Genomic DNA, 56,479 nt, shown 5'->3' on the forward strand with positions numbered 1-56,479 from the left:
GGCGCCTACGCCATCTTTATCCTTGAATTTCCCCAGCAGCAGCCCATCCAGAGGTGACCCCATGCATTTGCCAGTCTATTCCCATCCCACACTGACCGTGCTGGTCGACGACAGCGACTCCTTCCTGCGCAGCCTGTCGTTCCAGCTCGACCCCAGGCTGGCCAGCCAGACCTTCCACGACACCACCACCGCGCTGCAATGGCTGCGCAAGGAGCCGCATTCGGGCTGCGTGCCGCTGCACGTCAACTTCGACATGCACAACCTGCCGGCCGACCAGTGCAACGTGGCGCTGGATCTGGAGCGCATCTACCGCATCGGCGAACAGCGCCATCGCTTCGCCACGCCGTCGGTGCTGGTGGTCGATTACTCGATGCCGCAAATGAACGGGCTGGAATTCTGTGAAGCGGTGGCGCACCTGCCCTGCAAGAAGATCCTGTTCACCGGCGCGGCCGACGAGAAGATCGCCGTCAGCGCCTTCAACCGCGGCCTGATCGACCGCTACATCAAGAAGAGCGACGACCACGCGCTCGACATCCTGGAGCTGGAAATCGCGGCGCTGCAGCAGGATTACTTCGAGACCCAGTCGGAAACGCTGCGCGAGCTGGTGCTGCTGCATAACTACAACTTCCTGGGCGATCCGGCGCTGGCGCGGCTGGTGCAGGAACTGAGCGCCAGCATGGGCTTCGTCGAGCACTACATCTTCCCGAATCCGACCGGCATCCTGTTCCTCGACAAGCACGGCAAGGCCAGCCTGATGATGATAGAAACCGAACAGGGAATGTATGCGCAGTACGAAATCGCGCGCGACAGCGATGCGCCGCCGTCATTGATGGATGCGCTGCTGGAGCGGCGCGTGCTGCCGTTCTTCTCCGATCCGGACGGCGACGGCATGTACTCGCGCCGGGTCGGCGACAACTGGCACCGCTACTGCGCGGCGCCGCGCGTGTGCCAGGGCCGCGAGACCTACTACTGGGCGCTGTTCGACCTGCCGCCGCACTACTTCGACCAACAGCCCTATTCCTACGCCGATTTCCTCAAGGAGCGGGCGGCGCAGGAAAGCATCGCGGCCTAAAGATCAGGCCTCGCGCAGGGTTTGCAAGGGTGGCTGGCGCAACACGTTGCGCAGGCCCAGCCAGCCGCCGGCGATGGCGCACAGCGCCCCCGCCACCAAACCGACCAGCCACACGACAGGGCTGAAACTCCAGGCGAACTTGAACTGGTAGGTGGCCAGCGCCCAGCCCATGCCGGCCGCACCGGTCGCCGCCAGCACGCCGGACAAGGCGCCCACCAACGAGAACTCGATCAGCTGTGCCTGCGACAGCTGCTTGCGCGTCGCACCGAGCGCGCGCAGCAGGCCCGATTCGCGGGTGCGCTCGTCCTGCGATCCCATCAGCGCCGCATACAGCACCAGCACGCCCGAGGCCAGCGTGAACACGAACAGGAATTCCACCGCCGTCACCACCTGGTCCAGCACCGACTGCACCTGGCGCAGCAGGCCGCCGACATCGACGATGGTCAGGTTGGGATAGTCGCGCGTCAGGGCGTTCATCACCGCGCCCTGCCCTTGCGGCAGGTGGAAGGCGGTGATCCAGCTTTGCGACACTTCCGTCATCGCCGCCGGGTTGATGATGACGAAGAAGTTGACCCGCATCGAGCCCCATTCCAGCTTGCGCAGGCTGGTGATGGTGGCGTCCACCGGCGTGCCGGCGATGTCGAAGCGCAGCTTGTCGCCCAGCTTCCACTTGAGCGTCTTGGCGATGCCCTCTTCCACCGAGGCTTCGGGCGCGCCCGGCTGGTCGGCGAACCACTGGCCGGCGCTGATCTTGTTCTCGGCCTGCATCCGCGCCATCGTCGACAGGTTGAATTCGCGGTCGGCCAGGCCTTTGGCGCGGTCGTCGGTATAGGTCTCGGCGGTGACGGGCTTGCCGTTCACGGCGGTCAGGCGGCCGCGTATCATCGGATACTGCGGCGCGTAGCTCACGCCCGCCGCTTGCAGGCGCTTGCCGATATCGGCCGCCTGCTCCGGCTGGATGTTGATGATGAAGCGGTTCGGCGCGTCCGGCGGTGTGGCGTTGCGCCAGGCCGTCATCAGGTCGCCGCGCACCACGGTCAGCACCAGCAGCGCCATCATGCCCAGCGCCAGCGAGACGATCTGCACCACCGTCGCGCCGGGCCGGCGCTGCAGCGACGTGATGGCGAAGCGCCAGCTTTGATGGTTGATCGCGCGCCGCATCGGCTTGAGCGCGGCCAGCGCGCCCCAGCCCACCAGGCCAAACAGCGCGAACGCGCCGAGGAAGCCGAGCGCCGTGTACAGCGCCAGCTGCACGTCGCCCGCTTGCCACAGCAGCAGCGCGACAAAGCCGGCCAGCCCCAGGCCGTAGGTGGCCAGCGCGGTCACCTGCGGCGGATCCTGTTCACGGCGGATCACGCGGTTGTGCGGCACTTTGCGCAGTTGCAGGATCGGCGGCAGCGCGAAGGCGGCCAGCAGCAGCATGCCGGTGGCCACGCCTTGCAGCGCCGGGTAGATGGTCGGCGCCGGCAGGCTGGCCGAGACCAGCTTGCCCAGCACTTCCAGCAGCACGTAATGGCCGCCGAAGCCGACCGCCACGCCCATCAGGCTGCCGGCCAGGCCGACCATCAGGAATTCGATCAGGTACATCAGCGTGACTTCGTTCTGCGTCAGGCCCAGGCAGCGCAGCATGGCGCAGGCGTCCAGGTGGCGCTGCATGAAGCGGCGCGCCGCCATCGCCACGGCCACCGCCGCCAGCATCGCCGACAGCAGGCCGACCAGCGACAGGAAGCGGTCGGCGCGGTCCAGCGTGGCGCGCATTTCGGGACGGCCGTTTTCCAGCGACTCGACGCGCACGCCCTTGATATTGTTTTGCTTGATCTGCGCTTGCAGCCATTGTTCGTAGGCCGTGGCGACGGCCGCGCCGTTCGCCAGCGACGACGGCGCCGCCACCAGCAAACGGTAGGACACGCGCGAGCCGGGCTGGATCAGATTGGTGGCGTCCAAGTCGCCGAGCGCGAACATCACGCGCGGCGCGAAGGCCAGGAAGTTGGCGCCACGATCGGGCTCGGAGGCGATCAGCTGCGCCACCGTGAAGCGCTTGTCGCCCAACTTAATCTGGCCGCCGATGGATGTTTTCAAACTGCCCAGCAGGCCGGCGTCCAGCCACACGGTGCCGGGTGCGGGCACGCTGTTGGCGGCCGTGCCGTAGCTTTGCTCGGCCTGCTCAGGATTGGTGGTGATCTTCAGCTGGCCGCGCAGCGGGTAGCCGGGACCGACCGCCTTCAACGACGCCAGCAACGACGTCGATTGCTCACCCTCGCCCGCCTGCGCCATGCTTGGGAAGCTGATGGTATCGGTCATCAGCAGGCCGCGTTTGGCCGCCTCCGCGCGCCAGGCCGGATTGACCGGCAGGTCGGCGCTGATGACGACGTCGGCGCCCAGCAGCTGGTGGGCATCCCGATCGAGCCCGCTGCGCAGGCGGTCGATGAAGAAGCCGGTGGCGGACAAGGCGGCCACCGCCACCGTCAGCGCGATCAGCAGAAAGCGCAACTGGCCGGCGCGCCAGTCGCGCGCCGTCATTTTCAGAGCAAGTTTGAGCATCGGAGTCTATCCTTGTGGCGACGGCCGCCGCACGTCATTCCCGCGCACGCGGGAATCCATGCTGAGCCGGCTGCGGACACTGTCTATGGATTCCCGCGTGCGCGGGAATGACGTTACAGCGCGGCGAAATACGCGTCGACTTCATCGAGGAACTTCTGCTTTTGCTGCGCCGGCAGGAAGGCCGCCGAGAAGCTGTTGCGCGCCAGGCGCTGCGCGTGGGACAGGCCCAGTGGCAAGGCCTCGAAGGTGGCGACGAAGTTGGCGTTCATGTAGCCGCCGAAGTAGGCCGGATCGTCCGAGTTCACGGTGGCGACGATGCCGGCGTCCAGCAGCTCCAGCAGGTTGTGCTGCTCCATGCGCTCGAACACGCACAGCTTGACGTTGGACAGCGGGCACACCGTCAACGCGATCTGCTCGCGCGCCAGGCGCTGCGTCAGCGCCGCGTCTTCCAGGCAGCGCACGCCGTGGTCGATGCGCTCGACCTTCAGCACATCGAGCGCGGTTTCGATATACGCCGGCGGGCCTTCCTCGCCCGCGTGCGCGACCAGGTGGAAGCCCAGCTCGCGGCACTTGGCGAACACGCGCGCGAACTTCTCCGGCGGATTGCCGACCTCCGACGAATCGAGCCCGATGCCCATGTACTTGTCGCGGTAAGGCAGCGCCTCTTCCAGCGTGGCGAAGGCGTCTTCCTCCGACAGGTGGCGCAGGAAGCTCAGAATCAGCGTGGCGCTGACCGGGCTGTCCTGGCAGGCGCGGTGGATGCCGTCGATCACGGTCTTGATCGGCACGCCGCGCGCGGTGTGCGTCTGCGGATCGAAGAAGATCTCGGTGTGGCGCACATTGTCTTGCTCGGCGCGCTTCAGATAGGCGGCGGTCATGTCGTAGAAGTCCTGCTCCTGCAACAGCACGCTGGCGCCGGCGTAGTAGATGTCGAGGAAGGATTGCAGATCGGTGAAGGCGTAGGCGGCGCGCAGCTCTTCCACCGAACCGTAAGCCAGCTTGACCTGGTTGCGCTGGGCCAGCGCGAAGATCAGCTCAGGCTCCAGCGAGCCTTCGATGTGGATGTGCAGTTCGGCTTTGGGCATCTGCTGCACGACCGTGCGCAATTGTTCGTTCAACATTATTATTTTTTCCTGTGACAGTGAGCTGGATCATCGCATCTTAGCGCATGCTGCGAGAGTGCGACAGCGGCGGCCAAGTTGCGGCAAAATTTATCTGTTTGAGACACGATCAGCACAGCGCTGACAGGCGTGATACTGTGGCATAAAGCAGCGCGAAAAAACACCCGAAAACCCACGAAAAATACACAAAATTTCTCAAAAATAATCTTATAAATCAACAAGTTACGAAAGAGTATTAACGATATTACGACATATCTTTTGACTTCCGGCACCAATAGCGCAATAATCAATTTCATAGACGTAAGAAGCGTTACGACCAACACATAAAAGCCGCCAACCGGCCATAAAGCCAGCTCACCGGCACGGGCAATCCGTGCCACCAAAAGAAGCTGGAGATAAGAAAAATAATATCGAAAAGGGGTATGCACGGACCAGGGCCAGGGCAGGCGAACTGCCGGTGACCCGTGACAAGCAGGTTTACATTAAAGGACATCCAAATGACCATTTTTGACAACTACGCCGCACGGTACGAACGGACCAAAGAAGAAGAGATGTCCATGAAGGAATATCTCGAACTTTGCAAAAAAGATCGACTCACCTACGCCAGCGCTCCCGAGCGCATGTTGGCCGCCATCGGCGAACCGACGTTGGTCGATACCCGCAACGACACCCGGCTGTCACGCATCTTCGCGAACAAGGTCATCAAGATTTATCCGGCATTCCGCGAGTTTTACGGCACCGAGGAAGTGATCGAGCAAGTGGTCTCGTACTTCCGCCACGCCGCGCAGGGGCTGGAGGAACGCAAGCAGATCCTGTATCTGCTGGGCCCTGTGGGCGGCGGCAAGTCGTCGATCGCCGAGAAGCTGAAGTCGCTGATGGAGCACGTGCCCTTCTATTGCCTGAAAGGCTCGCCGGTCAACGAATCGCCGCTCGGCCTGTTCAACGAGGAAGAGGACGGCGTGATCCTGGAAGAGGATTACGGCATTCCGCGCCGCTATCTGCGCAACATCCCCAGCCCATGGGCGGTCAAGCGCCTGCACGAGTTCAACGGCGACATCAACCAGTTCCGCGTGGTCAAGCGCTACCCATCGGTGCTGAAGCAGGTCGCCATTTCCAAGACCGAGCCGGGCGACGAGAACAACCAGGATATTTCCTCGCTGGTCGGCAAGGTCGATATCCGCAAGCTGGAAGATTATTCGCAGGACGATCCCGATGCGTACAGCTACTCTGGCGGCCTGTGCCTGGCCAACCAGGGCTTGATGGAATTCGTCGAGATGTTCAAGGCGCCGATCAAGGTGCTGCACCCGCTGCTGACCGCCACCCAGGAAGGCAACTATAAAGGCACCGAGGGCTTCGGCGCGATCCCGTTCGACGGCATCATCCTGGCGCACTCGAACGAATCGGAGTGGAAGACCTTCAAGAACAACCGCAACAACGAGGCTTTCCTCGATCGTATCTACATCGTCAAGGTACCGTACTGCCTGCGCGTGACCGACGAGATCAAGATCTACGACAAGCTGGTGGCCAACTCCTCGCTGTACCAGGCCCCATGCGCGCCCGGAACGCTGAAGATGATGGCGCAGTTCGCGATCCTGTCGCGGCTGAAGGATCCGGAGAACTCCAGCATCTTCAGCAAGATGCTGGTCTACGATGGCGAGAACCTCAAGGACACCGATCCGAAAGCCAAGTCCATGCACGAGTACGTCGACTATGCGGGCGTCGACGAGGGCATGAACGGCTTGTCGACGCGCTTCGCCTTCAAGATCCTGTCCAAGGTCTTCAACTTCGACAACACCGAAGTGGCGGCCAATCCGGTGCACCTGTTGTATGTGCTGGAGCAGCAGGTCGAGCGCGAGCAGTTCCCGCCTGAAACCGAACAGAAGTACTTCTCGTATATCAAGGAACACCTGGCGCAGAAATACGTGGAGTTCATCGGCAAGGAAATCCAGACCGCCTACCTGGAATCGTATTCGGAATACGGCCAGAACATCTTCGACCGCTACGTGACCTTTGCCGACTTCTGGATCCAGGACCAGGAATACCGCGATCCGGACACCGGCGAAAGCTTCGACCGCGAGTCGCTGAACAACGAGCTGGAGAAGATCGAGAAGCCGGCCGGGATTTCCAATCCCAAGGATTTCCGCAACGAGATCGTCAACTTCGGTCTGCGTGCCCGCGCCAACAACGGCGGCAAGAATCCGGCCTGGACCAGCTACGAGAAGTTCCGCACCGTGATCGAGAAGAAGATGTTCTCCAACACCGAGGAACTGCTGCCGGTCATTTCCTTCAACGCCAAGGCCAGCGCCGAAGACGCCAACAAGCACGCCGACTTCGTCGCCCGCATGGTGGAGAAAGGCTATACGGCCAAGCAGGTCCGCTTGCTGTGCGAATGGTATTTGCGTGTGAGGAAGTCGTCGTAAAGCGGCGTCATTCCCGCGCAGGCGGGAATCCATGCTGAGCTGGCCAGGACGCTGTGCATGGGTTCCCGCTTTCGCGGCGGTCCGCCGCTGCGGAACGACCTTGCTTCAAATAATAGCAGCAGGAGGCATCTTTTGACTTACCTCATCGACCGACGTTTGCAGGGCAAGAACAAGTCTGCGGTCAACCGCGAGCGCTTCTTGCGGCGCTACAAGTCCCAGATCAAGGACGCGGTGGGACGGGCCATCAAGGGCCGTTCCATCACCGACATTGAGAACGGCGAAAAAGTTTCCATCCCGGTCAAGGACGTGGGCGAGCCCTCGTTCGGCCACGCCCATGGCGGCGTGTGGGAAACCATCAACCCGGGCAACCAGGAATACCTCAAGGGCGACCTGATCAATCGTCCCAAGGGCGGCGGCGGGGCCGGCCGCGGCAAGGCCGGCAATAGCGACCAGATGACCGAGGACGACTTCATCTTCGAGCTGTCGCGCGAAGAATTCATGAACTACTTCTTCGAAGACCTGGAGCTGCCCAACCTGGTCAAGACCCAGCTCACCGCCACCACCGAATTCAAGAACCAGCGCGCCGGCTACAATATGTCGGGCACGCCGTCCAACATCCATGTGCTGCGTTCGCTGCGCGGCGCATTGGGACGGCGCATCGCGGTCGGCGGCAACTCGCGCAAGCGCGTCATCGAAGCCGAGCGCGAGCTGGAGGAACTGCTGCTGGAGGGCGCACCGCTGGACGCGCCGCGCGTGGTGGAGCTCAAAAAGCTGATCCACCATCTGCACACGCGGCTGCTGGCCATCCCCTTCATCGACCCGTTCGACCTGCGCTACAGCAACCGCGTCAAGGTGCCCAAGCCGATGACGCAGGCGGTAATGTTCTGCATCATGGACGTCTCCGGCTCGATGGACGAAACCCGCAAGGACACCGCCAAGCGCTTCTTCATCCTGTTGTACCTGTTCCTCAAGCGGGTGTACGACAAGATCGAGGTGGTGTTCATCCGCCACCACACGGCCGCGGCCGAGGTCACCGAGGAGGAATTCTTCCACTCGCGCGAATCGGGCGGCACCGTGGTGTCGTCGGCGCTGCATATGCTGGACAAGATCATCGACGAGCGCTACGGCGCCGGCAGCTGGAACAGCTACGTCGCCCAGGCTTCCGACGGCGACAACTGGGACAACGATTCGGTGCTGTGCCGGCAGTTGCTGGTCAACACCATCATGCCCAAGGTGCAGTACTACACCTACGTCGAGATCACCGACGGGCCGCCGCAAAACCTGTGGGAGCAATACTCGCAGATCCCCGACCACCACCCGCATTTCGCCATGCAGAAAATAGTCACGCCGGCCGATATCTATCCGGTGTTCCGCGAACTGTTCAAGAAACAACCCAAATAGGCGGCCGCCATCATGAACGATATGACGCATGCCCCCACGCCCAAAAAGCCGCGCCATCCGCGCGCCCTGCCCGAACAGTCCGAGTGGACGTTTGAACTGATCGAGCAGGCCCACCAGGAAATCCGCCGCGTCGCCGAAGCCTTCGGCCTCGATACGTATCCGAATCAACTGGAGATCATCACCGCCGAACAGATGATGGACGCCTACACCTCGGTCGGCATGCCGGTGTCGTACAACCACTGGTCGTTCGGCAAGCATTTCCTGTCGACTGAAAAAGGCTACAAGCGCGGCCAGATGGGATTGGCCTACGAGATCGTCATCAACTCCAATCCCTGCATCGCCTACCTGATGGAGGAGAACAGCCTGACCATGCAGGCGCTGGTGATCGCGCACGCGGCCTACGGCCACAACTCCTTCTTCAAAGGGAACTACCTGTTCCGCACCTGGACCGACGCCGACGCCATCGTCGACTACATGGTGTTCGCCAAGAACTACATCGCCGAATGCGAGCAGCGCCACGGCATCGACGCGGTCGAGCTGCTGCTCGATTCCTGCCACGCGATCCAGAACTACGGCGTCGACCGCTACAAGCGGCCGGCCAAGCTGTCGATGATGGAAGAGCGCGCGCGGCAGAAGGAGCGCGAGGCCTATGTGCAGTCGCAGATCAACGACCTGTGGCGCACCCTGCCCCGGCGCGAGGAAGAGGAAGAGGAAAAAGCCGCGCCGCGCTTCCCGCCCGAGCCGGAAGAGAACCTGCTGTACTTCATCGAGAAGTACGCGCCGCTGCTGGAGCCGTGGCAGCGCGAGATGGTGCGCATCGTGCGCAAGATTTCGCAGTACTTCTACCCGCAACGCCAGACCCAGGTGATGAACGAGGGCTGGGCCACCTTCTGGCACTACACCATCCTCAACCAGTTGTACGACGAGGGCGTGGTGGGCGACGGCTTCATGATGGAGTTCTTGAAGAGCCATACCAACGTGGTGTACCAGCCGCCGGTCAACAGCCCCTACTACAGCGGCATCAATCCGTACGCGCTGGGCTTCGCGATGATGACCGACATCCGCCGCATCTGCGAGCACCCGACCGACGAGGACCGCGAATGGTTCCCGGACATCGCCGGCAGCGACTGGCGCAAGACCTTGGACTTCGCGATGCGCAATTTCAAGGACGAAAGCTTCATCGCCCAGTATCTTTCGCCCAAGCTGATCCGCGAATTTCATTTCTTTGCTGTACTGGACGACGACAATAACGAAAAGCTGGCAATCTCCGCCATACACGACGACCTGGGCTACCGCTACGTCCGCCAGCAGTTGGCCGAGCAGTACAACCTGGGCAACCGCGAGCCGAACATCCAGGTGTGGTCGGTCAACACCCGCGACGACCGCGCGCTGACCCTGCGGCATACGCAGTTCCAGCGGCGGCCGCTGAACCAGCAGGCCGGCGAGGTGCTCAAGCATGTGGCGCGGCTGTGGGGCTTCGACGTGCATCTGGAAACCGTGGGCCCGAATGGCGAAATCGTCAGTTCGCTGGAGGTGAAACGGGAGAAACGGGCGCGCGGAAGCTGACTGACATATATATAGGGCTTTTGCCGAACTCGGGCATAGCTCTTGCAAGGGATGAATCGGGGTCAGAGAAGCCGCTCTGGCCCCGGTTTTTTTAGAAAAGGCATGCCGCAGGGCAGAAGTCAACAGCTTTCGTCACCGGCCAGCCAGGTGTTTCCCGCAAGAATTTCGTAAAAGAAACTTTTGCGGCCAAATTATCAATTGTTCGTAGTAAAATTACGTGCATAAAATTCCGTTTTTGGGCTTAAGGGAAAACTAAGTAATGTCGTGGTGCGTTCCGCCCCAAAATTGCGCCGGAGAAGCTTGCAAATTGAGCTAGAACGGTGCAAAGAGAGCGCTATCACATAGGAAAACCCTATGAAATTTAACCGGTTTTAGGGATGAAAATTCTATGTAAAATCAAGAATTCGTATGTATAATTCGCCGACGTCCCGGATGCGGCTGTTGTTTTGTGTCGCCATTTTGGGGTTTAGTAGCAACAAAAAGAGTTGGTATTGGAGAAAGCAGGCATGAATTTCACGCACAACGAGAAAAGCACCGGGAAGAACTTTACAGGCATTACCATTGTCGTTTTGTTGCACCTCCTGGTTGCTTATGGGATCGTGACGGGCTTGGGTAAACGTCTGGTGAGCAAGATGATCGCACCAGTGGAGACCAAGATCATTGAGGAAGTAAAACCTCCTCCACCGAAAGAGCTCCCACCGCCGCCACCACCGCCAGAGATGAAAGCGCCACCACCGCCATTCATCCCGCCAGTTGAGGTGAACGTGCAGCAGCCGCCGCCGCCGCAAAACACGATCGCGAATGCGACCAACGTCAAGCCTGCGTCGAACGAACTGCAAAAAGCGCCACCGGCACCACCGGCAGCGACACCAGGACCAGCCAAATCGGTCAACGTAGCTGCTGTAGCCGACTTCAGCACTTGCGCAAAACCGGAGTGGCCAAAATCCTCCCTGCGTAACGAAGAAACCGGTACGGTCACGTTATCGTTCTTGATTGGGGTCGACGGTCACGTTGCCGATTCCAAGATCGTCAAATCCAGTGGTTTTAGGGACTTGGACAAGGCTGCGGTTAACGGGATTGGCAAATGCCGATTCAAACCGGGTCTGACCGACGGGAAACCGACGGAAGCGTGGATGCAGATGCAATACGTCTGGACGCTGGAGTAAAACCGAGGCGGCAGTTTAGTCTCACTTAGTAATTTTCGTTGTCATTACGTTCAGCGATCTGATTATTTTATCAATTTGGAGGAAGCATGTTTAAGAATACCCGTTTGTCCGCTGTACTGGCCGCTGTGCTGTTTTCCGTGACCGCAGCCACCGCCCTGGTAAGCGCCCCAGCTTTCGCTGACGCGCCAGCCTCGGCCGCCGCTTCGGCACCAGCAGCCGCTCCAGCAGCGGATGCGGCAGCCGCTCCAGCAGCAGCAGAAGCTCCAGCTGCCAAAGGCGGCAAAGAAGAAGTGGACAATCCTTACGGCTTCGAAGCTGTATGGAACGGTGGTTTCGTATCGCGCGGCACCCTGATCATCCTGTCGCTGATGTCCATGGGTTCGTGGTACATCATCATCACCAAACTGATCGACCAGATGAAGATCTTCAAGCAGTCGAAAGAAACCTCGGCCAAGTTCTGGAAAGCATCGTCGATCGCTGCTGGTTCGGCAGCCCTGAAAGACGGCTCGCCATTCCGCTTCATCGCTGAAACCGGCACCAAGGCTACCGTGCACCACGACGGCGCCCTGCTGGAACAAATCGACCTGTCGACCTGGGTGACCATGTCGATCCAGCGCGCTGTTGACAAAGTTCAATCGCGTCTGCAAGACGGCCTGTCGTTCCTGGCAACCGTTGGTTCGACCGCACCGTTCATCGGTCTGTTCGGTACCGTTTGGGGTATTTACAATGCACTGATCGCCATCGGCATGTCGGGTAACGCATCGATCGACAAAGTTGCAGGTCCAGTGGGTGAAGCGCTGATCATGACCGCTTTCGGTCTGTTCGTCGCGGTTCCTGCCGTTCTGGGTTACAACTGGCTGGTGCGTCGTAACAAAGCCGCAATGGAAGACGTCCGTTCGTTCTCCGCTGACGTGCACTCGGTACTGATCTCGGGCGCCATGTCCACCAGCGAAGCTGGCCGTGCCGCCGGCGCTAAAAAGATTGGATAATTAATCATGTCGATGTCCGTAGGCTCCGATAGCGGAGACGAAGATCAAGTCATGTCAGAAATCAACACGACGCCCCTGGTGGACATCATGTTGGTTCTGCTGATTATCTTCCTGATCACGAGCCCGGTTGTTCTGAAGCTGATCAAGATCAAGCTGCCAGAAGAAGCCAACCAGGTTATTCAGACCAAGCCGGAAGATGTCAACATCGTTGTAAGCAAGGATGGCGACATCTACTGGAATCAGAAGAAAATGCGCGACGCGAATGAGTTGTTCGATTTTCTGAAGGTGGAAGCTGTTAAGTTGCCTCAGCCGGAAGTGCATGTTCGTGGCGACCAAGAAACTCGCTACGAAGCAATCGGCAAGGTTATTTACACTACCCAGCGCGCTGGTATTCAGAAGGTCGGCTTCATCACCGAACCGCCTGATAAGGGTTAATCCCCGAATAGTGCATCGCAGGCCTGGAATCCGGGCCTGCCCTTCTTAAAAGGAAACACCATGAGTATGAATGTCGGCTCCCCAAGCGGTGGCGCGGATCCGGAACCAATGATGGAAATGAACATGACGCCCCTCATCGACGTGATGCTGGTGCTGATTATCATGATGATCATTACGATTCCGAAGGCCAACCACTCGGTCAACCTGAACATGCCGGTCGGCACCCCGCCTCCGCCTGTCAGGGAACCTGTGGTGATCACGATTGACGTCGACTTCGACGGTACGATTCTGTGGGATAACGCTGTCGTTGCTGACCGCGGCACCCTGGAAGCGAAACTGACCGATGTCGCAGCGCAAGCTGACCAGCCGGAAGTGCATCTGCGTCCGAACAAGCTGGTATCGTACAAAGTCGTGGCAGGCGTGATGGCTGCGGCCCAACGTCTGGGCGTGACCAAGATTGGCCTGGTCGGCAACGAGCAGTTCCAATAATCAGTTCTATGTTCAACGATAGGCAGGACCGTTCCTGCCTATTTCGCATTTTGAAGAAAGAAAACTTACCCATGACCAAGTTTCGTCTCGCTCATCTCGGCCTGGTAATGGCCGCTATTGGTTTCACAGCAGCAGCTCCTCTGGCAGGTCTTTCCTCGGTTGCCTACGCAGCCGACGCGGTGCGCGCTGAAATCGGCAAACCATTGCAAGAAGCACAGAAACTGGCTGCGGCAGGCAAGAACAAAGAAGCACTGGCTAAACTGAAGGAAGCCGATGCTGTCGGTGGCAAATCGCCCCACGAATCCTATCTGATCGAACGCACCCGCGCTTCGGCCGCAGCTGCCGCTGGCGATAACGACGCCGCCGCCAAGGCCTTCGAAGCCGTGATCAACTCCGGCAAGCTGTCGCCTGCCGAACAACCGAAATTCACCCAAGCCCTGGCCGGCATCTACTACCGCGCCAAGGACTATCCAAAAGCCATCACCTGGATCCAGCGCGCGCTGAAAGACAATCCTAGCGACGGCCAGATGCATGAACTGCTGATCCAGACCTACTACATCAGCGGCAAATACTCGGAAGCGGCCAAGGAACTGCAATCGTCGAAAGCCGGTTCGGAAGCGTCGCTGCAAATGCTGGCCAATATCCAGTTGAAGCAGAACGACAAGGAAGGCTATGTCCAGACCCTGGAAAAACTGGCCGGTTCCTATCCTAAGACCAGCTACTGGGCCGACCTGCTGAACCGCGTGTCGGGCAAGCCTGGCTTCGCCTCGTCGCTGTCGCTGGACGTGCTGCGTCTGCGTCTGGCCAACAACCTGCTGAGCAAGCCGGGCGAGTACATGGAAATGTCCCAGCTGGCACTGCAAGCGGGCAACCCTGCCGAAGCGACCAAGATCATCGACCAGGGCTACAAAAAAGGCGCGCTGGGCACCGGCACCGACGCCGCCCGCCACCAGCGCCTGAAAGACCTGGCCACCAAGACCCAGACCGAGTTCGACACCAAGCAAGCCGCGCTGGAAGCGGAAGCCGTCAAGAACAAAGATGCGGACACGCTGGCCAATATGGGCTTTGCGCTGGTTTCCCAAGGCAAGGCCGACAAGGGCCTGGCGCTGCTGGACCAGGCTGTGAAGCTGGGCACCGCGAAGAATCCTGACGCCGTCAAGCTGCACCAGGGTATCGCCCAGTTCAACGCCGGCAAGAAGCCTGCCGCACTGGCGACCCTGAAAGGTGTCAAAGGCAAGGACGGCACCGCCGAACTGGCCCGCTACTGGACGCTGAACATCAACCACCCGATGTAATTCGGGAGTTGCTGCGAAAAAGCGCTGCCCGGCCCCGCCGGCAGCGCTTTTTTTATGCCGAAACCCGGTGAGGCGGGGTCTGACCCCGTACGGGGTCAGACCCCAGCGCCGGCCGCTTTGCGGGTTAACTGTCGGCTACCGCAAACAAACCGTATAATCCTCCATTTAGCGACAGTTTCCCCCCAGATTCCCATGAAGGTATTTCGAGGTCTACCCAATGCAGCGGCGCGCGCGCCCTGCGCGCTCACGATAGGCAACTTTGACGGTGTCCACCTCGGCCACCAGGCATTGCTGGGCCGCGTGCGCGCCGCCGCCACCGGCCTTGGGCTGGAAGCTGCCGTGATGACCTTCGAACCGCATCCGCGCGAATTCTTCGCGCAAAAGGCAGGCGACCTGTCGAAGGCGCCGCCGCGCATCGCCAACCTGCGCGACAAGCTGCAATCGCTGTCCGACAACGGCATCGACCGCGTCATCGTCGAGCACTTCTCGGCGCCGTTCGCCGCGTTGAGCCCGCAGGAATTCACCGAAAAAGTACTGGTCGAGGGCCTGCACGTCAAATGGCTGATGGTCGGAGACGACTTCTGCTACGGCGCCCGCCGCGCCGGCAACGTCCAGATGCTGCTGGAAGCGGGCCGGCACTACGGCTTCCACGTCGAGACCCTGCCGACCGTGATGAACGGCAGCAACCGCGTCTCCTCCTCCGCCGTGCGCGCCGCGCTGGCCGAGGGCGACTTCGTGCACGCCGAGGCGCTGCTGGGCCACCCGTACGCCATCTCCGGTCATGTGATCCACGGCCAGAAGCTGGGCCGCACGCTGGGCTTCCCGACGCTGAACCTGCGCGTGCCGCACCGCCCCGCGCTGTCCGGCATCTTCATCGTGCAGGTGCACGGCCTGGCCGAACAGCCGCTGCCGGCCGTCGCCAGCCTGGGCGTGCGCCCGACCGTCGACGACAGCGGCCGCGTGCTGCTGGAAGTGCACGTGTTCGACTTCGCCCAAAACTGCTACGGCAAGCAGGTGCGCGTCGAGTTCCTGCACAAGATACGCGACGAGGAAAAATACGTCGACCTGCCGACGCTGACCGCCGCCATCGACCGCGACGCCGTCATCGCCCGCGAATACTTCGCCCAGCGCATACAAGAGCGCGACGGCGCCACCACCGCCACCGACCGAATTTAACCGCGCGACCAGCTACGCGCGCCGGCTACACAGAATTCCCCGAATAAAAAATCACTGAAGATAACCATGTCCGATAACAAATCTGCAAAGAAGCCTGAAAGTAAATACCCGGTCAACATGACCGAAACCCCGTTCCCGATGCGCGGCGATATGGCCAAGCGCGAGCCGAACTGGGTCAAGGAATGGCAGGACAAGAAGATCTACGAGCGCGTGCGCAAAGCCGCCGCCGGCCGTCCGAAATTCATCCTGCACGACGGCCCTCCGTACGCCAACGGCGACATCCACATCGGCCACGCCGTCAACAAAATCCTGAAAGACATGGTGGTCAAGGCCCGCGGCATGGCCGGCTACGACGCGCCCTACGTGCCGGGCTGGGATTGCCACGGCATGCCGATCGAGATCCAGATCGAAAAACAATACGGCAAGAACCTGCCGACCACCGAAGTGCTGACCAAGGCCCGCGCCTACGCGCTGGAGCAGGTCGACCGCCAGCGCAAGGACTTCATCCGCCTGGGCGTGCTGGGCGAATGGCAGAACCCTTACCTGACCATGAACTACTCGAACGAGGCCGACGAACTGCGCGCCCTCGGCCAGTTGCTGGAAAAAGGCTACGTCTACCGCGGCCTGAAGCCGGTCAACTGGTGCTTCGACTGCCAGTCCGCGCTGGCGGAAGCGGAAGTGGAATACCAGGACAAGCGCGATCCGGCCATCGACGTCGGCTTCAAGTTCGCCGAATTCGACAAGCTGGCCACGGCCTTCAGCCTGGATAAGCTGCCGACCGAGAACGGCTTCATCGTCATCTGGACCACCACCCCGTGGACCATCCCGTCCAACCAGGCGCTGAACGTCAACGCCGAAGTGATCTACTCGCTGGTGCAGACCGAGCGTGACGGCCAGCCTTTGCTGCTGATCCTGGCGCAGGACCTGGTCGAAGCCTGCCTGGCGCGCTACAAGCTCGAAGGCACCACCATCGCCACCTGCCATGGCGCGGCGCTGGGCGGCATCAGCTTCCGCCACCCGCTGCACGCGTCCGATGCCTTCTTCGACCGCCTGTCGCCGATGTACCTGGCCGAATACGTGACCACCGAAAGCGGTACCGGCGTGGTCCACTCGGCGCCAGCCTACGGCCTGGACGACTTTATCTCCTGCCGCGCGCATGGCATGAAGGACGAGAACATCCTGACCCCGGTCATGGGCGACGGCAAATACGCGTCGACGCTGCCGCTGTTCGGCGGCATGACGATCTGGGAGTCCTCCAAGCCGATCTGCAACGCGCTGAAGGAAGTGGGCGCGCTGTTCGAAGTGAAGATGTTCGACCACAGCTACATGCACTGCTGGCGCCACAAGACGCCGATCATCTACCGCGCCACCTCGCAATGGTTCGCCGGCATGGATGTGAAGCCCAAGGACGGCGGCCACACGCTGCGCGAAACCGCGCTCAAAGGCATCGACGAAACCAAGTTCTTCCCGGACTGGGGCAAGGCGCGCCTGCACGGCATGATCGCCAACCGTCCCGACTGGACCCTGTCGCGCCAACGCCAATGGGGCGTGCCGATGGCCTTCATCGTCCACAAGGAAACCGGCGCGCTGCATCCGCGCACCCCGGAACTGCTCGAACAAGTGGCCAAGCTGATCGAAAAGAGCGGCATCGACGCCTGGCTGGCGCTGGACCTGAAGGACCTGATCGGCGACGAAGCGGCCGTCTACGAAAAGAACAAGGACACGCTGGACGTCTGGTTCGATTCCGGCTCGACCCACCAGACCGTGCTGCGCGGCTCGCACCAGGAGCAGTCGGCCTTCCCGGCCGACCTGTACCTGGAAGGCTCGGACCAGCACCGCGGCTGGTTCCACTCGTCGTTGCTGACCTCCTCGATGCTGAACGGCGCGCCGCCATACAAGGCACTGCTGACCCACGGCTTCGTGGTCGACGGCGAAGGCAAGAAGATGTCCAAGTCGGTCGGCAACACCGTCGCCCCGCAGGACGTCTGGAACAAGCTGGGCGCCGACATGCTGCGCCTGTGGGTCGCCACCACCGACTACACCGGCGAACTGTCGATCTCCGACGAGATCCTCAAGCGCGTCACCGAAGCCTATCGCCGCATCCGCAACACGCTGCGCTTCCTGCTGGCCAACCTGTCGGACTTCGACGCCGCCAAGGACGCGGTGGCGATCGACGACATGCTGGAGATCGACCGCTACGCCGTCGCCAACATGGCGGCCCTGCAAGCGGAAATCGCCGAGCACTACCTGCAGTATGAATTCCAGCCGATCTACTCCAAGCTGCAGAACTTCTGCTCGGAAGACCTGGGCGGCTTCTACCTGGACGTGCTGAAAGACCGTTTGTACACCACGGCCGTCACCTCGCACGCGCGCCGCTCGGCGCAGACCGCGCTGTGGCACATCACGCAAAGCCTGCTGCGCGTGATGGCGCCGGCGCTGTCGTTCACGGCGGAAGAAGCGTGGGCGATCTTCGCCGGCGAAGAGGCTTACAAGGCCAGCGACGAAACCATCTTCACGCAAACCTGGTGGAAGCTGCCGGAAGCCGCCGACGCGGCGGCGCTGCTGGCCAAGTACACGGCCCTGCGCGCGGTCCGCACCGACGTCACCAAGCAGCTGGAAGACGTGCGCACCTCGGGCGCGATCGGCTCCTCGCTGCAGGCGGAACTGACCATCAAGGCCGCCGGCGACAAGTTCCAGCTGCTGGCCAGCCTGGACGACGACCTGAAATTCGTCTTCATCACCTCGGCCGCCAAGGCGGTGCAGGTGGCGAGCGAAGCGGAAGAAGCGGTCGAAGTGAGCGCCTCCACGGCGGAAAAGTGCGAGCGTTGCTGGCATTATCGCGCCGACGTCGGTTCGCATGCGGACCACCCTACCCTGTGCGGCCGTTGCCACAGCAATCTGTTCGGTGCGGGCGAAAAACGCAAGTTCGCTTAATATGAGGGCCGCCGTTCCCACCGGGAGCGGCGGCGCCATCGCCACGAACCAACCTGAAATTTTATGGCCACCAAAAAAATCTTCCCGACCAAATCCTCGGCCAGCCTGACGCCATGGCTGGGCATTGCCGCCATCGTCGTCCTGTTCGACCAGCTGTCCAAGATCACCATCACCAAGACCTTCTATCTCGGTGAAGAGAAAATCATCACCTCCTTCTTCAACCTGGTGCTGGCCTATAACAAGGGCGCGGCGTTCAGCTTCCTGCAAAACAGCGGCGGCTGGCAGCGTTACTTCTTCACCGCCATCGCGCTGGGCGCGGCAGCGTGGATCATCGTGCTGCTGAAAAAGCACGGCAGCCAGCGCATGTTCTCGTGGGCGCTGTCGCTGATCCTGGGCGGCGCCATCGGCAACGTCATCGACCGCATCCTGTACGGCCACGTGGTCGACTTCCTCGATTTCCACTGGAGCGGATTCGGCCACTTCCCGGCGTTTAACATCGCCGATTCGGCCATCTGCATCGGCGCGGCGCTGTTCATCCTCGATGAGCTGCGCCGGGTGAACAAGTAAACTCGCACTAACTGGAGTAGAGCATGATGGAATTGACCGGCAAGAAAATCGTCCTCGGCCTGTCCGGCGGCGTGGCCTGCTACAAGGCGGCGGAACTGTGCCGCGCGCTGACCAAGGCCGGCGCCTCGGTGCAGGTCGTGATGACCGACGCCGCCACCCACTTCATTACCGCCGTCACCATGCAGGCGCTGTCCGGCAACAAGGTGTTCAGCAGCCAGTGGGATCCGCGCGTCGAGAACAATATGGCCCACATCGACGTCACCCGCGACGCCGACGCCATCCTGGTCGCTCCCTGCTCGGCGGACTTCATGTACAAGCTGGCGCACGGCGTCTGCGACGACCTGCTGTCGACCATGTGCCTGGCGCGTCCGCGCCTGGTGCCGCTGCTGGTGGCGCCGGCCATGAACGTCGAGATGTGGCAGAACCCCGCCACCCAGCGCAACGCGCAGCAGCTGCGCGACGACGGCATCGTCATCTTCGGCCCCGCCTCCGGCGACCAGGCCTGCGGTGAAGTCGGCATGGGCCGCATGCTGGAACCGGCGCAGCTGCTCGAAGAGCTGGTGGCCTCGTTCCAGCCCAAGGTTTTGGCGGGCAAACGCATCCTGATCACCGCCGGCCCGACCTTCGAACCGATCGACCCGGTGCGCGGCATCACCAATCTGTCCTCGGGCAAGATGGGTTACGCCGTGGCGCGCGCCGCGCGCGAAGCCGGCGCCGAAGTGATCCTGGTGTCCGGCCCGACGGCGCTGCCGGCGCCGTTCGGCGTCCAGCGCATCAACGTCCAGAGCGCGCTGCAAATGCACGACGCGGTGATGGCCAATGTCGACCACCAGCACATCTTCATCGCGGTGGCGGCGGTGGCCGACTGGCGCGTGTCCAACTCCAGCGAGCAGAAACTGAAGAAGAACCCGGACGGCTCGGTGCCGGACCTGAAGTTCGAACAGAACCCTGATATTCTCGCCACCGTCGCCGCGCGCACCACGCTGGCCGGCCATCCCTACTGCGTGGGCTTCGCCGCCGAATCGGAAAACCTGGTGCAGTTCGGCGCCGACAAGCGCGAGAAAAAAGGCATCCCCCTGCTAGTAGGGAATATCGGCCACCACACCTTCGGCCAGGACGACAACACCATCATCCTGTTCGATGAAAACGGCCACACCATACTGCCGCGCGCCGACAAACTGACGCTGGCGCGCCAACTGATTTCGGAGATCTCGAAACGGATCTCCCAGCATTCGCTTTTCGCCAAATAATTATGAAAAATATCGACGTTAAAATCCTCGACCCGCGCATGAAAGACCAGATGCCGGCCTACGCCACCCCGGGTTCCGCCGGTCTCGATCTGCGCGCCTGCATAGCCGCGCCGATGGTCATCGAAGCCGGCCAGACCGTGCTGATTCCAACCGGCCTGGCGATCCACGTCGCCGATCCTGGCTACGCCGCCATGATCCTGCCGCGCAGCGGCATGGGCCACAAAAACGGCATCGTGCTGGGTAATCTGGTAGGCTTGATCGACTCCGACTACCAGGGCCAGCTGATGATCTCGACCTGGAACCGCGGCCACAGCGCCTTCACGCTGAACCCGATGGAACGCCTGGCGCAGCTGATCATCGTACCGGTCCTGCAGGTGGGCTTCAACGTGGTCGAGGAATTCGGCGACAGCGAACGCGGTGAAGGCGGCTTTGGCAGCACCGGCAAACACTAACAAAAACAGACGGAGACCCTGGATGGTCCAGCAGACAAACAAGATCAATCAATTCGCCTCATTGTCCCTGATGGCGGCGGCATCGCTGCTGTCGGCCTGCTCGACCTTCCAATCCAAGCCGGCGCCCGCGCCGGCCGAACCGGTGGTGGCCCGCGTCATCACCGAGCAAGCGCCGGTGGTCACCGCCAAGATGGCCGCCGCGCGCGATTCCCTGAGCCAGATGGTGGCCCTGCAGGACCGCCTGTACCGCATCGCCGGCCCGCTGTTGATCAACAACGCGGACCTGTGCCGCACGCAGGCGCGCAACCTGCTCGGCTTCACCGCCAAGAACAAATACTCCTATACCGGCGAATTCGTCGACGCCGCGCAGGCGGTGCTGAACTACGGCGACCGCCTGGAAGTGGCCAGCGTGCTGGCCGGCAGCGGCGGCGCGCGCGCCGGCCTGCGCAAGGGCGACGGCCTGGTCGCCGCCGAGGGCAAGACCCTGCCGACCGGCCTGAATGCCGAAACCCAAGCCGCCGGCATCCTCGGCCCGCTGGTTTCCGGCCACCAGTCGCTCAACCTGATCGTGGCCCGCGATGGCCGCAACCAGGCGATCAACGTGCCGGTCACGCGCGCCTGCGCCTTCAAGATCGACATCGGCAACGCCGACAATATCAATTCCTACTCGGACGGCCAGCGCGTGATGATCACGCGCGGCATGGTCAACTTCGCGCAGAGCGACGAGGCCATCGCCTACGTGCTGGCCAAGGACATCGCCCACAATGTGCTGGGCCATGCCGCCACCACCCGTTCGGCCTACACGGTCGGCAGCATCATCGACAACCTGGTCGCGGTGCGCCCCGACCTGTCGATGTTGATCGGCACCGCCGGCGTCAAGCCGATGCCGCAGGAACTCGATGCGGCCGCCGACTACCTGTCGCTGTACATGGTGGCCCGCGCCGGCTACAGCCTGGACCACGCGCACGCCTTCTGGCAGCGCATGGCGGGCCAATATCCGGCCACGGTGCTAAACGGGTATACTGCCATCCACCCCGCCGTAAACTATCGCCTGTCGGTGATCGACAAGACCATCGCCGAGATCAAGGGCAAGCAGGCGGCCAAGAAGCCACTGGTGCCGTAACACGGAGAGACCGCCATGAACAAGCCGGGCCTGTTAGCAATCATCTTGATACTGATGTGTAGCTGGGCCCATGCGGCGCAATGGGCCAAGGTCAAGGGCGACGGCGCCGGCGCCGGCGTCTTCTACATCGACAAGGCCAGCATCATCAAGGCCGACAAGACGCGCAAGGTCTGGTCGATGCGCAGCTTCGGCAAAGCGCAAACCACGCCCGAGGGCAAGCCTTACCGTTCGGTCAAGGCGCTGCACCTGTATTCCTGCGAAGACCGCACCACCGTGCTGCTGTCGCAGGTGTTCTACCCCGAGGCCATGGGCAAGGGAGAACCGGTCGAAAACTACAAATACGAGAAGTTCAACCCGGAAGACATCGTGCCGGACAGCCCGTTCGATAACGCGCTGGCCGTGGTCTGCAAATAGACTAGTTGGGGAAATTGGGGAACACGTTCCCCATAAGCCATGTCAGGCCCGCGCACAGCAGCACGGCGAGTATCAGCACGATCAGCAGGCGGCCGAATTTGGGCGAGCCGTCGTCTTCCTTGGGAGTGGTCATGGCAGTTCCTGCAAGCTTTAGAGAGCCGTAGTATATTCCATCCATGGACAGCATCGACCTCGAAGTACTCAAAACCAGCGCCGCCTGGATCGCCGCCGGGCGCCGCTGCGAACTGATCACCGTCATCAAGACCTGGGGCTCCAGTCCGCGTCCGATCGGCGCCACGCTGGCCATCTGCGACGACGGCACGGTGATCGGCTCCGTCTCCGGCGGCTGCATCGAGGACGACCTGATCGCCCGCGTGCGCGACGAAGGCATACGCCGCACCGTGCCGGAAATCGTCAGCTACGGCATCACCGCCGACGAGGCCCACCGTTTCGGCCTGCCCTGCGGCGGCACCATCGAGCTGGCGATCGAGCCGCTGTCGACGCGCAGCCGCGTGGCCGAGCTGCTGGAACGGCTGGAGCGGCATGAACTGGTGCAGCGCCGGCTGGACCTGCATACCGGCGAAGTGGAACTGTCCAAGGCCGCGCCGGGCGCGCAGATGCAGGTCAGCGAACGCGCCATGGTCAGCCTGCACGGCCCGCGCTGGCGGCTGCTGATCATCGGCGCCGGCCAGCTGTCGCGCTTCCTGGCGCAGATCGCCACCGCCATGGACTACCACGTCATCGTCTGCGACCCGCGCGAGGAGTACCGCGCCGGCTGGCAGGTCGACGGCGTACAGCTGGTGCACGACATGCCGGACGATATCGTGATCGCCATGCAGCTGGACCGCCGCAGCGCCGTTGTCGCGCTGACCCACGATCCCAAGCTGGACGACCTGGCGCTGATGGAGGCGTTGAAGTCGGACGCGTTCTACGTCGGCGCCATCGGCTCGCGGCTGAACAACAGCAAGCGCCGCGAGCGGCTTGTGGAATTCGACCTGACGCCGGAACAGCTGGCGCGCCTGCACGGGCCGATCGGCCTTTACATCGGCAGCAAGACGCCGTCCGAGATCGCGATCTCCATCCTGGCCGAGATGACCGCGATTAAAAACGGCGTGCCGACCGCGATGCTGATCCCGCACGCGGCCACGCCGACCGCGCCCGGCGAGAACGCCTGCGCGGTGGACATCGGCGCGACGTAACCCCACACCCGAAGGGGTCGGACCCCGTACGGGGTCCGACCCCGGCTTTTGCGGTGCGGGTTTCAAAAGCAAGAACCGGCTAGCCGGCTGCCGGGAAGCACCGGACAATAGCGCAACAACCCTACCATTGGAATCCGCATGAGCACCGCCAACCTGTTCCGACTGATCTTCCTCGCCGCCATCTGGGGCGGCTCCTTCCTGTTCATGCGCATCGCCGCGCCGGTGCTGGGCGCCGCCGTGCTGATCGAGTACCGCGTGCTGTTTGCGTCGCTGTTCCTGGCGGTCATCGCGCTGGCGCTGAAAAAGCCGCTGAACCTGCGCCAGCACTGGAAGCACTACCTGATCCTCGGCCTGTTCAATTCCGCGCTGCCGTTCCTGATGTTCGCCTTCGCCGCGCGCACGCTGTCGGCCTCCCTGCTGGCGGTGCTGAACGCCACCACGCCGCTGTGGGGCACGCTGATCGCCGCCGTCTGGACCCGCCAGATGGTCAGCGCCAAGGTGATGCTAGGCTTGCTGCTGGGCGCCTGCGGCGTCGCGCTGCTGGTCGGCTTCGACCATGTCACCACCAAGCCGGGCGCCGGCATCGCCATCGCGGCGGTGCTGTTCGCCTCCTTCAACTACGGCATCGCCAGCAACTACGCCAAGCAAGCCAAAGCGGTCGAGCCGTTCTCCAACGCGCACGGCTCGATGTGGGCGTCGACGCTGCTGGTGCTGCCGGCGCTGCCGTTCTTCCCCGCCCCCGGCGAGCCGACCATTGGCATCATGGGCGCGGTGCTGGCTCTGGGCGTGTTGTGCAGCGGCGTGGCCTACCTGATCTACTTCCGCCTGATCCAGGACGTCGGCCCGTCGTCGGCGCTGACGGTGACCTTCCTCAGTCCCCTGTTCGGCATCCTGTGGGGCATGCTGTTCCTCGGCGAGAGCGTCGGCTGGTACACCTTCGTCGGCGCCGCCATCGTCATCACCGGCACCGCGCTGGTGACGGGCTTCCGTCCTAGCTTCGGCTTCCTGAACAAGGCCAAGACGGCGTGAAGCCCTTCACCCTGCCGCTGCCGGCCAACTACCGTCTGCACGACGTGCTGGCCTTCCACAGCCGCGACGCCGAAAGCGTGGCCGAGGAAGTCAGCCCCGAGCGCCTGCGCAAAGGCATGCTGATCGCCGGCGTGCCGGTGGTGCTGGAGATCGTGCCCGACCACGCCGCCGCGCCCACCAGCGCCAGCTGCACCGTGCATGCCGACGGCAAGCTGTCCAAGGCCGCGCAGGAACAGGTGCGCGAGGCGGCGCTCAGCATCCTCGGCCTGCGCATCGATCCCGAGCCGTTCATCGCCTTCGCCGCCAGCGACAAGATGTTCGGGCCGCTGACGCGCGCGCAGCCGGGCCTGCGCATCGTCCAATCGGCCACCGTGTTCGAGGCGCTGACGTGGGCCATCATCGGCCAGCAGATCAACCTGTCGTTCGCGATTGCGCTGCGCCGCACCTTCATCCTGCAGGCCGGCCGCCAGCACAGCAGCGGCTTGTGGTGCTACCCCGCCGCCGCCGATGCGGCCAGGCTGCAGATCGACGACCTGACCAGCCGCAAATTCTCGCGCGCGAAGGCGGAGACGCTGCTGCGCCTGGCCGGCCTGGTCGCCGGCGGCGAACTGCCGCTGGAGCTGTCGCCGTCGAACAGCATCGAACAGGTGTCGGCGGCGCTGCTGGCGGTCAAAGGCATCGGCCCGTGGACCGTCAACTACGGCCTGTTGCGCGGCTACGGCTACGCCGACTGTTCGCTGCACGGCGACGTCGCCATCCGCGCCGCGCTGCAGCACCTGCTGGGCGAAGAGACCAAGCCGGACATGCCGCGCACCGAAAAAATCCTGGCCCAATACAGCCCCCACCGCACCATGGCCGCCGCCCACCTGTGGGCCAGCCTGCACCCGCGCAATTCCGAGTAAAACCGCGATTAAGATTTTGCTTGAGCCTGACGCTGCGTCAGGCTTTACCCTTCAGGCATTACCATGAAGGAGTATGCAATGAGCTGGATCGAAAAACTCCTCCCGCCGCGCATCAAGCGCGGCGCCGAACAGCGCCAGTCGATTCCTGCGGGCCTGTGGATCAAATGCGCCGCCTGCGACGCGGTGCTGTACCGCGCCGACCTGGAAGCCAACCTGCATGTCTGTCCCAAGTGCAGCCACCACATGCGCATCCGCGCCCGTACCCGCCTGGACGCGCTGCTCGATGCCGGCGGCCGGCATGAAATCGGCCAGGAAGTGCTGCCGGTCGACACGCTCAAGTTCAAGGGCAGCAAGAGCTATACCGAACGCCTGAAGGCAGCGATGGAAGCCACCGGCGAAACCGACGCCATGATCGTCGTCAGCGGCGCCATCCTGTCGGTGCCGGTGGTGGTGGCCTGCTTCGAGTTCGATTTCATGGGCGGTTCGATGGGATCGGTGGTGGGCGAACGCTTTGTGCGCGGCGTGCAGGCGGCGATAGACCAGCATGTGCCCTTCATCTGCATCACCGCCAGCGGCGGCGCGCGCATGCAGGAAGGCCTGCTGTCGCTGATGCAGATGGCGAAGACCACCGCCATGCTGGCCAAACTGGCGGAGAAGAAGCTGCCCTTCGTGTCGGTGCTGACCGATCCCACCTCGGGCGGCATCTCGGCCTCGTTCTGCTTCCTGGGCGACCTGGTGCTCGCCGAACCGAAGGCGCTGATCGCCTTCACCGGCGCCCGCGTCATCAAGAGCACGCTGGGCGTGACGCTGCCGGAGGGCTATCAACGGCCGGAGTTCCTGCTCGAACGCGGCGCCATCGACATGATCGTCGATCGCCGCGAGATGCGCGCCGAGCTGGCCTCGCTGCTGGCCTTGCTGCTGAAGCTGCCGAAGGATGCGCTGGCCTGAGACGGCGCGCCTGTCGTACACTGTTGCGCATGAAAGAACATCGCGACAGCACGGTACTGAAAATCGGCGAACTGGCCGCGCGCTCCGGCCTGACGGTGCGCGCGCTGCACCACTACGACAGCATCGGCCTGTTGACGCCGTCGGCCCGCGCCGATTCCGGCTACCGCCTGTACGACCGTGACGACGTCGCGCGCCTGCATCAGATCCAGACGCTGCGGCGCTTCGGCATGTCGCTGGGCGATATCGCCACCTTCCTGGCCAGCCCGGACGCGCCGTTCGCCGACATCGTCGCGCAGCAGATCGCCGCGCTGGGCAAGCAGATCGAACAGGCGGCGGCGCTGCGCGAACAACTCGTGCAACTACAGCACGTCCTGGGTAGCGGCCGCAGTCCCGGGTTGTCCGACTGGCTGGAAACGCTGGAGAAGATGGACCTGTACGACAAATATTTCACCCGCGAAGAGTTAAAGCGCCTGCCCTTCTGGCAGCAAGACGCGCGCAACCACGCCGCCTGGGCCGCGCTGGTTGGCGAGGTGGAAGCGCTGATGGCGCAAGGCGCGCCGCCGGACGACGCGCGTGCGGGCGAACTGGCGGAGCGCTGGATGCAGACGCTGCAACACGATACCAACGCCCATCCCGGGCTCGCGCTGCGCATCACCGACATGCTGGACCAGGAGGTCACGGTGCAGCGGCAAACCCGCATCACGCCGGCGATGAAGGCCTATGTTTCGACGGCGCTGGGCGCGCGCAAGCTGGGCATCTACGCGCGCTATCTGGATCCCGACGAAATGCGCGCCATGCGCGAAAACAGCGGCAAGAACCAGTACGAGTGGATGACGCTGATCGCGGGCGTGCATCAGCACCTGGAAGACGGCATCGCCCACGACGCGCCGTCGGCGCAGGCGCTGGCGCGCCGGTGGATGGCGCTCTACCTGTCGCAGATCGGCGGCGACCCGGCCACGCTGGCCAAGATCCGCGCCGCGCACGACCAGGAACCCGCGCTGCTGAGCGGCACCTGGATCACCCCCGCCATGCTCGACTACATCAGGACCGCCTACGCCACGCTGGCTTGATCAAGCGTAAGGCCGAAGTCCATATTGCGACCTAAGATCGCGGAGGTGCCCCCACGTCCAGGAGACCTCGATGATACGATTCAGCAAAAATTCAACCAGCCGGCGCCATCGCGTACCGCGCCTGGCCGCTGTGCTGCTGACGCTGACGCTAGGCGCCTGCAACACCGCGCGCGACACCGACAGCTTGATGGCCCAGGCCCGGCAATACCGCGCCAAGGGCGAGACCAAGGCCGCCATCATCGAGCTGAAAAACGCGCTGCAGAAAGCCCCCGACAACGCGCCCGCCCGCCTGCTGCTGGGCGAGGTCTATATCGAAGCGGGCGATATCGCATCGGCCGAGAAAGAAGTACGCAAGGCCCAGGCGCTGGGCATAGGCGCGGTGGAAGTCATGCCCCGCCTGGGCAAGGTGATGTTGATGCAGGGGCAATTCAAGAAACTGCTCGACGAAATCAAACCCGACCCGTCCAGCCCGCACCAGACGGAGCTGCTCGTATTGCGCGCCAACGCCTACCTGGGCCTGGGCGACACGGCGCAAGCCCAACAACTGTTCGACGATTTGCTGGTGAAAAAACCGGACCTGGCCGAAGCGATGCTGGGCCAGGCAAGGATAGCCGCCATGTCGCAACGCCTGGACCTTGCGTCGCAACATATCGAACGCGCGCTGGCCAAGCATCCCGGCAATATCGAGTGCCTGCGCTTCAAGGCCGACCTGCTGCGCCAGCAGGGAAAGACTGCGGCGGCCCTGCAGATCACCAAGCAAATCCTGACCCTTCAACCCAACAACTCCCAAGCCCATATCGATAGCGCCACCCTGCTGATCCAGGACAAAAAGCTGGCCGAGGCCCGAGCCGAAATCGATGCCGCCCGCAAGATCTCGTCCAACAGCCTGCAGGTGATCTACACCCAGGCCTTGCTCGACTTTCAGGAGGCGAAATATCCGGCCGCGCGCGATTCCCTGCAGCTGATCTTGAGGGTGATGCCGGATCACATGCCCAGCTTGCTCCTGATGGGTTCCGTGCAATTGGCCATGGGCTCGTATCTGGAGGCCGAGCTAACGCTGCGCAAATTTCTCGACTCGAATCCCCATCATGTTTACGCCAGCAAGCGCCTGGCCGGCATCCTTTTGAAGAGCGGCAAGACCGACGACGCCATCGCCCTGCTGGGACCGGTACTGGAGGCGAATCAGAAGGATGTAGAACTGCTGGCCCTGGCGGGACAGGCGCAGATGCAGGGCAGGCACTACGCCAAGGCGGCCGACTATTTCCAGGCCGCCAGCGACCTGGCGCCGCAGACGGCCAGCTTGCACACCTCGCTGGGATTGAGCCGCCTGGGCGCCGGCGAATCGGCGCGCGCGGTGGCCGAACTGGAACAGGCCACCACCCTGGATGACAAGGGCGGCAAGGCCGGCATCCTGCTGGCTATGACCTACTTGCGCAACAAGGAATACGACAAGGCGCTGCTGGCGGTGGCGGCCATGGAAAAACACGATGGCAAAAATCCGCTGGTGCAAAACCTGAAAGGCGGCATCCTGTTGTCCAAGCACGACCTGGCTGGCGCGCGCGCCGGCTTCGAGCAGGCGCTGGTGCTGGATCCGAGCTACCTGTCGGCCCTCGATAACCTGGCGCAAATGGACCTGATGGAGAAAAAACCCGAACGTGCCCGCCAGCGTTATGAAGCGGCGCTCGCCAAGGACAAGAAAAACGTCGGCCTGATGACGGGCCTGGCCAAACTGGCCCTGAAACAGAACAACAGCGCGGAAGCGGTGCGCTGGCTGGAACGCGCCACCGCCGAACATCCCGAAGCCTTGACCCCGGCCTTGCAGTTGGCGGCGCTTTACCTGCGTACCGGCGCCAAGGAAAAATCGCTGAAGCTGGCACAGACCCTGCAGACCGCCCACCCGGCCGATCCCGAGGCGCTGGCTGTGCTGGCACAAGTCCAGACTGCGAACGGCAACTACGAAGCCGGGCTGGAAACCTATACCAAGCTGGCGGCATTGCAACCGGCGTCGCCCGCGGTGCAGCTGCGCATCGCCTATGCCCAGGTCGCGCTCAAGGACAACGACGGCGCCCTCGATTCGGTGAAGAAAGCCTTGCGCTTGAAGGAAGACTGGTTCGAAGCCCAAGTCCTGGCGACGACCTTGCTGGTGGACGGAAAAAACTACGCGGAAGCGCTGGCCATCGCCCAAACCGTACAGCGCCAGCGTCCCGAGCTGCCAGCGGGGCTGACGCTGGAGGGCGATATCTGGATGGCCCGGCACAAGCCGCAAGATGCGCTGCGCGCCTACGAGCGGGCATTCAAGATGAGCCAGCTGCCGCCGCTGGCGATCAAGATCCACCAGGCCCTGCTCTTGGCGGGCAAGACCAGGGAAGCGAGCCTGCATGCCGCCCAGTGGTTGCAGCAACACCCAACCGAGCCCAGCTTCCGGTTCTACCAGGCCAGTGCCGATCTGACGGCAGGGCGCTACAAGCCGGCGATCAGCTCATTCGAGGCCATCGTCCGGCAAGACCCGAAAAATGCCGTGGCGCTCAACAACCTGGCCTGGGCCTACCAGCAGGAGAAGGACCAACGCGCGCTGGCGACCGCCGAACGAGCTTACCAGTTGGCCGGCGCCAATCCCAGCATCCTCGATACGCTGGGCTGGATCCTGCTGGAGAAAGGCGAAACGGGCCGCGCCCTGCCTTTGCTGAAACAAGCCAAGACCCTGACACCCGACGTGCCTGACATCGGCTACCACCTCGGCGTGGCGCTGATGAAGTCCGGCGACAAACCCGCCGCGCGGCGCCAGTTCGAACAACTGCTGGCCGCCAACAAAGAATTCCCGCAACGCGCCGAGGTGAAGGCGATGCTGGAGTCCTTGTAGGCGCTGCCGGGCCGCAGGACTGTCGGTTTTCTTTACATACTTTCTCATCGCGCCGAAAAAATTTTAAAAACCACCTTAAAAACAGTCACTTAGAACACCCTTCGATCATGGCTTGGCATTTGCTTAGTAGTGGGTAGCCGACTGATTCCAACTGGTCGGCAAGGTATTGAAACCCCACCCCTAGCGTAGCGATACTCCAATCATCAAGGAAGGAAACAAAATGAAAAAATTAAGCATACTAGGCGCTCTGCTGGGAGCGCTATTTGCTGCCAGCGCAGCGCAGGCGACCACGCTGAACACCACCAGCGCCGCCAATGTGCTCATCGCCGGCAATCCAGGCGAACCCGGCGCCCCTTCGCCTTTGGGCGGCGACGGCGTCCTCCAGAACTTCACGGGCATAGACTGGCACCAAAACGGCGCGGGACTGATTCAGGGCTTTACCCTCACCCCCGCCAACAACACCGGCGATTTCGTCGATTTCACCCTGACGTATCAAGCCTTCGCCGGCGTCATCAACACCACGTCGCCAACGCCGGACCTGCGTGTCGCTCCACCCGGCCCCGCAGTCGGCACCTATGAGCTGACGACGGTCGCCACCCTGCACGAACGGGCAACTTGCCTCACCGCAGGCTGCACCGCTGTGGCGATCACCTTCACCCCCGCCACCAGCAGCAACTGGTCGATTTATTTCGACAACACGCCAGATGCCAATCAAGGGGCCGGAACCGGCTTTACCGATGGCGCGCTGATGCTTTCCGGTACCTGGGATAGCGAGCTGTCGACCTTCCTGGCAACCGGCACCTCCGGTACGCCCGGCGCCACCGGCGTAGGTTCGGCGACGTTGATCGGCACGGTCCTGTTCACCAACGGGGCCTACGTTTCGCCGGCCCTGGCCGGTACCCGGTTCGACACCACGCTCAACTTCCCCGGCCCCGCCGCGCCTGACTTCACGCGCCCGCTGCTGGTCAATGGCATCGCCACCGGTCCCAACACGGACTCGCAATTCGTATTGAATATCGATGGAGCCCAGCAGTTCACGGCCGTACCTGAGCCAGCCACCCTGGCGCTGGTTGCAGCAGGCATCTTCGGCATGGGTTCGCTCGGCCGTCGCCGCGAGCAGAAGAAATAGTCCGTCGTCAGGGCTAGCAATCGATACAGGCCGGCGCTTCAGGGCGCCGGCCTTTTTTATCGGTCCATTTTTATTTCAAGCGGCGTGCCGGGCTGCCGCCCCACACTTCGCCGCTGCCGATGCGCGTGCCCTTGGCCACCAGCGAATTGGCTGCCACGATGGCGTTATCGCCTATCGTCACGCCGGACAACACCACCGCATGCGCGCCTATCGTCACGTGGTCGCCTATCGTGATGAAATAATGGCCCAAGGTATCGCCCTCGATCACATGCGGCACCAGCAAGGCCGTTTCGCCGACCACGCTGTTGGCGCCTATCGTCACAAACGACGGGTCGTAGATAATGCCGGAGCTGTAGGTATTGGCGCCCAGGCGGGCGCCCAGCGCAAGATAGATCATCCGCATGATGGGGATCGGAATAATTCCGCCGCGTATCAAGGAATTGAACAGTATCAGGTAGAACAAGACATACACCTGGTAGATGAACTCCTGCCTGGAGCCGAATTCGATATTGCCGTCGTGCAGGGGCTGCGCCCACAAGAAAATACGAAATATGAGCAAGCCGTACAGGTAGACCAGCAGCACCGCCGCCGCGCTGACGGCCACGCCCCTGAAATCGCCCAGGCCGGGAATGGCGCCCACGCCGCAGTAAGCGCTCAGCAATGCAAGCAGCAATACCAGCGCCAGCATGGATAAGAAGGTGACAATGGAGCTCAGTCTGATTTTTCGCATGAAAACACTCCCCCGCAAGAACATCGATTATAGGGAAAGGGAAGTTTTGTAGTCGCGGAAACGAAAAAGCCGCTGATACCTGACGGTATCAACGGCTTTAAATTTGGTTGCGGGGACAGGATTTGAACCTGTGACCTTCGGGTTATGAGCCCGACGAGCTGCCAGACTGCTCCACCCCGCGTCTGTATGTAGTTATTATAGGGCAGATCGTAGGTTTAGGCAATATTAATCCTGAAATCGGCTGCGATAGTCCGAATATATGCAGTTACCTATAGACATAGGCCATGCCGCGCAGGCTTCAATCGGTGTAAAGTAGCCAAAGTGAACATCCTTACCGACTGAGCTATCCCCTATGAAATTCTGTTCCGAATGCGCCTCCCCCGTCAGCCTGGCCGTCCCGGCCGGCGACAACCGTCCTCGCTATGTATGCGGCAACTGCGCCACCATCCATTACCAGAACCCGAAAATGGTGCTGGGCTCCATCCCCGTGTGGGAACGCGACGGCGAACTGAAGGTATTGCTGTGCAAACGCGCGATCGAGCCGCGCCACGGCTTCTGGACGCTGCCGGCCGGCTTCATGGAAAACAATGAAACCACCGCCGAAGGCGCCATCCGCGAAACCCAGGAAGAAGCCGGCGCCAACATTGAGCTGGGTCAGCTGTTCTCGCTGCTGAACGTGGCGCGCGTGCACCAGGTGCACTTGTTCTACCTGGCCACGCTGCTGGACCTGGAATTCGCCCCAGGCGAGGAAAGCCTGGAAGTGCAGCTGTTCAGCGAAGCGGAGATCCCATGGGACGAGCTGGCCTTCCCCACCATCCGCACCACGCTGGAGCTGTTCTTCGCCGACCGCGCCAGAATGCGCGAGGGCGGCGGCTACGGCTTCCATACCCAGGACATCACCCGCAACATGCGTTCGGACCTCTGATTACGTGACGCTGTCCCTATGATCCCGTGGCTGGAAACCGATAGCCCCTTCCCCGACGTCGCCCAGGCGCTGACCACCGACGCGCCCGGCCTGCTGGCGGCCGGCGCCGACCTGTCGCCGCAGCGGCTGCTGCTGGCCTACCGCAACGGCATCTTCCCCTGGTTTTCCGAAGGCCAGCCCATCCTGTGGTGGAGCACCGATCCGCGCATGGTGTTGATGACCGAGCAGTTCCGCATCTCGGACAGCCTGAAGAAAACCCTGCGCAAGGTCGAGCGCGAGATGGCCGCCGGCGGCCGCTGGCAAGTGCGCTTCGACAGCGCCTTCGAGCAGGTGATGCGGGCCTGCGCCGCGCCGCGCCGGGACGGCCCCGGCACCTGGATCTCGGAAGACATCATCGCCGGCTACACCGGTCTGCATCAGCTGGGATACGCGCACTCGTCCGAGCTGTGGCTGGACGGCCAGCTGGTCGGCGGCGCCTACGGCGTGTCGATAGGCCGCATGTTCTACGGCGAATCGATGTTCGCCCGCGTCACCGACGGTTCCAAGATCGCGCTGGCCTACCTGGTGCGCTTCCTGCGCCAGCACGGTGTAAAGATGATCGATTGCCAACAGGAGACCGGCCACCTGGCTTCGCTGGGCGCGGCGCCGATTCCCCGTGCGCAATTCCTGGCGCATCTGCGCAACAATATTGAATTGCCTCAGATCACCGTGTGGGAACCCATTGCACCACTGGCTGCGGACAGTTAAGCTAAAGGTGACAAGCGCCTTGCGAAACTTGGCGCTATCATAGGTTTAAACCACCCGCCCTCGATAGGACGTGCATGACGCACCTGAACGATCTGCCTTTCGCGACGCTGCAGTTTTACACCACGGCGCCCTACCCTTGCAGCTATCTGGACGCGCGCCAGGCGCGTTCGCAGGTGGCTACTCCTTCGCACCTGATCAACGCAGACGTCTACTCCGAACTGGTGAAAAACGGCTTCCGCCGCAGCGGCATCTTCACCTACCGTCCGTATTGCGACGGCTGCCAGGCCTGCATCCCGGTGCGGGTGGTGGCCGACCAGTTCGGCCCCAGCCGCGGCCAGCGGCGCGCCTGGGCCAGGCATGGCGACCTGACGGCGGGCGTCGCCACGCTGTCGTTCTCGGACGAGCACTACGACCTCTACCTGCGCTACCAGAGCAAGCGCCACGCCGGCGGCGGCATGGACCAGGACAGCCGCGACCAGTACGCGCAATTCCTGCTGCAAAGCCGGGTCAACACGCGGCTGGTGGAATTTCGCGAGCCGGACGGCACGCTGCGCATGGTCAGCATCATCGACGTGCTGTCGGACGGCCTGTCGTCGGTCTACACCTTCTTCGATCCCGATGTCGAAGGCGCTTCCTACGGCACCTTCAACGTTTTATGGCAGATCGCCCAGGCGCGCGAACTGAAGCTGCCCTATGTCTACCTGGGCTACTGGATCAAGGAAAGTCCGAAAATGTCCTACAAAACCAACTTCAAGCCGCTCGAGGCGCGCATCAAGGGCGTGTGGAGCGTGCTGGACGCCTGATAAAATACGGGGAACTACAACAAGAGCTCCCCCATGTCCGAAAAATTCCTGTACTCGCTGGCCCGTCCGATGCTGTTTTCGATGGACGCCGAAGCCGCCCACCATTTCACCCTTCCCGCACTCAAGCGCGCCTCCGCCCTGGGCCTGACCAAGCTGGTCAAGCAGCCCAAGGCCGATCCGCGCACCGTGATGGGCATTACCTTCAAGAACCCGGTCGGCCTGGCCGCCGGCCTCGACAAGGACGGCGCCTACATCGACGCGCTGGCCGACCTGGGCTTCGGCTCGATCGAAGTGGGCACCGTGACGCCGCGCGCGCAAGCGGGCAATCCCAAGCCGCGCATGTTCCGCCTGCCGGAGGCGAACGCCATCATCAACCGCATGGGCTTCAACAACGGCGGCGTCGACGCCTTCGTCGCCAATGTGCAGTCGTCGCGTTTCTACCAGGACAAGGCCGGCGTGCTGGGCCTGAACATCGGCAAGAACGCCGACACCCCGATCGAACGCGCCACCGACGACTACCTGCACTGCCTGGAAAAAGTCTACCCTTACGCCAGCTACGTGACGGTCAACATCTCGTCGCCCAACACCAAGAACCTGCGCCAGCTGCAAGGCGGCTCGGAACTGGACGGCCTGCTCGGCACCTTGAAGCAGGCGCAGCTGCGCCTGGCTGACCAGCACAAGCGCTACGTGCCGCTGGCGCTGAAGATCGCGCCGGACATGGATGGCGACCAGGTCAAGAACATCGCCGACGCGCTGCTGCGCCACAAGATCGACGGCGTGATCGCCACCAACACCACGCTGAGCCGCGACGCCGTCACCGGCATGCTGCACGGCGCCGAGGCGGGCGGCCTGTCGGGCGCGCCGGTGTTCGAGTTTTCCAACACGGTGATCCGCCTGCTCAAGGCCGAGCTGGGCGATGCGCTGCCCATCATCGGCGTGGGCGGCATCATGCGCGGCGCCGATGCCAAGGTCAAAATGGATTGCGGCGCGCAACTGGTGCAGCTGTACAGTGGCCTGATCTACGCGGGCCCGGCGCTGGTGCGCGATTGCGCGGACGCCGTACGCGGCAAATAAAAGGAGGCGGCATGCAGCAGACACAACTTGGAACCAGCGATCTCAACGTCAGCAAGATCTGCCTGGGCACGATGACCTTCGGCGAGCAGAACACCGAAGCCGACGCGCACAGCCAGCTGGACTACGCATTGGAACGCGGCGTCAACTTCATCGACACGGCGGAAATGTATCCGGTGATGCCGCGCGCGGAAACGCAGGGTTCGACCGAGCGCTACATCGGCAGCTGGCTGAAGAAGAGCGGCGCGCGCAGCAAGGTGGTGCTGGCCACCAAGGCCGCCGGGCCCAGCCCGCACATCACTTGGGTGCGCGGCGGCACGCAGAACTTCGACGCCGCCAATCTGCGCGCGGCGGTCGAGACCAGCTTGCAGCGGCTGCAAACCGACCATATCGATTTATACCAATTGCACTGGCCCAGCCGCAACGTGCCGGTGTTCGGCTCCAACGCCTTCAATCCCAAGCTGGAGCGCGAATGCGTGGCGATCGAGGAAACGCTGGCCGCGCTGGGCGCGCTGATCAAGGAAGGCAAGATCGGCGCGATCGGCGTGTCCAATGAATCGTGCTGGGGCGTGAACGAGTTCATCAAGCAGTCCGAGATGCAGGGCCTGGCGCGCATCGCCACCATCCAGAACCTGTACAACCTGACCGCGCGCCATTTCGAGACCAGCCTGCTGGACGAGACCTGCTTCCGCGAGAACGTCAGCCTGCTGGCCTACAGCCCGCTGGCCTTCGGGCAGCTGACGGCCAAGTACCACGACGACCCGAAAGCCAAGGGGCGCCTGACCATGTTCCCGGTGAGCTGGAGCCCGCGCTACCTGCGGCCGGCGGTGCTGTCGGCCGTGGCGCAATACGCCGCGCTGGCGCGCGCCAACGGCATCACGCCGACCCAGCTGGCGTTGGCGTGGTGCTACTCGCGCTGGTTCGTCGCCTCGACCATCATCGGCGCCACCAACCTGGCGCAGCTGAAGGAAAACATCGACGCCTACGGCCTGCAACTGCCGGACGAAGTACTGGCGCAAGTGGACGCCATCCACGCCGCGATTCCCAATCCCGGCCAATAGCGTCATTCCCGCGCAGGCGGGAATCCATAGAACGCCGGCCGACATCACTTCAGCATGGATTCCCGCGTACGCGGGAATGACTTGCGGCTGCCCGCGCTTTTAAACAACACTCCCCCGCCGCTAATGCGCGAAAAGGTTGGCGCGCCTGCACGTTATCCAAATCTTGAATATCATTAGACGTAACCATTCGTGTGCAGCAACTTTGCGCACTGGTAAGCTTTCCTCATCACCAACGTAGAAAGACCGTCACATGAGCACACGCCATCTCGTCCGTCCCCTCCTGCTCAGCAGCCTGATCGCCACCGTCGTCATCCCCGCCTTTGCCCAGCAAGCCGTGGCCGACGGTGAATTGCAGTCCGTGGTCGTCACCGGCACCTATGCCAAGAACCGCCGCACCATCGATTCCGAATCGCCGGTCGATGTCATCGGCGCCAAGGAATTGCAGGCCAGCGGATCGAGCGAACTGGCCACCGTGCTGGGCCGTCTGCTGCCGTCGATGAACTTCCCGCGCCCGTCCGGCGCCGACGCCAGCGACGCCGTGCGCCCCGCGCAGCTGCGCGGCCTGTCGCCGGACCAGACGCTGGTGCTGGTCAACGGCAAGCGCCGCCACACCACGGCGGTGGTCAACGTCAACGGCACCCAGGGCCGCGGCTCGGCGCCGGTCGACCTGAACGCGATTCCGCTGGCGGCCATCGACCACATCGAGGTGCTGCGCGATGGCGCGGCAGCCCAGTACGGCTCGGACGCGATTGCCGGCGTGATCAACATCATCCTGAAAAAAGGCGCGGCCGGCGGCGAGGCCGAAGTGGGTTTCGGCGAATACCAGAAGCGCGACGGCAAGGCCATCACGCTGCGCGGCTCCACCGGCTTCAACCTGGGCGACCAGGGCTGGGTGCGGGTGGCGCTGGAAGCGTCCGACCGCGACCCGACCAACCGCGCCGGCCCCGACCTGCGCAACCCGGCCGAGCCGCGCTACGGCAAGGTCAACCAGCGCTTCGGCGATCCGGAAACCCGTCCGCGCACCGTGTTCGTCAACGGCCAGTACCGCATCAACGACGATATCGACTGGTACGCCTTCGCCAACTATGGCCAGCGCAACACCTCGGCCGCCGCCACCTGGCGCACCGCGCTGAACGGCACGGCGCAGCGCACGCCGCTGTACCCGGAAGGCTTCCTGCCGTTGGAGAATAGCGAATCGACCGATACCTCGCTGGTCACCGGCCTGCGCGGCGAAGCGGGCGGATGGCGCTGGGACGCCAGCCTGAACTACGGCAGCAATGAATTCCAGCTGGACCTGGACCACACCGTCAACCAGACGCTGAGCGCAACCAGCCCGACCCATTTCTACGCCGGCAAGCTGAAGAACACACAGCAGCTGTTCAACTTCGACGTCGCCAAGGAATATCCGGTGGCGGCCTTCAGCGGCCCGCTGACGGTGGCGCTGGGCGTCGAGGCACGGCACGAGAAATACGAGATCGGCGCCGGCGACGAAGCGTCCTACATCGGCACCGGCGCGCAGGGCTTCTCCGGCTTCCGCCCGGTCAACGCCGGCAGCAACAGCCGCCACAACGAATCGATCTACGCCAACCTGGAAGCGGAAATCACCAAGCAGTTCTCGGCCTCGGGCGCGCTGCGCCATGAGCGCTACAGCGATTTCGGCAGCACCACCTCGGCCAAGGGTTCGGCGCGCTATGCGTTTACGCCGGCGCTGTCGCTGCGCGGCACGGCCTCGTCCGGCTTCCGCGCACCGTCGCTGGCGCAGCAGTTCTACACCATCACCACCACCAACTTCTCGGTGGTGAACAATGTCAACACGCCGATCGAGACCGGCACCTTCGCGGTCGGCAGCGCCGCCGCGTCGGCGCTGGGCGCGACCCCGCTGAAGGCCGAGAAAGCCCGCAACTACAGCCTCGGCGTGCAATGGGCGCCGACCCGCAACTGGAACACCTCGGTCGACGCCTACCGCATCGACATCGACGACCGCGTGGCGCTGTCGGCCAACATGACCTTGTCGCCGGCCTTGCAGGCGGCGCTGGCCAAGCAGGGCATCCTGGTGGGCGCCGGCCGCTACTTCACCAACGCCATCGATACGCGCACCACCGGCGTCGACGTGGTCAGCACCTACCGTTGGGAAACGACGGGCGCGGGCCGCTACGACTTCACCGCGGCCTACAACCACAACAAGAACTCGCTGGAGCACGTGAACGCCAACCCGGCCATCCTGACCGCCAACGGCCTGACCTTGATCGATCGCCAGACCATCAACCGCCTGACCGTCGGTTCGCCAAAGGACAAGCTCAGCCTGGCAACCGACTGGTCGCTTGGCGCCTGGGGCGCGCGCGGCGTGGTGACGCGCTACGGCAGCTTCACCGTGCCGCAGAATAACGCCACGCTGGACCAGGTCTACGATCCGCAGTGGGTGCTGGATTTGTCCGGCAGTGTCAAGCTGAACAAGAACTGGCGCCTGAGCGCGGGCATCGACAACGTGACCAATCGTTATCCCGACCAGGTCACGTCGGCGGGCAACCTCAACAACAACGGCATCAATCCCTACAGCGGCTTCGCGCCGAACGGCTTCAACGGCCGCTACTACTACGCCAAGGCGGGTTACAGCTGGTGATACAGCTGGTAATTCAGACCCGGCGCTAGGCCGGGGCGGCCAGCAAGGTCCGCTTGCGGGACGGCGTCGAATACGACGGCTGTCCCGCCAGCTTGAACACGCTGACCGCCTGCGCCAGCAAGTCCGCCTGGTCGCGCATGCTTTGCGCGGCTGCGGCGGCTTCTTCCACCAGCGCGGCGTTCTGCTGCGTCACATCGTCGATCGAGACGATGGCCTGGTTGACCTGTTCTATCCCCGTGCTTTGCTCACTGCTGGCGGCGCTGATTTCCGTCATGATGTCGGCCACCTGCTTGACCGCCTTGACGATGCCATCCATCGTCGCGCCGGCCTCGTCGACCAGCAGCGATCCGGCGTCCACCGTCTGCACCGAACGCGCGATCAATTCCTTGATTTCCTTGGCGGCGCTGGCAGAACGCTGGGCCAGCGTGCGCACCTCCGAGGCCACCACCGCGAAGCCGCGCCCCTGCTCGCCGGCGCGCGCCGCTTCCACCGCAGCATTCAGCGCCAGGATATTGGTCTGGAAGGCGATGCCGTCGATCACGCTGATGATATCGACAATCTTGCCGGAGCTTTCCTTGATCGCGCCCATCGTCGTCACCACCTGGCCGACCACCTGCCCGCCCTTGGTGGCGAAGTCCGACGCCGCCACCACCAGCTTGGTGGCCTGGCGCGCGTTCTCGGCGTTCTGCGTCACGGTGGACGTCAGTTCCTCCATCGACGACGCGGTCTCTTCCAGGCTGGACGCCTGCTGCTCGGTGCGGCTGGACAGATCCAGGTTGCCGCTGGCGATCTGATTGGAGGCGGTGGCGATGGTATCCGTGCCCGAGCGCACCTGGCCGACGGTGCGCGCCAGGCTGTCGTTCATGTCGATCAGCGCGCGCAGCAGCAGCCCGGTTTCATCGGTGGTGTCGCACTCCATCTGCATGGTGAGATCGCCGCCCGCCACCGCCTGCGCCATGCCGACGGCGCGGTTCAGCGGCTGGGTGATGCTGCGCGTGATCCAGTACAGCACCCACGATGCCAGCGCGGTGGCGATCACCGTCAGCAAGACCATCATGTTGCGTGAGCTGGCGTAGGAGTGTTCAGCCACTGTGCTGGCCTCTTCGATCGCGCCGTTCTGGAATTTGACCAGCTCGGTCAGCGCATTCAGGTAGGCCGTTTGTTCCTTGCGTACCGTGGTCAGCAGATAGCTGACCGACTCTTCGCGCTTGCTGTCGTCGGCCGACATCTTGAGGAAGGCGGTCTGCACCACCGTGTATTTGTCGCGCGCTTCCAGCACGGCTTGCAGCTTGGCCTTGCTCTGCGGATCCTCATCGTCGGCGATCAGCACGCCGAGCTTGTCGAGACGGGTGGCGTTGTCGGCCTTGCGCTGCTCCACCCGCGCCAGTTCCGCCTTGACGACTTCGGGGTCCTTGGACAGCATGGCGTTGCGCATGGCGCGCGCCACGTCGTTGAGACCGCCTATCGTTTCGTACGCCAGTATGACCTTGGGTATCTTGTCGGCCTGGAGATCCTGGGTGTTGTTATTCAACTTGCCAAGATTGCCTATGCCGATGGCCGAAATGCCGATCATGAACACCATCGACACGCCCAGTCCGGCAGCGAGCCGGACTCCTATCTTCCAGTTCCCGATACCCATCATGTGCTCCCCAGAGTAAGACCAACGGACTTAAATTCTTGGTTGCTGCAAGCTAGTTATGAGTTTGAGTATAGAGTCAATCAGCCATGCCTGACGGAAAAAATTAGCAGACTGTTTGCTGGCCGCCACATCAGGTCAAATCCCCGCCGTTCAAGGCCGCGTCGATATCGGCGCGGGTCAGGTCGGGCGCGAACTCCTGGATGAAGTGGTAGGCGTAGGAGCGCAAATAGGCGCCGCGCCGCACCGCCAGCCGCGTGGTGTTTTGCGCAAACAGGTGCGACGCCTCCACCGCGCGCATGCCCTTGTCGCGGCCGTGGTCGAAGGCCATCGAAGCGACGATGCCCACGCCCAGCCCCAGCGCCACGTACTGCTTGATGACGTCCGAATCCATCGCCGTCAACACGATGTCGGGCTTGACGCCGGCGCGTTCGAACGCCGCGTCGATATGGCCACGGCCGGTGAAGCCGACGTCGTAGGTGATCAGAGGAAACTCGGCCAGGTCTTCCAGCCGGATCGGCGAGCGCGCCAGCAGCGGGTGGCCGTCCGGCACCACGATCAAATGGCTCCAGCGGTAGCAAGGGAAGGACACCAGGTCCGGGAATTGCGACAGGCCCTCGGTGGCGATGCCGATGTCGGTCTTGCCGGACAAAATCCATTCGGCGATGTGCTCGGGCGCGCTCTGCTGCAAGGCGATGCGCACGTCGGGGTAAGCCGTGCGGAAGCTCTGCACCACTTTGGGCAGCGCGTAGCGCGCCTGCGTGTGGGTGGCCGCCACGCTCAAGGTGCCGCTTTGCTGGCCGGTGTATTCCAGGCTGGCCTGCTGCAGGTTTTCCGCCTCGATCAGCAAGCGTTCGATGATCTTCAGGATGCCCTTGCCGGGTTCGGTCATGCCGGTCAGGCGCTTGCCGTTGCGTTCGAAAATCACCACGCCCAGCTCGTCCTCCAGCTCGCGGATCTGGCGGCTGACGCCGGGCTGCGAGGTGAACAGCGCGTTCGCCACTTCGGTCAGGTTGTAGCCGCGTCGCGCGGCTTCGCGGATCGACCGCAGTTGTTGGAAATTCATAAGGAGACTCCGCCATCAACAAATACACGCAGGCGCTTGGGACGCACTACCAGGGTTTCGCCTTCTTTCAATTGCAGTTGGCTATAACGTTCATTCGACATCACCGCCTCGATCAACTCGGCGGTATCGCTGCGCTCCAGGTCCAGCTGGGCCAGCGGGCCGATCGCATGCGCGCGGCGCAGCTTGACGACGATGCCTTCCGCGCCCGGCGTGTAGCGGTCGATCTCCAGGTCATGCGGCCGCACATAGGCGGTGCCCTTGCCGTCGGCCGACGGCTGGCCCGGCACGGTGAAGGATGCGTCGCCGCTGGCCAGGATGCCGTCCTGCACGCGGCCGTGGAACATGTTCACATTGCCGAGGAAGCCGTACACAAACGGCGAGGCCGGATGGTTGTAGACCTCGTCCGGCGCGCCGATCTGCTCGACGTTACCCTTGTTCATCAGCACCACCTGGTCGGCCACTTCCAGCGCCTCTTCCTGGTCGTGGGTGACGAAGATCGAGGTCACGTGCAGGTCGTCGTGCAGGCGGCGCAGCCAGCGGCGCAGTTCCTTGCGCACCTTGGCGTCGAGCGCGCCGAACGGTTCGTCCAGCAACAGCACGCGCGGCTCGACCGCCAATGCGCGCGCCAACGCAATGCGCTGACGCTGGCCACCCGACAACTGCGGCGGATAACGGTCGGCCAGCCAGTCCAGCTGCACCAGCTCCAGCAGTTCCTTGACCTTGCGGCGGATCTGGTCTTCCGACGGCCGCTCGGCGCGCGGCTTGACGCGCAGGCCGAAGGCGACGTTCTCGAACACCGTCATGTGCTTGAACAGCGCGTAGTGCTGGAACACGAAGCCGACCTGGCGTTCGCGCACGTGGCGGTGCGAGGCGTCGTTGGCGTCCAGCAGCACCTGGCCCGAGTCAGGATGTTCGAGGCCGGCGATGATGCGCAGCAGCGTGGTCTTACCGCAGCCGGAAGGCCCAAGCAGCGCGGTCAGTTCGCCCTGCGGAAAATCCAGCGACACATTGTTGAGAGCGACGAAATCGCCGAAACGCTTGTTGATGTTTTTAACTTCGATGGTCATGGCATTACTCCGTTGTGCGCAGGTCGTCGGCGATCGATTCGTTCAGGCGCCAAGAGATGAAAGATTTCAGGGCCAGCGTCACCAGCGCCAGCAAGGCCAGCAGCGAGGCCACGGCAAAGGCGGCGGCAAAGTTGTATTCGTTGTAGAGGATCTCGACCTGCAAGGGCACGGTGTTGGTCTCGCCGCGGATGTGGCCGGACACCACCGACACCGCGCCGAACTCGCCCATCGCCCGGGCGTTGCACAGGATCACGCCGTACAGCAGGCCCCACTTGATGTTGGGCAGCGTGACGCGGCGGAAAGTGTCCCAGCCGGACGCGCCCAGCACGATGGCGGCCTCCTCTTCCTCGTTGCCCTGCGCCTGCATCAGCGGGATCAGCTCGCGCGCCACGAACGGGAAGGTGACGAAGATGGTGGCCAGCACGATGCCCGGCACCGCGAACAAAATCTTGATGTCGTGCTCCTGCAACCACGGACCGAACCAACCCTGCGCGCCGAACAGCAGCACGTAGATCAGGCCTGAGATCACCGGCGACACCGAGAACGGCAGGTCGATCAGGGTCAGCAGGATGCTCTTGCCACGGAACTCGAACTTGGCGATGCACCACGAAGCGGTCACGCCGAACACCAGGTTCAGCGGCACGGCGATCACCGCCGTGATCAGGGTCAGCTTGATGGCCGAGATCGCATCGTCTTCGATGATGGCGGCCAGGTAGGCTTGCCAGCCCTTGCGGAAGGCCTCGACAAATACAGCCACCAGCGGCACGAACAGGAACAGCGTGAGGAAGGTCAGCGCGATGGCGATCAGCGCGATGCGCACCCAGCGCGGCTCCAGCGTTTGCGGGGCCGACGGCAGCTCGCCACGACGGCGCGGTATGGTTGTTGGAACGGCGCTCATTATTTACCAGACTTTCCGCGAGCCCAGGCTTGCAACAGGTTGATGGTCAACAGCATGATGAAAGACACCACCAGCATCACCACCGCGATCGCGGTGGCGCCGGCGTAGTCGTACTGCTCCAGCTTGGTGATGATGAACAGCGGCGTGATTTCCGACACCATCGGCATATTGCCGGCGATGAAAATCACCGAGCCGTACTCGCCGGTGGCGCGCGCGAAGGCCAGCGCGAAGCCGGTCATCAGCGACGGCAGGATGGTCGGGAACACCACACGGGTAAAGGTTTGAAAGGCGTTGGCGCCCAGGCTGGCGGCGGCTTCTTCCAGTTCGCGTTCGGCGTCTTCCAGCACCGGTTGCACGGTGCGCACCACGAACGGCAAGCCGATGAAGGTCAGTGCGACCACCACGCCGATCGGCGTGAACGCCACCTTGAAACCCAGCGTGCCTTCGAGGAAACGGCCGAACCAGCCGTTGGCCGAATACAAGGCCGTCAAGGTGATGCCGGCCACGGCGGTGGGCAGCGCGAACGGCAGGTCGACCAAGGCATCGATGATGCGCTTGCCGGGGAACTCGTAACGCACCAGCACCCAGGCGACGATGCCGCCGAAGATGACGTTAACAAAGGCGCCCAGCAGCGAGGCGCCGAAGGTCAGCTTATAAGAGGCCATCACGCGCGCCGATGTCACCGCGCTCCAGAAGCCTTCCCAGCTCAGCGTGAAGGTCTTCAGGAATACAGCCGACAGCGGGATCAGGACGATCAGCGTCAGGTAGAAAATGGTGAATCCCAGCGACAGCCGGAACCCCGGCATGACGCGGAAAGGCGCGCCCCGGACGGCGCTGGACGCCGTGACGGGCGCAGCGAGAACTGCTGACATAGATGCTCCCTTATTACAAATTCTTCTATAAGGGCTGCATAATCTCATCTGCGCTTCATATTACAAACGAAGCATTTTTCATTTGGTTAGACGTTTACGCTATATGGTTTTTAAGAAACCAACTTGGCGGCGACCGCGACCAGGGTGAAGGCCAGCAAGCCGCGCAGCAGGCGTTCCGGCACGGCGCGGGCGGCGTAGGCGCCGATGGTGATGCCGGGCAGCGAACCGACGAGCAAGGTCAGCAGCAAGCTCCAGTTGATCGAACCCAGCCACCAGTGGCCGACGGCGGCGATGGCCGTCAGCGGCACGGCATAGGCGATATCGGTGCCGGCCACTTCGGCGGCGGTCAGGCGCGGGTACAACATCACCAACAAGGTGGCGCCGATGGCGCCGGCGCCGATCGAAGAGATGGTCACCAGCGTGCCCAGCACGGCGCCGGAGACGATGGTGGCGATGGACAACGTCCTGCCCTGCAACTGGCGCTCGGGACGGGCCATGACCCACTCCAGCATCTTGCGTTTGAATAGCAAGGCGATCACGGTCAGCATCACCGAGCCGGCGATCATATAGCGTATGACCTGGCCGATTTCCTTGTTGAGCGTACCGAAATATTTGAGGGAGATGCTGGCCAGCAAAGCGGCCGGCAAGGCGCCGAGGCAGAGGCGGCGCACGATTTCCCAGTGCACCGTGCCGCGCATGCGGTGGGTGAAGGTGCCGACGCCCTTGGTCAGCGAGGCGAAGGCCAGGTCGGTGCCGACCGCCACCGCAGGCGAAACACCGAACAACAGCGTCAACAGCGGCGTCATCAGCGAGCCGCCGCCCACGCCAGTCATGCCGACCAGCAGGCCGACCCCGAAACCAGATGCGACAAATGACAAATCCATGCAAATCCCCAAGAGTAGACTGCAGAGTAACTACTCTAGGGGAATATCCAAACAACGCAATCCTTATTTGCTTATGCGTTATTTATTTGGCTGGGGTGTGACGCGCAAGTAAGGGCGTGCTGCCGTATAACCCTTAGGATACTTTTGCTTCAGCACGTCCGGATCCTGCACGGTCAGCGGAATGATGACGTCGTCGCCGTCTTTCCAGTTGCCCGGGGTGGCCACGGTGTAGCCGTCGGTCAGTTGCAGGGCGTCGATCACGCGCAACACTTCGTCGAAGTTGCGGCCGGTGCTCATCGGGTAGGTCAGGCTCAGGCGCACTTTTTTGTTCGGATCGATGACGAACAGCGTACGCACGGTGGCCGTGGTCGAAGCGTTAGGGTGGATCATGTCGTACAGCGTGGACACCTTGCGGTCGGCATCGGCGATGATCGGGAAACCGACCACGGTGCCCTGCGTTTCCTGGATATCGGCGATCCAGGCCTGGTGCGATTCAGCCGGGTCGACCGACAGCGCGATCGCCTTGACGTTGCGCTTGTCGAATTCCGGTTTCAGCTTGGCGGTCAGGCCCAGCTCGGTCGTGCAGACCGGCGTGAAATCGGCCGGGTGCGAGAACAGCACCACCCAGGAATTGCCAGCCCACTCATGAAAGTGCAGCTTGCCGATGGAAGAATCTTGTTCAAAATCAGGGGCGGTATCGCCCAGTCGTATCGTCATGGTCAGCTCCAGATGGGAAAAAGAACACCGGCTTTCAGTTCGCCGTCAGCCTGCTATTCTGCGCCTTTTCTGCTAAAAAATACAATGTTTCGAGGCCTTCGGGCCAATCACCCAACCCCGACTCGGCATTGATGTGGCCCAGCGGCCCGCCGTCGATGAAGCGGCTGCGCCAGCGTCGCGCCCACAGCTGCGCGCGCGGCGCCGCCATCCACGGATCGTCGGTGCTGCCGACCATGATGGACGGCGCCGGCAGCGCCTGCTGCGGCAGCTGCGCCGCGACATTGAATTTATCGGGATCGGCCGGCGCCACCAGCAGCACGCCCGCCACGCCGGACGGATCGCGCGCCAGGCTGTGCACCGTGGCCAGGCTGCCGAAGCTGTGGGCGACGATCAGCGTTGGCCGCTGGTCGCCGCCCGCCGCGCGGCGGGCCTGGTCGATCCGGGCCGACCAGCGTGGCAGGTCCGGCACGTCCCAATCGTCCTGCTGCACTCGCTCGAAAGCGGGGAACAGCCGTTGCCAGCGGCTTTGCCAGTGCTCCGGTCCGCTGTTATGCAGACCGGGCGCAATCAACACGCGAAACTGGGCCAGCGCGCCGTTCATGATTACTTCGGTTGGTAGATCTGGTCGAACAGGCCGCCGTCGGCGAAGTGGGTCTTCTGCGCCTTGGTCCAGTCGCCGGCCACGTCGGACAGCTTGAACAGTTTCACGTTCGGGAATTGGGCGGCGTATTTCTTCGCCTCTTTTTCCACGGCCGGACGGTAGTAGTTCTTGGCGATGATTTCCTGAGCTTCATCGGTGTACAGGAAGTTCAGGTAAGCCTCGGCCACCTTGCGGGTGCCGCGCTTGTCGACCACCTTGTCGACCACGGCCACCGGCGGTTCGGCCAGGATGGACACCGACGGCGCGATGATGTCGAACTTGGTCGGGCCCAGTTCCTTGATCGCCAGCAGCGCTTCGTTTTCCCAGGCGATCAGCACGTCGCCGATGCCGCGCTCGACGAAGGTGGTGGTGGCGCCGCGCGCGCCGGAATCGAGCACCGGCACGTTCTTGTACAACTTGCTCAGGAAGTCCTTGGCCGACGCTTCGCTGCCGCCCGGCAGGCGCAGCGCATAGCCGTAGGCGGCCAGGTGGTTCCAGCGGGCGCCGCCGGAGGTTTTCGGATTCGGCGTGATGACGGCGATGCCAGGCTTGACCAGGTCGTTCCAGTCCTTGATGCCTTTAGGATTGCCCTTGCGCACCAGGAACACGATGGTCGAGGTGTACGGCGTGCTGCTGTGCGGCAGCTTTTTCTGCCAGTCCGGCGACAGCAGCTTGTGCTCGGCGATGGCGTCGATGTCGTAGGCCAGCGCCAGCGAGACCACGTCCGCTTCCAGGCCGTCGATCACGGCGCGGCCCTGCTTGCCGGAGCCGCCGTGCGATTGCTTGATTTTCAGCGTGTCGCCGGTCTTGGCTTGCCAGCTTTTGGCGAAGGCGGCGTTGACGTCCTGGTACAGCTCACGGGTCGGATCGTAGGACACGTTCAGCAAAGAGATTTCGGCCGCCAAGGCTGGAGCGACGGCGGTGACGGCGAGAATAGCAGCAGCAATAATTTTCTTGGACAGCATTTTTTGGTTCCCCTTGTAGTGAAGGTCTCCAGATTACGGCTGTCCTTTATAAATGAGAACTAAGCTTTTAGCAGTTCAATATACCCAAACCTTATATGCGTTCAGTAGAAGCGGTTGAACAGCACCACGCCCCAGGCGCCGGCCGCCAGCAGGCAGGTCAGCAGCACGGCGGCGCTGCCGAAGTCCTTGGCGTTTTTCGACAAGGGGTGGCGCTCCAGCGACACGCGGTCGACCACGGCTTCGATGGAGGAATTGATCAGTTCCACGATCAATATCAGCATCAACACGCCGATCAGCACCAATTTCTCGAACGCCGAGATGCGCAGCACCAGCGCGATGATGGTGCCCACCGCGAACAGGCTGACTTCCTGGCGGAATGCATGTTCATGCTTCCAGGCCGACTTGAAGCCGTCGATGGAGTATAAAAAGGCCGAAAAGATACGTTTCAGGCCGCTCTTGCTCTTGAATTCGCTCACAGGTTCCATGAATAAGCCGCAAATGGTGAATGTATCATTATGCATCAATTCCTATTTTTTTCACATTATGGTATAAAGTAGCTATCGCATACTGCACCGCACCAACCACATCATGAAAATCGAAACCGTTCCAGAGCAAAAGACCACCATCCAGGTGATCGAGCGCATGGTGGCCCTACTCGATGCGCTGGCCAAATATCCCGACCCTGTGAGCCTGAAGGAATTATCCAAGGTTTCCGGGCTACACCCTTCGACCGCCCACCGGATTCTGAACGACATGGTGCTGACGCGCTTTGTCGACCGCATCGAACCGGGCACCTACCGGCTCGGCATGCGGCTGCTGGAACTGGGCAATGTTGTAAAGAGCCGACTGTCGGTGCGCGAGGCCGCGCTGGATTTCATGCGTGCACTGCACAAAAAGACCCAGCAGACCATCAACCTGTCGGTGCGCCAGGGCGACGAGATCGTCTACATCGACCGCGCCTTCTCGGAACGCTCGGGCATGCAGGTGGTGCGCGCCATCGGCGGCCGCGGCCCGCTGCACCTGACCTCGACCGGCAAGCTGTTCCTGTCGGTGGACGAGCCGAAAGCCATCCGCGCCTACGCCACGCGTACCGGCCTGGCCGGCCACAACAAGAATTCGATCACGGACCTGGCCAAGCTGGAGCGCGAGCTGAGCCTGGTGAAGTCACGCGGCTACGCGCGCGACAATGAAGAGCTGGAGCTGGGGGTGCGTTGCATGGCCGCCGGCATCCACGACGACAGCGGCAAGCTGATTGCCGGGCTGTCGATCTCGGCGCCGGCCGACCGTCTGCAGGACGAGTGGCTGGAAGACCTGGTCATGACCGCCAACCAGATCTCCGCCACGCTGGGTTACATTCCGGTCGAGTAAGACGAAGGTGAACTGAGGGGAGTGCTGAGGGCGGCGGGCTTCAGCGCCTCCAGCCATTTGCGCATGCGGCCGGCATCGGCCGTACGCGACTGCTTGCCCTTGGAATCGAGGAACACCATGATGACCGAGCGGCCTTCGATGACCGCCTGCATCATCAGGCAGCGCCCCGCTTCGTTGATGAAGCCGGTTTTCTGCAAGCCGATCGCCCAGTCCGGATTGGCCACCAGGTGGTTGGTGGTGCCGAACTGCATAGGACGGCCATTGGTTTCAACCATGGCCTTGGCGTCGGTCGAGTACTGGCGCAGGATCGGCTGCTGATACGCGGCCATCGCCAGCTTGGCCAGGTCGCGCGCGCTGGCCACATTCATTTTCGACAAGCCGCTGGAATCGACGTAATGGGTATCGACCATGCCCAGTTCGCGGGCCTTGGCGTTCATCGCTTCGACAAACGCAGTCTTGCCACCCGGATAGTTACGGCCCAGCGCGGACGATGCCCGGTTCTCCGAGCTCATCAGCGCGATGTGCAGCATGTCGGCGCGGCTCAGCTGGGTGCCCACCTTCAGGCGCGAGCTGCTGAATTTTTCGCGGTCGACATCCTCGTCGCTGATGCTCAGGATCTCGTCCATGTTCTGCTTGGCTTCGACCACGACCAGGCCGGTCATCATCTTGGTGATCGAGGCGATCGGCAAGGCGACGTTGGAATTCTTTTCAAACAGTACTTCGGAATTGGCCTGGTCCAGCACCAGCGCCACGTTGGATTTCAGGTCCAGCGGATCGTGCGTCATGTTCAGGCCGGCCAGGTCGCCCATGGTCGGCACCGCTGGCGCGGCCACGATCATGCGCTGGTACACCACCTTGCGGCGGCCATTGACCTTGATCACACGCTTGACCACACGTTCGCCAGGCTCGGCGGCGGCCACGCGCACCGGTCCACGAGCCTTGACCTTCTTCACATGATGTTTTTTCGATCCGGCGCCATCGGCAGCCTGGGCTGCGGTTGCGGTGAGCGCCGTGGAGGCGAACATCAGCGAAATGAGCGCACTTAGAGCTAGTTTATACATTCATATCCCCGATAAAAACGGTGTGGAGAAAGCGAAAGACCTGTTGCAGTGTAGCAAAATTCAGGGCAAGCGCAAGCAAATTTAACATTGGCGGCATCGATGGTTGCGTCGATACAATATGGCGCCGTAGGTTTTAAGCAAACTAGTTCTAACCAACAAATTTAACAAATTCCTCAAGCGCCATACGGTCCGTGATCAAGGTATTTTCAACTTTCGAGCGATCGGCGTAACCGAGCGCCATGCCGCACACCACGGTTTCGTTGTCCGGTAAGCCCAACTGGCTGCCGATGATTTTATGATACTGGGTAAAAGCCGCCTGCGGGCAAGTATCAAGGCCCCGCGCCCGCGCCGCCACCATGATGTTTTGCAGGAACATGCCGTAGTCCAGCCACGAGCCCTGCTCCATGATGCGGTCGATGGTAAAGATGAGACCCACCGGAGCGCCAAAAAATTCATAATTGCGGCCGTGTTGCGCGGCCATGCCGGCCTTATTGTCGCGCGTCAAACCCAGTAGCGCATACAAATCCCAGCCGACCTTGCGACGACGCTCGATAAAAGGCGAAACCCACTCGCGCGGATAGTAGGCGTATTCCTCGCTATGCTGTTTAGCCTGCTCTGGATCACTATGTGCGGCCAAAATCGCCGATGACAACTGCTGCTTGCGTTCGCCATCGAGCACGTAGACTTTCCACGGCTGGGTGTTGGTGCCGGACGGCGCCCGCGCCGCCACCTGCAGGATCTGCGCGACATCCTCGCGCGCCACGGCTTGCGGCAGGAAGGCGCGGATCGAGCGGCGGCTGGTGATGGCGGCGTCTACCGCTTGCTGGTCGGGAGTTGAAATCATATGCACTCGCTTATCTGGTTTTTTTGACTACAAATATCACACCGGTGACCGCCAGCGCCATCCCGGCTATGCCGAGGGCGTTGAAAGCCTCGCCAAACATCAGCCAGGCCATGACGGCGGTGGTCGGCGGCGTCAGGTACATCAGGCTGGTGACCTGGGTGGCGTCGCTGCGGCGTATCAGCGCGAACAACAGGAAGATGGCGCCGATCGACAAGCCCATCACCGACCACAGCAAGGCGCCGAAGAAACGCGGCGTCCACTGCACCGCAGCAAAGTCCGGCGTCAATCCTTCGAAGATGATAGCCAACGGCAACACCAGCACCAGCGAGGCGGCAAACTGGATCACCGTGCCGGTGCGCAGGTCGAATTGCGGGCAATAGCGTTTTTGATACAGGGTGCCGACGGTCATCGACAGCAGCGCCAACACGCTCAGCAGGATGGCGTCGGGCGACAATCCGACCAGCTTGATCTTGGCGGCCACCACCAGCCCCACCCCGGCCAGGCCGAAAACCAGGCCCAGCCATTGTAGCGGCCGCACTTTCTCGCCGATCAGCGGCGCGGCGAAGGCGGTCAGGATGGGCTGCATGCCGACGATCAGGGCCGACAGCCCGGCCGGCATGCCCTGTTTGATGGCGCACCAGACGCCGATCAGGTAACCCGCCTGCACCAGCAGGCCGGCCAGCGCGATCTGCCAGGCCTTGCCCTTGGGCCAGGGCGCTTTCAGCAACAGCACGGCGGGTATCAGGAACAGCAGCACGCCTGCAAAACGCATCACCAGGAAGGTCAGCGGCGGCGCATATGGCAGGCCGAACTTGGCGACGATGAAGCCGCTGCTCCACAACAACACGAAAAACAGCGGCAGCGGCGACAGGAAAGTGGCGTGTTTGACAACTGCGGCGGCGCTCGGGGTGTTGGGCATGGGGGAACCGGTAAAACATACTTGCAGCATGAAAGGAAATCGGCGCCGGATTGCGGCGCCGACTCGACAGGATACAAGTCTATCACGACGACCATTTCGCCACCGGCCATGCCTTGCCAAGCCGCATTTTCCCTAGGGAAATACTTTCCTCAAGCTAGATTTCGTTCTTTGGTGCAATGCACAAAAAATCGCTTGACTTAATTTCTGAAGGCCGTAAAATCGGGTTTGTTGCGTTGCACAATTAGTTGTTCGGTCTGAAACGTGGATAGCCTGTTTCTCGCCGGCCGTAAGAAACAAGCAGTACCTCAGCAGTACTTAATCAATGACTACTTTCCTGGAGATTCAAATGTTTTCTATCCCTGAGCAATTTTCCAATGCGACCAAAGCCAACTTCGAAGCTCAATTTGCGATCTTCTCGGCCCTGACCAACAAAGCTTTCGAAGGCGTGGAGAAATTCGTCGATCTGAACCTGACCGCTGCCAAGGCATCGCTGGAAGAGTCGTCGATCACCACCAAGCAGTTGCTGTCGGCTAAAGACCCACAAGAATTCTTCTCGCTGGCTTCGGCACAAGCCCAGCCTAACGCAGAAAAAACCATCGCTTACGGCCGTCACCTGGCGACCATCGCTTCGAGCACCGGCGCTGAATTCAGCAAAGCTGCTGAAACCCAGATCGCTGAAACCAACCGTAAAGTCATCTCGCTGGTGGAAGAAGTCAGCAAGAACGCCCCAGCTGGTTCGGAAAACGCTGTTGCCATCCTGAAATCGGCCATCGGCAACGCCAACGCCGGCTACGAGCAGTTCGCCAAGACCGCCAAGCAAGCTGTTGAGTCGATCGAATCGAACATGACTTCGGCCGTGAACCAGTTCACCGCTGCTGCCGCCAAAGCTGCTCCAGCCAAGAAGTAATCAAGGAATTCCGACGCGGTAGGGCGCCGGATCCCATCAAAAAAGCCTCGGCAATGCCGAGGCTTTTTTCATACGGGGTCAGGTCCCCCATTACAGCATGAGCCCGGCTATAGCGAGTGTTATAGCCGGGCTCATGCTGTAATGGGGGACCTGACCCCGGATCTTATTTGAATCTTATTCGCCGAGGTAGGCAGCTTTGACGCGTGGATCGTCCAGCATGTCCTTGGCGTTGCCGGTCATGGTGATGTGGCCGGAGTCCATGACGTAGCCGCGGTGCGCCGCTTGCAGCGCCAGCTTGGCGTTCTGCTCCACCAGCAGGATGGTGATGCCCTCTTTCGACACGTTGCGGATCACTTCGAAAATCTTCTCGACCATGATCGGCGACAGGCCCATCGACGGCTCGTCCAGCAGCAGCAACTCAGGATGCGACATCAGCGCGCGCGCCATCGCCAGCATCTGCTGCTCGCCGCCCGACAGCGTGCCCGCCATCTGCGCCGCGCGCTCCTTCAAGCGCGGGAACACGTCGAACCACTTGGCGATGTCGGCGTCGATGCCGGCCTTGTCGTCGCGGGTGTAGGCGCCCATCATCAGGTTTTCCTGGATCGACATGCGGGTGAACACGCCGCGCCCTTCCGGCACCATCGCCAGCCGCTTCTCGACCAGATGGAAGGACTTGCTGCCCTTCAGCGACTCCCCCTTGTACGCCACCGTGCCCTCGACCTTGCAAGGCGGCAGCGTGCCGGTGATGGCTTTCAAGGTGGTGGTCTTGCCGGCGCCGTTGGCGCCGATCAAGGCGACCAGCTCGCCCTTGTTCACTTCCAGGTCGATGCCTTTGACGGCCTTGATGCCGCCGTACGCGACTTTCAGTCCCGATACTTTAAGAACGTTGTCGCCCATTAGTGCGATCCTCCCAGGTAGGCGTCGATAACCGCCTGATTGCTTTGTATTTCCGCCGGCAGACCTTCGGCGATCGGCTTGCCGTATTCCAGCACCATCAGCCGGTCGCACAAGCCCATCATCATCTTGACGTCGTGCTCGATCAGCAGCACGGTCTTGCCTTCGTTCTTGATCTTGACCAGCAGCTCGCGCAGCGCCAGCTTCTCGGTGGCGTTCATGCCGGCCGCCGGTTCATCCAGCGCCAGCAGTTGCGGATCGGTGGCCAGCGCGCGGGCGATTTCCAGGCGGCGCTGGTCGCCATACGACAGGAACTTCGACGTGCGGCTGGCGAACTGGCCGATGCCGACGAAGTCCAGCAACTCCTGCGCGCGCTTGCGGATAGCCGCTTCCTCCTCGCGCGCCGCCTTGTGGCGGAACACGGCGCCGAACACGCCCTGGTGCGAACGCACGTGGCGGCCGACCATGACGTTTTCCAGCGCGGTCATCTCACCAAACAGGCGGATGTTCTGGAAGGTGCGGGCGATGCCGGCCTTGGCCACCGCATGCGGCGCCGACGGCGAATACGGCTTGCCGGCCAGCTCGAAGGTGCCGGTGTCCGGCTGGTACAAGCCGGTGATGACGTTGAAGAAGGTGGTCTTGCCGGCGCCGTTGGGGCCGATCAGGCCGTAGATCTGGCCCTTCATGATCTTGATGCCGACATCGGTCAGCGCCTGCAAGCCGCCGAAGCGCTTGTTGACGCCGGCGATGTGGAGAATAACTTGTTCGCTCATTTCTGCTTTCCTCAGGCCGCCACTGTGCCGGACGATTGATCTTTGGTGTCGGAGTCGCCGTCGGGACGGTCTTCATGCTTGGGCGCCGGCCACAAACCCGCCGGGCGGTTCAGCATGATCAGCACCATCGCCAGGCCATACAGCAGCTGGCGCAGCACTTCCGCTTCGATCAGCACGTGGCCGAACAGTTTTTCCTGCAAAGGCTCAACCACGTGGCGCAGCACTTCCGGCAACGCGGCCAGCAGCGCCCCGCCCATGATGACGCCGGGGATGTGGCCGATACCGCCCAGCACCACCATCGCCAGCACGGCGATCGACTCGGTCAGCGAGAACGATTCCGGCGACACAAAGCCCTGGAACGACGCGAACATGGCGCCGGCGACGCCGCCGAACGAGGCGCCCATCGTGAACGCCAGCAGCTTGACGTTGCGGGTGTTGATGCCCATCGCCTTGGCGGCGATCTCGTCTTCGCGGATCGCCACCCAGGCACGGCCCAGGCGCGAGTGCTGCAGGCGCGAGGTGACGAACACCACGGCGATGCACAGGAACAGGAACAGGAAGTAATAAGCGTTCACCGACGGCATGGAGAAGCCGCCGACGATGACGTTGGCGCGCGACCCCGCCTCCCCCGCCAGGTTGACGCCGAACACGCGGATCGGGTCGATCAGGTTGATACCCTGCGGACCGTTGGTGAAGTTGATCGGCTCGTTCAGGTTGTTCATGAAGATGCGGATGATCTCGCCGAAGCCCAGCGTCACGATGGCCAGGTAGTCGCCGCGCAGCTTCAAGGTCGGCGCGCCCAGCAGCGCGCCGAACAGGCCGGCCAGCGCGGCCGCCAGCGGCACGATCACCCATACCGACAGGTGGATGCCGTTTTGCTGGATGTCCGGCCCGAGGATGGCGATCAGCGAATTGCCGACCACCGGATACTCGTTGATCAGCGATTCCAGCAGGGTCGCGAATTGCGGCGAAGCCAGCAGGCCGGTCATGTAGGCGCCCACCGCGTAGAAGGCGATGTAGCCCAGGTCCAGCAGGCCGGCGAAGCCGACCACGATGTTCAGGCCCAGCGCCAGCATGATGTACAGCAGCGCCATGTCGATGATGCGGACCCAGGAGTTGCCGAACTGCGAGGCGACGAACGGGAAGATCAGCAAGCCGATCAGGACCACAGCCATGCTGCTGTAGGCCTTGCGCGGGTTGCGGGTGGTGTCGAAATTCAGAATAGCCATGTGTAGTTCCTCAGCTTAGGCACGGTCCGCAACGCGCTCGCCCATGATGCCGGACGGACGCACCGTCAGCACGATGATCAGCACGACGAAGGCAAAGATGTCCTGGTAGTGGCTGCCGAGGAAGCCGCCGGTCAGGTCGCCGATGTAGCCGGCGCCCAGGCTCTCGATAATGCCGAGCACGATACCGCCTATCATCGCGCCGTAGATGTTGCCGATGCCGCCCAACACCGCGGC

At 62.5% G+C, this 56,479-nt stretch carries 54 protein-coding genes and 1 tRNA gene (2 of these 55 only partly in view); 32 read left to right on the plus strand and 23 right to left on the minus strand.

Translation table 11 applies throughout. From position 1 onward, the window contains the following. Both V6M89_RS10125 and V6M89_RS10130 read left to right on the plus strand, forming a co-directional pair. A protein-coding gene (locus V6M89_RS10125) for a sensor histidine kinase (RefSeq protein WP_332853072.1) crosses the window boundary here: on the plus strand, positions 1-57 show its 3' end. Its footprint begins 1,224 nt before the window's first position; 57 of the gene's 1,281 nt are visible here — the last part of the coding sequence; its start codon lies beyond the left edge, outside the window; it ends in the stop codon at positions 55-57. Between the two features lie 4 nt (positions 58-61). Continuing rightward, positions 62-1,072: a hypothetical protein gene (locus V6M89_RS10130; protein WP_332853073.1), complete on the plus strand. Its 1,011-nt coding sequence runs from the start codon at positions 62-64 to the stop codon at positions 1,070-1,072. Positions 1,073-1,075: 3 nt separating this feature from the next. On the opposite strand, the gene V6M89_RS10135 is transcribed toward V6M89_RS10130, so the two are convergent. The 3 genes from V6M89_RS10135 to V6M89_RS10145 all read right to left on the minus strand — a co-directional run bounded on the left by V6M89_RS10135 (position 1,076) and on the right by V6M89_RS10145 (position 5,162). Continuing rightward, a complete protein-coding gene (locus V6M89_RS10135; protein WP_332853074.1) occupies positions 1,076-3,613 on the minus strand; it encodes an ABC transporter permease in 2,538 nt (845 codons plus the stop codon). 113 nt (positions 3,614-3,726) lie between these two features. After that, positions 3,727-4,734 (minus strand): adenosine deaminase, encoded by a 1,008-nt coding sequence (locus V6M89_RS10140; RefSeq protein WP_332853075.1) that lies wholly within the window; start codon positions 4,732-4,734, stop codon positions 3,727-3,729. A gap of 2 nt (positions 4,735-4,736) precedes the next feature. Further along, the gene (locus V6M89_RS10145; RefSeq protein WP_332853076.1) at positions 4,737-5,162 is read right to left on the minus strand and encodes a hypothetical protein; all 426 of its coding nucleotides are present in this window, start codon (positions 5,160-5,162) and stop codon (positions 4,737-4,739) included. Positions 5,163-5,231: 69 nt separating this feature from the next. Here V6M89_RS10145 and V6M89_RS10150 point away from each other — a divergent pair, with 69 nt between their 5' ends. The 15 genes from V6M89_RS10150 (at position 5,232) to V6M89_RS10220 (ending at position 22,411) form a co-directional block, all read left to right on the plus strand. Beyond that, entirely contained in the window at positions 5,232-7,154 is a 1,923-nt protein-coding gene (locus V6M89_RS10150) for a PrkA family serine protein kinase (RefSeq protein WP_116990439.1), read from the plus strand. Between the two features lie 132 nt (positions 7,155-7,286). Continuing rightward, a complete protein-coding gene (locus V6M89_RS10155; protein ID WP_332853077.1) occupies positions 7,287-8,555 on the plus strand; it encodes a YeaH/YhbH family protein in 1,269 nt (422 codons plus the stop codon). Positions 8,556-8,567: 12 nt separating this feature from the next. Then, entirely contained in the window at positions 8,568-10,121 is a 1,554-nt protein-coding gene (locus tag V6M89_RS10160) for a SpoVR family protein (protein ID WP_332853078.1), read from the plus strand. Positions 10,122-10,627: 506 nt separating this feature from the next. Beyond that, positions 10,628-11,287: an energy transducer TonB gene (locus tag V6M89_RS10165; protein WP_332853079.1), complete on the plus strand. Its 660-nt coding sequence runs from the start codon at positions 10,628-10,630 to the stop codon at positions 11,285-11,287. Positions 11,288-11,373: 86 nt separating this feature from the next. Further along, positions 11,374-12,276: a MotA/TolQ/ExbB proton channel family protein gene (locus V6M89_RS10170; protein WP_199538473.1), complete on the plus strand. Its 903-nt coding sequence runs from the start codon at positions 11,374-11,376 to the stop codon at positions 12,274-12,276. Between the two features lie 6 nt (positions 12,277-12,282). Further along, on the plus strand, positions 12,283-12,711 hold the full coding sequence (locus V6M89_RS10175) for an ExbD/TolR family protein (protein WP_161082812.1): 429 nt from the start codon (positions 12,283-12,285) through the stop codon (positions 12,709-12,711). Positions 12,712-12,771: 60 nt separating this feature from the next. Further along, complete coding sequence (locus V6M89_RS10180) at positions 12,772-13,200, plus strand: ExbD/TolR family protein (protein ID WP_332853080.1); 429 nt, start codon at positions 12,772-12,774, stop codon at positions 13,198-13,200. 71 nt (positions 13,201-13,271) lie between these two features. After that, the gene (locus V6M89_RS10185; protein ID WP_332853081.1) at positions 13,272-14,495 is read left to right on the plus strand and encodes a tetratricopeptide repeat protein; all 1,224 of its coding nucleotides are present in this window, start codon (positions 13,272-13,274) and stop codon (positions 14,493-14,495) included. Between the two features lie 192 nt (positions 14,496-14,687). After that, positions 14,688-15,671 (plus strand): bifunctional riboflavin kinase/FAD synthetase, encoded by a 984-nt coding sequence (locus V6M89_RS10190; protein WP_332853082.1) that lies wholly within the window; start codon positions 14,688-14,690, stop codon positions 15,669-15,671. 66 nt (positions 15,672-15,737) lie between these two features. After that, entirely contained in the window at positions 15,738-18,605 is a 2,868-nt protein-coding gene (gene ileS / locus V6M89_RS10195) for an isoleucine--tRNA ligase (protein WP_332853083.1), read from the plus strand. Positions 18,606-18,668: 63 nt separating this feature from the next. Continuing rightward, complete coding sequence (gene lspA / locus V6M89_RS10200) at positions 18,669-19,172, plus strand: signal peptidase II (protein ID WP_332853084.1); 504 nt, start codon at positions 18,669-18,671, stop codon at positions 19,170-19,172. A gap of 26 nt (positions 19,173-19,198) precedes the next feature. After that, entirely contained in the window at positions 19,199-20,422 is a 1,224-nt protein-coding gene (coaBC, locus tag V6M89_RS10205; RefSeq protein WP_332853203.1) for a bifunctional phosphopantothenoylcysteine decarboxylase/phosphopantothenate--cysteine ligase CoaBC, read from the plus strand. 2 nt (positions 20,423-20,424) lie between these two features. Next, positions 20,425-20,874 (plus strand): dUTP diphosphatase, encoded by a 450-nt coding sequence (gene dut, locus V6M89_RS10210; RefSeq protein ID WP_332853085.1) that lies wholly within the window; start codon positions 20,425-20,427, stop codon positions 20,872-20,874. Positions 20,875-20,896: 22 nt separating this feature from the next. Further along, positions 20,897-21,997, plus strand: a complete 1,101-nt coding sequence (locus V6M89_RS10215) for a M48 family metallopeptidase (RefSeq protein ID WP_332853086.1) — start codon at positions 20,897-20,899, stop codon at positions 21,995-21,997. Between the two features lie 15 nt (positions 21,998-22,012). Further along, complete coding sequence (locus V6M89_RS10220) at positions 22,013-22,411, plus strand: surface-adhesin E family protein (protein WP_332853087.1); 399 nt, start codon at positions 22,013-22,015, stop codon at positions 22,409-22,411. A 1-nt stretch (position 22,412) separates the two neighbouring features. Here the strand turns inward: V6M89_RS10220 and V6M89_RS10225 are convergent, their stop codons facing one another. After that, on the minus strand, positions 22,413-22,544 hold the full coding sequence (locus tag V6M89_RS10225) for a hypothetical protein (RefSeq protein ID WP_256367505.1): 132 nt from the start codon (positions 22,542-22,544) through the stop codon (positions 22,413-22,415). A gap of 43 nt (positions 22,545-22,587) precedes the next feature. On the opposite strand from V6M89_RS10225, the gene V6M89_RS10230 reads away from it, so the two are divergent. The 7 genes from V6M89_RS10230 to pepA all read left to right on the plus strand — a co-directional run bounded on the left by V6M89_RS10230 (position 22,588) and on the right by pepA (position 31,548). Beyond that, entirely contained in the window at positions 22,588-23,610 is a 1,023-nt protein-coding gene (locus V6M89_RS10230; RefSeq protein WP_332853089.1) for an XdhC family protein, read from the plus strand. A 138-nt stretch (positions 23,611-23,748) separates the two neighbouring features. Further along, positions 23,749-24,639 (plus strand): DMT family transporter, encoded by an 891-nt coding sequence (locus tag V6M89_RS10235; protein ID WP_332853090.1) that lies wholly within the window; start codon positions 23,749-23,751, stop codon positions 24,637-24,639. Further along, on the plus strand, positions 24,636-25,541 hold the full coding sequence (locus V6M89_RS10240; RefSeq protein WP_332853091.1) for a DNA-3-methyladenine glycosylase family protein: 906 nt from the start codon (positions 24,636-24,638) through the stop codon (positions 25,539-25,541). The genes V6M89_RS10235 and V6M89_RS10240 overlap by 4 nt, the downstream gene beginning before the upstream one ends. A 78-nt stretch (positions 25,542-25,619) precedes the next feature. Further along, the gene (accD, locus tag V6M89_RS10245) at positions 25,620-26,489 is read left to right on the plus strand and encodes an acetyl-CoA carboxylase, carboxyltransferase subunit beta (protein WP_332853092.1); all 870 of its coding nucleotides are present in this window, start codon (positions 25,620-25,622) and stop codon (positions 26,487-26,489) included. 29 nt (positions 26,490-26,518) lie between these two features. After that, complete coding sequence (locus V6M89_RS10250; protein ID WP_332853093.1) at positions 26,519-27,559, plus strand: MerR family transcriptional regulator; 1,041 nt, start codon at positions 26,519-26,521, stop codon at positions 27,557-27,559. A gap of 70 nt (positions 27,560-27,629) precedes the next feature. After that, entirely contained in the window at positions 27,630-30,419 is a 2,790-nt protein-coding gene (gene prsT, locus V6M89_RS10255) for an XrtA/PEP-CTERM system TPR-repeat protein PrsT (protein ID WP_332853094.1), read from the plus strand. A gap of 220 nt (positions 30,420-30,639) precedes the next feature. After that, positions 30,640-31,548: a flocculation-associated PEP-CTERM protein PepA gene (gene pepA, locus V6M89_RS10260; protein ID WP_332853095.1), complete on the plus strand. Its 909-nt coding sequence runs from the start codon at positions 30,640-30,642 to the stop codon at positions 31,546-31,548. Positions 31,549-31,618: 70 nt separating this feature from the next. Here the strand turns inward: pepA and V6M89_RS10265 are convergent, their stop codons facing one another. Together V6M89_RS10265 and V6M89_RS10270 are read right to left on the minus strand one after the other, a co-directional pair. After that, positions 31,619-32,278 (minus strand): acyltransferase, encoded by a 660-nt coding sequence (locus V6M89_RS10265; RefSeq protein WP_332853096.1) that lies wholly within the window; start codon positions 32,276-32,278, stop codon positions 31,619-31,621. Positions 32,279-32,382: 104 nt separating this feature from the next. Continuing rightward, positions 32,383-32,459: transfer RNA gene (locus V6M89_RS10270), tRNA-Met, on the minus strand. Positions 32,460-32,630: 171 nt separating this feature from the next. Here V6M89_RS10270 and V6M89_RS10275 point away from each other — a divergent pair. From V6M89_RS10275 to V6M89_RS10300, 6 genes are all read left to right on the plus strand, one after another. Further along, on the plus strand, positions 32,631-33,203 hold the full coding sequence (locus V6M89_RS10275) for an NUDIX hydrolase (protein ID WP_332853097.1): 573 nt from the start codon (positions 32,631-32,633) through the stop codon (positions 33,201-33,203). 18 nt (positions 33,204-33,221) lie between these two features. After that, entirely contained in the window at positions 33,222-33,950 is a 729-nt protein-coding gene (gene aat / locus V6M89_RS10280; protein ID WP_332853098.1) for a leucyl/phenylalanyl-tRNA--protein transferase, read from the plus strand. A gap of 74 nt (positions 33,951-34,024) precedes the next feature. Beyond that, positions 34,025-34,753 carry an arginyltransferase gene (locus V6M89_RS10285; RefSeq protein ID WP_332853099.1) on the plus strand — a complete coding sequence of 243 codons (729 nt, stop codon included), beginning with the start codon at positions 34,025-34,027 and terminating at the stop codon, positions 34,751-34,753. Positions 34,754-34,786: 33 nt separating this feature from the next. Next, positions 34,787-35,827 carry a quinone-dependent dihydroorotate dehydrogenase gene (locus V6M89_RS10290; protein WP_332853100.1) on the plus strand — a complete coding sequence of 347 codons (1,041 nt, stop codon included), beginning with the start codon at positions 34,787-34,789 and terminating at the stop codon, positions 35,825-35,827. An 11-nt stretch (positions 35,828-35,838) separates the two neighbouring features. Then, on the plus strand, positions 35,839-36,885 hold the full coding sequence (locus V6M89_RS10295) for an aldo/keto reductase (protein ID WP_332853101.1): 1,047 nt from the start codon (positions 35,839-35,841) through the stop codon (positions 36,883-36,885). A 250-nt stretch (positions 36,886-37,135) separates the two neighbouring features. Continuing rightward, a complete protein-coding gene (locus V6M89_RS10300; protein WP_332853102.1) occupies positions 37,136-39,505 on the plus strand; it encodes a TonB-dependent receptor plug domain-containing protein in 2,370 nt (789 codons plus the stop codon). Between the two features lie 25 nt (positions 39,506-39,530). Here the strand turns inward: V6M89_RS10300 and V6M89_RS10305 are convergent, their stop codons facing one another. The 10 genes from V6M89_RS10305 to V6M89_RS10350 all read right to left on the minus strand — a co-directional run bounded on the left by V6M89_RS10305 (position 39,531) and on the right by V6M89_RS10350 (position 48,735). Beyond that, entirely contained in the window at positions 39,531-41,144 is a 1,614-nt protein-coding gene (locus V6M89_RS10305; protein WP_442881968.1) for a methyl-accepting chemotaxis protein, read from the minus strand. Positions 41,145-41,274: 130 nt separating this feature from the next. Continuing rightward, positions 41,275-42,207 carry a CysB family HTH-type transcriptional regulator gene (locus tag V6M89_RS10310; protein WP_332853104.1) on the minus strand — a complete coding sequence of 311 codons (933 nt, stop codon included), beginning with the start codon at positions 42,205-42,207 and terminating at the stop codon, positions 41,275-41,277. Continuing rightward, positions 42,204-43,274: a sulfate/molybdate ABC transporter ATP-binding protein gene (locus V6M89_RS10315; protein WP_332853105.1), complete on the minus strand. Its 1,071-nt coding sequence runs from the start codon at positions 43,272-43,274 to the stop codon at positions 42,204-42,206. The genes V6M89_RS10310 and V6M89_RS10315 overlap by 4 nt, the downstream gene beginning before the upstream one ends. 4 nt (positions 43,275-43,278) lie before the next feature. Then, complete coding sequence (gene cysW, locus V6M89_RS10320) at positions 43,279-44,172, minus strand: sulfate ABC transporter permease subunit CysW (RefSeq protein ID WP_332853106.1); 894 nt, start codon at positions 44,170-44,172, stop codon at positions 43,279-43,281. Further along, positions 44,172-45,044 (minus strand): sulfate ABC transporter permease subunit CysT, encoded by an 873-nt coding sequence (gene cysT, locus V6M89_RS10325; protein ID WP_332853107.1) that lies wholly within the window; start codon positions 45,042-45,044, stop codon positions 44,172-44,174. The genes cysW and cysT overlap by 1 nt, the downstream gene beginning before the upstream one ends. 110 nt (positions 45,045-45,154) lie before the next feature. After that, the gene (locus V6M89_RS10330) at positions 45,155-45,928 is read right to left on the minus strand and encodes a sulfite exporter TauE/SafE family protein (RefSeq protein ID WP_332853108.1); all 774 of its coding nucleotides are present in this window, start codon (positions 45,926-45,928) and stop codon (positions 45,155-45,157) included. 78 nt (positions 45,929-46,006) lie between these two features. Continuing rightward, positions 46,007-46,645, minus strand: a complete 639-nt coding sequence (locus tag V6M89_RS10335) for a peroxiredoxin (protein WP_332853109.1) — start codon at positions 46,643-46,645, stop codon at positions 46,007-46,009. Positions 46,646-46,679: 34 nt separating this feature from the next. Further along, the gene (locus V6M89_RS10340) at positions 46,680-47,246 is read right to left on the minus strand and encodes an RBBP9/YdeN family alpha/beta hydrolase (RefSeq protein ID WP_332853110.1); all 567 of its coding nucleotides are present in this window, start codon (positions 47,244-47,246) and stop codon (positions 46,680-46,682) included. A 2-nt stretch (positions 47,247-47,248) separates the two neighbouring features. After that, the gene (locus tag V6M89_RS10345) at positions 47,249-48,250 is read right to left on the minus strand and encodes a sulfate ABC transporter substrate-binding protein (protein WP_332853111.1); all 1,002 of its coding nucleotides are present in this window, start codon (positions 48,248-48,250) and stop codon (positions 47,249-47,251) included. Between the two features lie 101 nt (positions 48,251-48,351). Then, complete coding sequence (locus V6M89_RS10350) at positions 48,352-48,735, minus strand: diacylglycerol kinase (RefSeq protein WP_332853112.1); 384 nt, start codon at positions 48,733-48,735, stop codon at positions 48,352-48,354. A 103-nt stretch (positions 48,736-48,838) separates the two neighbouring features. Here V6M89_RS10350 and V6M89_RS10355 point away from each other — a divergent pair, with 103 nt between their 5' ends. Further along, positions 48,839-49,618, plus strand: a complete 780-nt coding sequence (locus V6M89_RS10355) for an IclR family transcriptional regulator (RefSeq protein WP_116990476.1) — start codon at positions 48,839-48,841, stop codon at positions 49,616-49,618. Here V6M89_RS10355 and pbpG read toward each other — a convergent pair. The 3 genes from pbpG to V6M89_RS10370 all read right to left on the minus strand — a co-directional run bounded on the left by pbpG (position 49,600) and on the right by V6M89_RS10370 (position 52,442). Then, positions 49,600-50,679, minus strand: coding sequence for a D-alanyl-D-alanine endopeptidase (gene pbpG, locus V6M89_RS10360; RefSeq protein WP_332853113.1), 1,080 nt, complete (start codon positions 50,677-50,679; stop codon positions 49,600-49,602). The genes V6M89_RS10355 and pbpG overlap by 19 nt on opposite strands. Before the next feature lie 148 nt (positions 50,680-50,827). Beyond that, positions 50,828-51,523, minus strand: coding sequence for a nitroreductase (locus tag V6M89_RS10365; RefSeq protein ID WP_332853114.1), 696 nt, complete (start codon positions 51,521-51,523; stop codon positions 50,828-50,830). Positions 51,524-51,533: 10 nt separating this feature from the next. After that, positions 51,534-52,442, minus strand: coding sequence for a DMT family transporter (locus V6M89_RS10370; protein WP_332853115.1), 909 nt, complete (start codon positions 52,440-52,442; stop codon positions 51,534-51,536). Between the two features lie 346 nt (positions 52,443-52,788). Here V6M89_RS10370 and V6M89_RS10375 point away from each other — a divergent pair, with 346 nt between their 5' ends. Beyond that, positions 52,789-53,349 carry a phasin family protein gene (locus V6M89_RS10375; protein ID WP_020701528.1) on the plus strand — a complete coding sequence of 187 codons (561 nt, stop codon included), beginning with the start codon at positions 52,789-52,791 and terminating at the stop codon, positions 53,347-53,349. A 174-nt stretch (positions 53,350-53,523) separates the two neighbouring features. Here the strand turns inward: V6M89_RS10375 and V6M89_RS10380 are convergent, their stop codons facing one another. The 4 genes in view from V6M89_RS10380 to V6M89_RS10395 are tightly spaced (at most 15 nt apart) and all read right to left on the minus strand, a layout consistent with a single transcriptional unit that may run on beyond the window. Further along, the gene (locus V6M89_RS10380; protein WP_332853116.1) at positions 53,524-54,246 is read right to left on the minus strand and encodes an ABC transporter ATP-binding protein; all 723 of its coding nucleotides are present in this window, start codon (positions 54,244-54,246) and stop codon (positions 53,524-53,526) included. Beyond that, positions 54,246-55,016: an ABC transporter ATP-binding protein gene (locus tag V6M89_RS10385; RefSeq protein WP_116990482.1), complete on the minus strand. Its 771-nt coding sequence runs from the start codon at positions 55,014-55,016 to the stop codon at positions 54,246-54,248. The genes V6M89_RS10380 and V6M89_RS10385 overlap by 1 nt, the downstream gene beginning before the upstream one ends. Before the next feature lie 11 nt (positions 55,017-55,027). Beyond that, complete coding sequence (locus V6M89_RS10390) at positions 55,028-56,245, minus strand: ABC transporter permease subunit (RefSeq protein ID WP_332853117.1); 1,218 nt, start codon at positions 56,243-56,245, stop codon at positions 55,028-55,030. Positions 56,246-56,260: 15 nt separating this feature from the next. Further along, positions 56,261-56,479, minus strand: the 3' portion of a protein-coding gene (locus tag V6M89_RS10395) for a branched-chain amino acid ABC transporter permease (RefSeq protein WP_116990484.1). It continues 711 nt past the right edge of the window; 219 of the gene's 930 nt are visible here — the last part of the coding sequence; its start codon lies beyond the right edge, outside the window — the gene reads right to left on this strand; its stop codon occupies positions 56,261-56,263.

This window comes from Duganella sp. S19_KUP01_CR8, from assembly GCF_036688705.1.
Classification (GTDB): domain Bacteria; phylum Pseudomonadota; class Gammaproteobacteria; order Burkholderiales; family Burkholderiaceae_D; genus Rugamonas.

What these genes read in the sequence shown, in the direction of transcription:
- V6M89_RS10130 (WP_332853073.1), top strand. Translation starts at nt 62, where the DNA reads ATGCATTTGCCAGTCTATTCCCATCCCACACTGACCGTGCTGGTCGAC.
- V6M89_RS10135 (WP_332853074.1), bottom strand. Translation starts at nt 3,613, where the DNA reads ATGCTCAAACTTGCTCTGAAAATGACGGCGCGCGACTGGCGCGCCGGC.
- V6M89_RS10140 (WP_332853075.1), bottom strand. Translation starts at nt 4,734, where the DNA reads ATGTTGAACGAACAATTGCGCACGGTCGTGCAGCAGATGCCCAAAGCC.
- V6M89_RS10150 (WP_116990439.1), top strand. Translation starts at nt 5,232, where the DNA reads ATGACCATTTTTGACAACTACGCCGCACGGTACGAACGGACCAAAGAA.
- V6M89_RS10160 (WP_332853078.1), top strand. Translation starts at nt 8,568, where the DNA reads ATGAACGATATGACGCATGCCCCCACGCCCAAAAAGCCGCGCCATCCG.
- V6M89_RS10165 (WP_332853079.1), top strand. Translation starts at nt 10,628, where the DNA reads ATGAATTTCACGCACAACGAGAAAAGCACCGGGAAGAACTTTACAGGC.
- V6M89_RS10170 (WP_199538473.1), top strand. Translation starts at nt 11,374, where the DNA reads ATGTTTAAGAATACCCGTTTGTCCGCTGTACTGGCCGCTGTGCTGTTT.
- V6M89_RS10175 (WP_161082812.1), top strand. Translation starts at nt 12,283, where the DNA reads ATGTCGATGTCCGTAGGCTCCGATAGCGGAGACGAAGATCAAGTCATG.
- V6M89_RS10180 (WP_332853080.1), top strand. Translation starts at nt 12,772, where the DNA reads ATGAGTATGAATGTCGGCTCCCCAAGCGGTGGCGCGGATCCGGAACCA.
- V6M89_RS10185 (WP_332853081.1), top strand. Translation starts at nt 13,272, where the DNA reads ATGACCAAGTTTCGTCTCGCTCATCTCGGCCTGGTAATGGCCGCTATT.
- V6M89_RS10190 (WP_332853082.1), top strand. Translation starts at nt 14,688, where the DNA reads ATGAAGGTATTTCGAGGTCTACCCAATGCAGCGGCGCGCGCGCCCTGC.
- ileS (WP_332853083.1), top strand. Translation starts at nt 15,738, where the DNA reads ATGTCCGATAACAAATCTGCAAAGAAGCCTGAAAGTAAATACCCGGTC.
- lspA (WP_332853084.1), top strand. Translation starts at nt 18,669, where the DNA reads ATGGCCACCAAAAAAATCTTCCCGACCAAATCCTCGGCCAGCCTGACG.
- coaBC (WP_332853203.1), top strand. Translation starts at nt 19,199, where the DNA reads ATGGAATTGACCGGCAAGAAAATCGTCCTCGGCCTGTCCGGCGGCGTG.
- dut (WP_332853085.1), top strand. Translation starts at nt 20,425, where the DNA reads ATGAAAAATATCGACGTTAAAATCCTCGACCCGCGCATGAAAGACCAG.
- V6M89_RS10215 (WP_332853086.1), top strand. Translation starts at nt 20,897, where the DNA reads ATGGTCCAGCAGACAAACAAGATCAATCAATTCGCCTCATTGTCCCTG.
- V6M89_RS10220 (WP_332853087.1), top strand. Translation starts at nt 22,013, where the DNA reads ATGAACAAGCCGGGCCTGTTAGCAATCATCTTGATACTGATGTGTAGC.
- V6M89_RS10225 (WP_256367505.1), bottom strand. Translation starts at nt 22,544, where the DNA reads ATGACCACTCCCAAGGAAGACGACGGCTCGCCCAAATTCGGCCGCCTG.
- V6M89_RS10230 (WP_332853089.1), top strand. Translation starts at nt 22,588, where the DNA reads ATGGACAGCATCGACCTCGAAGTACTCAAAACCAGCGCCGCCTGGATC.
- V6M89_RS10235 (WP_332853090.1), top strand. Translation starts at nt 23,749, where the DNA reads ATGAGCACCGCCAACCTGTTCCGACTGATCTTCCTCGCCGCCATCTGG.
- accD (WP_332853092.1), top strand. Translation starts at nt 25,620, where the DNA reads ATGAGCTGGATCGAAAAACTCCTCCCGCCGCGCATCAAGCGCGGCGCC.
- V6M89_RS10250 (WP_332853093.1), top strand. Translation starts at nt 26,519, where the DNA reads ATGAAAGAACATCGCGACAGCACGGTACTGAAAATCGGCGAACTGGCC.
- prsT (WP_332853094.1), top strand. Translation starts at nt 27,630, where the DNA reads ATGATACGATTCAGCAAAAATTCAACCAGCCGGCGCCATCGCGTACCG.
- pepA (WP_332853095.1), top strand. Translation starts at nt 30,640, where the DNA reads ATGAAAAAATTAAGCATACTAGGCGCTCTGCTGGGAGCGCTATTTGCT.
- V6M89_RS10265 (WP_332853096.1), bottom strand. Translation starts at nt 32,278, where the DNA reads ATGCGAAAAATCAGACTGAGCTCCATTGTCACCTTCTTATCCATGCTG.
- V6M89_RS10275 (WP_332853097.1), top strand. Translation starts at nt 32,631, where the DNA reads ATGAAATTCTGTTCCGAATGCGCCTCCCCCGTCAGCCTGGCCGTCCCG.
- aat (WP_332853098.1), top strand. Translation starts at nt 33,222, where the DNA reads ATGATCCCGTGGCTGGAAACCGATAGCCCCTTCCCCGACGTCGCCCAG.
- V6M89_RS10285 (WP_332853099.1), top strand. Translation starts at nt 34,025, where the DNA reads ATGACGCACCTGAACGATCTGCCTTTCGCGACGCTGCAGTTTTACACC.
- V6M89_RS10290 (WP_332853100.1), top strand. Translation starts at nt 34,787, where the DNA reads ATGTCCGAAAAATTCCTGTACTCGCTGGCCCGTCCGATGCTGTTTTCG.
- V6M89_RS10295 (WP_332853101.1), top strand. Translation starts at nt 35,839, where the DNA reads ATGCAGCAGACACAACTTGGAACCAGCGATCTCAACGTCAGCAAGATC.
- V6M89_RS10300 (WP_332853102.1), top strand. Translation starts at nt 37,136, where the DNA reads ATGAGCACACGCCATCTCGTCCGTCCCCTCCTGCTCAGCAGCCTGATC.
- V6M89_RS10305 (WP_442881968.1), bottom strand. Translation starts at nt 41,144, where the DNA reads ATGGGTATCGGGAACTGGAAGATAGGAGTCCGGCTCGCTGCCGGACTG.
- V6M89_RS10310 (WP_332853104.1), bottom strand. Translation starts at nt 42,207, where the DNA reads ATGAATTTCCAACAACTGCGGTCGATCCGCGAAGCCGCGCGACGCGGC.
- V6M89_RS10315 (WP_332853105.1), bottom strand. Translation starts at nt 43,274, where the DNA reads ATGACCATCGAAGTTAAAAACATCAACAAGCGTTTCGGCGATTTCGTC.
- cysW (WP_332853106.1), bottom strand. Translation starts at nt 44,172, where the DNA reads ATGAGCGCCGTTCCAACAACCATACCGCGCCGTCGTGGCGAGCTGCCG.
- cysT (WP_332853107.1), bottom strand. Translation starts at nt 45,044, where the DNA reads ATGTCAGCAGTTCTCGCTGCGCCCGTCACGGCGTCCAGCGCCGTCCGG.
- V6M89_RS10330 (WP_332853108.1), bottom strand. Translation starts at nt 45,928, where the DNA reads ATGGATTTGTCATTTGTCGCATCTGGTTTCGGGGTCGGCCTGCTGGTC.
- V6M89_RS10335 (WP_332853109.1), bottom strand. Translation starts at nt 46,645, where the DNA reads ATGACGATACGACTGGGCGATACCGCCCCTGATTTTGAACAAGATTCT.
- V6M89_RS10340 (WP_332853110.1), bottom strand. Translation starts at nt 47,246, where the DNA reads ATGAACGGCGCGCTGGCCCAGTTTCGCGTGTTGATTGCGCCCGGTCTG.
- V6M89_RS10345 (WP_332853111.1), bottom strand. Translation starts at nt 48,250, where the DNA reads ATGCTGTCCAAGAAAATTATTGCTGCTGCTATTCTCGCCGTCACCGCC.
- V6M89_RS10350 (WP_332853112.1), bottom strand. Translation starts at nt 48,735, where the DNA reads ATGGAACCTGTGAGCGAATTCAAGAGCAAGAGCGGCCTGAAACGTATC.
- V6M89_RS10355 (WP_116990476.1), top strand. Translation starts at nt 48,839, where the DNA reads ATGAAAATCGAAACCGTTCCAGAGCAAAAGACCACCATCCAGGTGATC.
- pbpG (WP_332853113.1), bottom strand. Translation starts at nt 50,679, where the DNA reads ATGTATAAACTAGCTCTAAGTGCGCTCATTTCGCTGATGTTCGCCTCC.
- V6M89_RS10365 (WP_332853114.1), bottom strand. Translation starts at nt 51,523, where the DNA reads ATGATTTCAACTCCCGACCAGCAAGCGGTAGACGCCGCCATCACCAGC.
- V6M89_RS10370 (WP_332853115.1), bottom strand. Translation starts at nt 52,442, where the DNA reads ATGCCCAACACCCCGAGCGCCGCCGCAGTTGTCAAACACGCCACTTTC.
- V6M89_RS10375 (WP_020701528.1), top strand. Translation starts at nt 52,789, where the DNA reads ATGTTTTCTATCCCTGAGCAATTTTCCAATGCGACCAAAGCCAACTTC.
- V6M89_RS10380 (WP_332853116.1), bottom strand. Translation starts at nt 54,246, where the DNA reads ATGGGCGACAACGTTCTTAAAGTATCGGGACTGAAAGTCGCGTACGGC.
- V6M89_RS10385 (WP_116990482.1), bottom strand. Translation starts at nt 55,016, where the DNA reads ATGAGCGAACAAGTTATTCTCCACATCGCCGGCGTCAACAAGCGCTTC.
- V6M89_RS10390 (WP_332853117.1), bottom strand. Translation starts at nt 56,245, where the DNA reads ATGGCTATTCTGAATTTCGACACCACCCGCAACCCGCGCAAGGCCTAC.